General features: G+C 56.9%; 47 protein-coding genes and 4 tRNA genes (2 of these 51 only partly in view). 20 read left to right on the top strand and 31 right to left on the bottom strand.

Going from position 1 to position 57,671, the window contains the following annotated elements; all coding sequences use genetic code 11:
- Positions 1-1,234, bottom strand: the 5' portion of a protein-coding gene (locus ACZ5Q2_RS16480; RefSeq protein WP_432210670.1) for an acetyl-CoA C-acetyltransferase. 92 nt of this gene lie to the left of the window's left edge; only the first 1,234 of its 1,326 coding nucleotides appear in the window; its start codon is at positions 1,232-1,234; its stop codon lies beyond the left edge, outside the window.
- Positions 1,235-1,421: 187 nt separating this feature from the next.
- On the opposite strand from ACZ5Q2_RS16480, the gene ACZ5Q2_RS16485 reads away from it, so the two are divergent.
- Positions 1,422-2,828 carry a 3-oxoacyl-ACP reductase gene (locus ACZ5Q2_RS16485; RefSeq protein WP_432210669.1) on the top strand — a complete coding sequence of 469 codons (1,407 nt, stop codon included), beginning with the start codon at positions 1,422-1,424 and terminating at the stop codon, positions 2,826-2,828.
- Between the two features lie 136 nt (positions 2,829-2,964).
- Here ACZ5Q2_RS16485 and ACZ5Q2_RS16490 read toward each other — a convergent pair.
- The 6 genes from ACZ5Q2_RS16490 to ACZ5Q2_RS16515 all read right to left on the bottom strand — a co-directional run bounded on the left by ACZ5Q2_RS16490 (position 2,965) and on the right by ACZ5Q2_RS16515 (position 5,714).
- Positions 2,965-3,040: transfer RNA gene (locus ACZ5Q2_RS16490), tRNA-Val, on the bottom strand.
- 10 nt (positions 3,041-3,050) lie between these two features.
- Positions 3,051-3,127: transfer RNA gene (locus ACZ5Q2_RS16495), tRNA-Asp, on the bottom strand.
- 50 nt (positions 3,128-3,177) lie between these two features.
- Positions 3,178-3,253, bottom strand: a tRNA-Val gene (locus tag ACZ5Q2_RS16500).
- Between the two features lie 190 nt (positions 3,254-3,443).
- Positions 3,444-3,701 (bottom strand): hypothetical protein, encoded by a 258-nt coding sequence (locus tag ACZ5Q2_RS16505; protein ID WP_072677690.1) that lies wholly within the window; start codon positions 3,699-3,701, stop codon positions 3,444-3,446.
- A 49-nt stretch (positions 3,702-3,750) separates the two neighbouring features.
- Positions 3,751-4,611 carry a DUF2846 domain-containing protein gene (locus ACZ5Q2_RS16510; RefSeq protein ID WP_374786933.1) on the bottom strand — a complete coding sequence of 287 codons (861 nt, stop codon included), beginning with the start codon at positions 4,609-4,611 and terminating at the stop codon, positions 3,751-3,753.
- Positions 4,612-4,757: 146 nt separating this feature from the next.
- Complete coding sequence (locus tag ACZ5Q2_RS16515; protein ID WP_374786934.1) at positions 4,758-5,714, bottom strand: hypothetical protein; 957 nt, start codon at positions 5,712-5,714, stop codon at positions 4,758-4,760.
- 173 nt (positions 5,715-5,887) lie between these two features.
- On the opposite strand from ACZ5Q2_RS16515, the gene purE reads away from it, so the two are divergent.
- From purE to ACZ5Q2_RS16545, 6 genes are all read left to right on the top strand, one after another.
- Positions 5,888-6,379 (top strand): 5-(carboxyamino)imidazole ribonucleotide mutase, encoded by a 492-nt coding sequence (purE, locus tag ACZ5Q2_RS16520; RefSeq protein WP_061331731.1) that lies wholly within the window; start codon positions 5,888-5,890, stop codon positions 6,377-6,379.
- A 174-nt stretch (positions 6,380-6,553) separates the two neighbouring features.
- The gene (locus ACZ5Q2_RS16525; RefSeq protein WP_432210668.1) at positions 6,554-7,672 is read left to right on the top strand and encodes a 5-(carboxyamino)imidazole ribonucleotide synthase; all 1,119 of its coding nucleotides are present in this window, start codon (positions 6,554-6,556) and stop codon (positions 7,670-7,672) included.
- 74 nt (positions 7,673-7,746) lie between these two features.
- Positions 7,747-8,325, top strand: a complete 579-nt coding sequence (sodB, locus tag ACZ5Q2_RS16530; RefSeq protein ID WP_432210667.1) for a superoxide dismutase [Fe] — start codon at positions 7,747-7,749, stop codon at positions 8,323-8,325.
- Between the two features lie 255 nt (positions 8,326-8,580).
- Complete coding sequence (locus ACZ5Q2_RS16535) at positions 8,581-10,641, top strand: putative bifunctional diguanylate cyclase/phosphodiesterase (RefSeq protein ID WP_432210666.1); 2,061 nt, start codon at positions 8,581-8,583, stop codon at positions 10,639-10,641.
- A gap of 23 nt (positions 10,642-10,664) precedes the next feature.
- Positions 10,665-11,252, top strand: a complete 588-nt coding sequence (locus ACZ5Q2_RS16540; RefSeq protein ID WP_058091810.1) for a LemA family protein — start codon at positions 10,665-10,667, stop codon at positions 11,250-11,252.
- 10 nt (positions 11,253-11,262) lie between these two features.
- Positions 11,263-13,260, top strand: coding sequence for a M48 family metallopeptidase (locus ACZ5Q2_RS16545; RefSeq protein WP_432210665.1), 1,998 nt, complete (start codon positions 11,263-11,265; stop codon positions 13,258-13,260).
- Positions 13,261-13,413: 153 nt separating this feature from the next.
- Here ACZ5Q2_RS16545 and gspD read toward each other — a convergent pair whose 3' ends face one another.
- The 6 genes from gspD to ACZ5Q2_RS16575 form a co-directional block, all read right to left on the bottom strand.
- Positions 13,414-15,369: a type II secretion system secretin GspD gene (gene gspD, locus ACZ5Q2_RS16550; protein WP_061331725.1), complete on the bottom strand. Its 1,956-nt coding sequence runs from the start codon at positions 15,367-15,369 to the stop codon at positions 13,414-13,416.
- A gap of 32 nt (positions 15,370-15,401) precedes the next feature.
- Complete coding sequence (locus ACZ5Q2_RS16555) at positions 15,402-16,256, bottom strand: type II secretion system protein N (RefSeq protein ID WP_432210664.1); 855 nt, start codon at positions 16,254-16,256, stop codon at positions 15,402-15,404.
- Position 16,257: 1 nt separating this feature from the next.
- A complete protein-coding gene (gene gspN, locus ACZ5Q2_RS16560) occupies positions 16,258-17,049 on the bottom strand; it encodes a type II secretion system protein N (protein WP_432210663.1) in 792 nt (263 codons plus the stop codon).
- Between the two features lie 168 nt (positions 17,050-17,217).
- Complete coding sequence (gene groL / locus ACZ5Q2_RS16565) at positions 17,218-18,867, bottom strand: chaperonin GroEL (RefSeq protein WP_106695369.1); 1,650 nt, start codon at positions 18,865-18,867, stop codon at positions 17,218-17,220.
- Positions 18,868-18,943: 76 nt separating this feature from the next.
- On the bottom strand, positions 18,944-19,231 hold the full coding sequence (groES, locus tag ACZ5Q2_RS16570; protein ID WP_058091815.1) for a co-chaperone GroES: 288 nt from the start codon (positions 19,229-19,231) through the stop codon (positions 18,944-18,946).
- 196 nt (positions 19,232-19,427) lie between these two features.
- Complete coding sequence (locus ACZ5Q2_RS16575; protein WP_432210662.1) at positions 19,428-19,997, bottom strand: FxsA family protein; 570 nt, start codon at positions 19,995-19,997, stop codon at positions 19,428-19,430.
- Positions 19,998-20,069: 72 nt separating this feature from the next.
- Between ACZ5Q2_RS16575 and ACZ5Q2_RS16580 the strand changes: the two genes are divergently transcribed.
- Together ACZ5Q2_RS16580 and ACZ5Q2_RS16585 are read left to right on the top strand one after the other, a co-directional pair.
- On the top strand, positions 20,070-20,831 hold the full coding sequence (locus tag ACZ5Q2_RS16580) for an SDR family oxidoreductase (protein WP_432210661.1): 762 nt from the start codon (positions 20,070-20,072) through the stop codon (positions 20,829-20,831).
- Positions 20,832-20,854: 23 nt separating this feature from the next.
- Positions 20,855-21,178, top strand: coding sequence for an MGMT family protein (locus ACZ5Q2_RS16585; protein WP_152437724.1), 324 nt, complete (start codon positions 20,855-20,857; stop codon positions 21,176-21,178).
- 43 nt (positions 21,179-21,221) lie between these two features.
- Here ACZ5Q2_RS16585 and ACZ5Q2_RS16590 read toward each other — a convergent pair whose 3' ends face one another.
- Positions 21,222-22,736 carry a fumarate hydratase gene (locus ACZ5Q2_RS16590; protein ID WP_058091821.1) on the bottom strand — a complete coding sequence of 505 codons (1,515 nt, stop codon included), beginning with the start codon at positions 22,734-22,736 and terminating at the stop codon, positions 21,222-21,224.
- Positions 22,737-22,984: 248 nt separating this feature from the next.
- Here ACZ5Q2_RS16590 and ACZ5Q2_RS16595 point away from each other — a divergent pair, with 248 nt between their 5' ends.
- A complete protein-coding gene (locus tag ACZ5Q2_RS16595) occupies positions 22,985-26,218 on the top strand; it encodes a hypothetical protein (protein WP_432210660.1) in 3,234 nt (1,077 codons plus the stop codon).
- 91 nt (positions 26,219-26,309) lie between these two features.
- Here ACZ5Q2_RS16595 and ACZ5Q2_RS16600 read toward each other — a convergent pair whose 3' ends face one another.
- Entirely contained in the window at positions 26,310-27,368 is a 1,059-nt protein-coding gene (locus ACZ5Q2_RS16600; RefSeq protein WP_432210659.1) for a CaiB/BaiF CoA transferase family protein, read from the bottom strand.
- Between the two features lie 189 nt (positions 27,369-27,557).
- Here ACZ5Q2_RS16600 and ACZ5Q2_RS16605 point away from each other — a divergent pair, with 189 nt between their 5' ends.
- A complete protein-coding gene (locus tag ACZ5Q2_RS16605) occupies positions 27,558-28,577 on the top strand; it encodes an AraC family transcriptional regulator (protein WP_061331715.1) in 1,020 nt (339 codons plus the stop codon).
- Here the strand turns inward: ACZ5Q2_RS16605 and ACZ5Q2_RS16610 are convergent, their stop codons facing one another.
- A complete protein-coding gene (locus ACZ5Q2_RS16610) occupies positions 28,578-29,459 on the bottom strand; it encodes a tetratricopeptide repeat protein (protein ID WP_227510121.1) in 882 nt (293 codons plus the stop codon).
- A gap of 4 nt (positions 29,460-29,463) precedes the next feature.
- On the bottom strand, positions 29,464-31,131 hold the full coding sequence (locus ACZ5Q2_RS16615; protein ID WP_227510120.1) for a DNA recombination protein RmuC: 1,668 nt from the start codon (positions 31,129-31,131) through the stop codon (positions 29,464-29,466).
- A gap of 269 nt (positions 31,132-31,400) precedes the next feature.
- On the opposite strand from ACZ5Q2_RS16615, the gene ACZ5Q2_RS16620 reads away from it, so the two are divergent.
- The 4 genes from ACZ5Q2_RS16620 to ACZ5Q2_RS16635 all read left to right on the top strand — a co-directional run bounded on the left by ACZ5Q2_RS16620 (position 31,401) and on the right by ACZ5Q2_RS16635 (position 35,197).
- Positions 31,401-31,787, top strand: coding sequence for a hypothetical protein (locus tag ACZ5Q2_RS16620; RefSeq protein ID WP_061331714.1), 387 nt, complete (start codon positions 31,401-31,403; stop codon positions 31,785-31,787).
- A 146-nt stretch (positions 31,788-31,933) separates the two neighbouring features.
- Positions 31,934-32,734, top strand: a complete 801-nt coding sequence (locus tag ACZ5Q2_RS16625; protein WP_061331713.1) for an ATP-dependent zinc protease family protein — start codon at positions 31,934-31,936, stop codon at positions 32,732-32,734.
- Complete coding sequence (locus tag ACZ5Q2_RS16630; RefSeq protein ID WP_432210658.1) at positions 32,731-34,248, top strand: inactive transglutaminase family protein; 1,518 nt, start codon at positions 32,731-32,733, stop codon at positions 34,246-34,248. The genes ACZ5Q2_RS16625 and ACZ5Q2_RS16630 overlap by 4 nt, the downstream gene beginning before the upstream one ends.
- Before the next feature lies 1 nt (position 34,249).
- Positions 34,250-35,197 (top strand): alpha-L-glutamate ligase-like protein, encoded by a 948-nt coding sequence (locus ACZ5Q2_RS16635; RefSeq protein ID WP_061331711.1) that lies wholly within the window; start codon positions 34,250-34,252, stop codon positions 35,195-35,197.
- Positions 35,198-35,266: 69 nt separating this feature from the next.
- On the opposite strand, the gene ACZ5Q2_RS16640 is transcribed toward ACZ5Q2_RS16635, so the two are convergent.
- Positions 35,267-36,859, bottom strand: coding sequence for a BCCT family transporter (locus tag ACZ5Q2_RS16640; RefSeq protein WP_061331710.1), 1,593 nt, complete (start codon positions 36,857-36,859; stop codon positions 35,267-35,269).
- 273 nt (positions 36,860-37,132) lie between these two features.
- On the opposite strand from ACZ5Q2_RS16640, the gene ACZ5Q2_RS16645 reads away from it, so the two are divergent.
- On the top strand, positions 37,133-38,776 hold the full coding sequence (locus tag ACZ5Q2_RS16645) for an FMN-binding glutamate synthase family protein (RefSeq protein ID WP_061331709.1): 1,644 nt from the start codon (positions 37,133-37,135) through the stop codon (positions 38,774-38,776).
- 111 nt (positions 38,777-38,887) lie between these two features.
- Positions 38,888-38,964, top strand: a tRNA-Pro gene (locus ACZ5Q2_RS16650).
- Positions 38,965-39,076: 112 nt separating this feature from the next.
- Here the strand turns inward: ACZ5Q2_RS16650 and ACZ5Q2_RS16655 are convergent.
- The 3 genes from ACZ5Q2_RS16655 to putA all read right to left on the bottom strand — a co-directional run bounded on the left by ACZ5Q2_RS16655 (position 39,077) and on the right by putA (position 44,694).
- Positions 39,077-39,532: a sn-glycerol-3-phosphate transporter gene (locus tag ACZ5Q2_RS16655; RefSeq protein WP_106695996.1), complete on the bottom strand. Its 456-nt coding sequence runs from the start codon at positions 39,530-39,532 to the stop codon at positions 39,077-39,079.
- Positions 39,533-39,600: 68 nt separating this feature from the next.
- Positions 39,601-40,791: an MFS transporter gene (locus tag ACZ5Q2_RS16660; protein ID WP_082780530.1), complete on the bottom strand. Its 1,191-nt coding sequence runs from the start codon at positions 40,789-40,791 to the stop codon at positions 39,601-39,603.
- A 273-nt stretch (positions 40,792-41,064) separates the two neighbouring features.
- Positions 41,065-44,694, bottom strand: coding sequence for a bifunctional proline dehydrogenase/L-glutamate gamma-semialdehyde dehydrogenase PutA (gene putA / locus ACZ5Q2_RS16665; protein WP_061331708.1), 3,630 nt, complete (start codon positions 44,692-44,694; stop codon positions 41,065-41,067).
- A 203-nt stretch (positions 44,695-44,897) separates the two neighbouring features.
- On the opposite strand from putA, the gene ACZ5Q2_RS16670 reads away from it, so the two are divergent.
- Both ACZ5Q2_RS16670 and ACZ5Q2_RS16675 read left to right on the top strand, forming a co-directional pair.
- A complete protein-coding gene (locus ACZ5Q2_RS16670) occupies positions 44,898-45,350 on the top strand; it encodes a winged helix-turn-helix transcriptional regulator (RefSeq protein ID WP_061331707.1) in 453 nt (150 codons plus the stop codon).
- 11 nt (positions 45,351-45,361) lie between these two features.
- Positions 45,362-46,525 (top strand): glycerate kinase, encoded by a 1,164-nt coding sequence (locus tag ACZ5Q2_RS16675; RefSeq protein WP_061331706.1) that lies wholly within the window; start codon positions 45,362-45,364, stop codon positions 46,523-46,525.
- Here ACZ5Q2_RS16675 and ACZ5Q2_RS16680 read toward each other — a convergent pair.
- Positions 46,511-47,152, bottom strand: a complete 642-nt coding sequence (locus tag ACZ5Q2_RS16680; RefSeq protein ID WP_061331705.1) for a Crp/Fnr family transcriptional regulator — start codon at positions 47,150-47,152, stop codon at positions 46,511-46,513. The two genes, ACZ5Q2_RS16675 and ACZ5Q2_RS16680, sit on opposite strands and share 15 nt — an antisense overlap.
- Before the next feature lie 111 nt (positions 47,153-47,263).
- On the opposite strand from ACZ5Q2_RS16680, the gene ACZ5Q2_RS16685 reads away from it, so the two are divergent.
- Positions 47,264-47,452, top strand: a complete 189-nt coding sequence (locus tag ACZ5Q2_RS16685) for a YgaP family membrane protein (protein ID WP_061331704.1) — start codon at positions 47,264-47,266, stop codon at positions 47,450-47,452.
- A gap of 91 nt (positions 47,453-47,543) precedes the next feature.
- Here ACZ5Q2_RS16685 and ACZ5Q2_RS16690 read toward each other — a convergent pair whose 3' ends face one another.
- The 9 genes from ACZ5Q2_RS16690 to ACZ5Q2_RS16730 all read right to left on the bottom strand — a co-directional run.
- Positions 47,544-47,909: a MerR family transcriptional regulator gene (locus ACZ5Q2_RS16690; RefSeq protein ID WP_058093133.1), complete on the bottom strand. Its 366-nt coding sequence runs from the start codon at positions 47,907-47,909 to the stop codon at positions 47,544-47,546.
- Positions 47,890-48,192 (bottom strand): integration host factor subunit alpha, encoded by a 303-nt coding sequence (ihfA, locus tag ACZ5Q2_RS16695; protein WP_044386556.1) that lies wholly within the window; start codon positions 48,190-48,192, stop codon positions 47,890-47,892. The genes ACZ5Q2_RS16690 and ihfA overlap by 20 nt, the downstream gene beginning before the upstream one ends.
- Before the next feature lie 3 nt (positions 48,193-48,195).
- Positions 48,196-50,568 carry a phenylalanine--tRNA ligase subunit beta gene (gene pheT, locus ACZ5Q2_RS16700; protein WP_432210657.1) on the bottom strand — a complete coding sequence of 791 codons (2,373 nt, stop codon included), beginning with the start codon at positions 50,566-50,568 and terminating at the stop codon, positions 48,196-48,198.
- Between the two features lie 72 nt (positions 50,569-50,640).
- Positions 50,641-51,639, bottom strand: a complete 999-nt coding sequence (pheS, locus tag ACZ5Q2_RS16705) for a phenylalanine--tRNA ligase subunit alpha (protein ID WP_061331702.1) — start codon at positions 51,637-51,639, stop codon at positions 50,641-50,643.
- A gap of 138 nt (positions 51,640-51,777) precedes the next feature.
- The gene (gene rplT / locus ACZ5Q2_RS16710) at positions 51,778-52,131 is read right to left on the bottom strand and encodes a 50S ribosomal protein L20 (RefSeq protein ID WP_022989373.1); all 354 of its coding nucleotides are present in this window, start codon (positions 52,129-52,131) and stop codon (positions 51,778-51,780) included.
- A gap of 50 nt (positions 52,132-52,181) precedes the next feature.
- Complete coding sequence (gene rpmI / locus ACZ5Q2_RS16715; protein WP_007151842.1) at positions 52,182-52,373, bottom strand: 50S ribosomal protein L35; 192 nt, start codon at positions 52,371-52,373, stop codon at positions 52,182-52,184.
- A gap of 94 nt (positions 52,374-52,467) precedes the next feature.
- The gene (gene infC / locus ACZ5Q2_RS16720) at positions 52,468-53,013 is read right to left on the bottom strand and encodes a translation initiation factor IF-3 (RefSeq protein WP_082780529.1); all 546 of its coding nucleotides are present in this window, start codon (positions 53,011-53,013) and stop codon (positions 52,468-52,470) included.
- Entirely contained in the window at positions 53,010-54,935 is a 1,926-nt protein-coding gene (gene thrS, locus ACZ5Q2_RS16725) for a threonine--tRNA ligase (RefSeq protein WP_061331701.1), read from the bottom strand. Before thrS ends, infC begins: the two co-directional genes overlap by 4 nt.
- A 151-nt stretch (positions 54,936-55,086) precedes the next feature.
- On the bottom strand, positions 55,087-57,671 hold the 3' portion of the coding sequence (locus tag ACZ5Q2_RS16730; protein WP_061331700.1) for a TRAP transporter permease. 16 nt of this gene lie beyond the right edge of the window; 2,585 of the gene's 2,601 nt are visible here — the last part of the coding sequence; the start codon falls outside the window, past its right edge; its stop codon occupies positions 55,087-55,089.

Here is a 57,671-nt window from a genome sequence, read left to right on the forward strand (position 1 = left end):
CCAGGGTTGCGACGATACGACCGCCAGTGGCGGCAAACGGGTGGCCGGTTGCCAGGCTCGAGCCTTTCACGTTCATCTTCGCTCGGTCAATACTACCCAGCGGCTTGTCCAGGCCCAGGCGCTCCTTGCAGAAGCCGGGGTCTTCCCACGCCTTCAGGGTAGACAGAACCTGGGCGGCGAAGGCTTCGTGAATTTCGTAGAAGTCGAAGTCCTGCAGGGTCAGGCCTGCCTTCTCCAGCATGCGCGGCACCGCGTAGGCCGGCGCCATCAGCAGGCCCTCTTTCTTATCAACGAAGTCCACCGCGGCCACTTCAGAGAAGGTAAACCATGCCTTCACTTCCATATTGTTGGCCTTGGCCCACTCTTCACTGGCCAACAACACACAGGAGGCACCATCAGTCAGTGCAGTGCTGTTGGCCGCTGTCATAGTGCCGTTCTCGCGATCAAAGCAGGGCTTCAGGGTGGCCAGCTTCTCCAACGTGGTATCCGGGCGCAGGATATTGTCTTTCTCCAGCCCCGCCATGGGCGTAATCAGGTCAGCAAAGAAGCCCTCATCGTATGCCTTGGCAAGCTTCTGATGACTTTCCCAGGCCAGACGATCCTGGTCTTCCCGGGCAATACTCCATTCTTTTGCGGTTACCTGGCAGTGATCCCCCATGGACAGTCCGGTACGTGGCTCGCCATTTTCCGGAATCTCCGGCATCAGGTGGCCAGGGCGGAAACGGCCAAGAATCTTCAGGCGCTCTTTGGTGGTTTTGGCACGATTAAGGTCCAGCAGGATTTCCCGCAGGCCCTCACCCACACCGATGGGCGCGTCTGACGTGGTATCGGTGCCACCGGCGATACCGCACTCGATTTGCCCCAACGCAATCTTGTTTGCCACCAGAATAGCGGCCTCCAGGCCAGTACCACAGGCCTGCTGAATGTCATAGGCCGGGGTTTCCGGGGCCAGCCCGGAGCTGAGTACCGATTCACGGGTCAGGTTGAAGTCGCGAGAATGCTTGATTACGGCTCCGGCAACCACCTCGCCCAGGCGCATGCCCTGAAGGTTATAGCGGTCAACCAGCCCCCGAAGCGTGGAGGTCAGCAACTCTTGATTGCTGATTTTGCTGTAGGCCGTGTTGGAGCGGGCAAAAGGCGTACGGTTGCCGCCAATTACCGCAACGCGGCGAATGCCGGGCGCGCTTTTTGACGACGAGGAAGCCGATTTTGTGGTTTTAGGTGCCTGTGCCATAGCAAACTGTCCCTTTGAGAATGAACGTAGTGGTTTAATACAAGTTACCGCAGAGTCTAGCGCCTGGCGCCAGTGTCTCATTGGCAACTCTGACAACGCCATGACTGAGTTGAGTCAATCCAATAACTGGCAGAAGCTTTACCCTTTAGGCTATTTCACACTCAACTGTACCCACAAGGAAGAAATCATGTCTGACCTCTACCTGAAACTGGTGAATACCCCTGTCGGCAAAACTGCAGCGCAATCCCTGGGCTTGCCTTCGCCGGCGCCACTCAAACGCCTGAAGCGGGTTGACCAGCCGTTTATTGAAGGTGATGTCTTGATTGGCGCAGGCACTGGCGCCCGGGCTATCGCCACTCTTGGCTCCATCCTTGGCGCCAGCCCGACCGGATTGCACCATGCCACGGGCGTAGACACCCTGGCGGACTCAGCCCAGGCCGGCAACAAAGCCAAGGCCTTCGACGTGTCCGGTGAGGTGGACGGAAAGTTTTCGGCCCTGGTGTTCGATGCGACCGGCCTCAAGACCCCCCAGGAACTGCGTGCCCTGTACGACTTCTTCCACCCGACTATCCGTAAACTGGCTGCCAACGGCCGTGTACTTGTGATTGGCCTGGACCCTCACACCTGCCGGAAGGCACCCCAGGCCGCCGCCCAGCAAGCCCTTGAAGGCTTTGTACGCGCCGTTGGCAAGGAAATTGGCAAGAAGGGCTGCACGGCCAACCTGGCATGGATGGCTCCGAACGCCGAGAACCAGCTGGATTCCACGGTTCGCTTCTTCCTGTCTGCACGCTCGGCTTATGTTTCCGGCCAGGTGGTGCGTATTGGCAAAGCAGAGGAAGCCAAAGCCACCAACCCGGTGGCTCCGCTGGCCGGCAAGGTAGCCCTGGTCACTGGCGCCTCCCGGGGCATTGGCGCAGCCATTGCAGAAACCCTGGCCCGCGACGGCGCAACCGTTATCGGCCTGGATATCCCCCCGGCATTGGAGGAACTGCAGAAAGTAACCGACGCCATCAAAGGCAAGGCGCTGGCCTGCGACATTACCGAAGAAAAGGCACCCAAGCTGATTGCAGATTTCATTGAAAAAGAAACCGGCGGGGTGGATTTTGTGGTTCACAACGCCGGCATTACCCGCGACAAAACCCTCGGAAACATGCCAGAGCACTTCTGGGATATGACGATCGCTGTCAACCTGACTGCTGAGGAGTTGATCGATGAAGAACTGGCCGAGCGCAAGCTAATGCGCGACAACGGCCGCATTGTGTGCATTTCCTCCATCAGCGGCATTGCAGGCAACTTCGGCCAGACCAACTATTCCTGCGCCAAGAGCGGTGTGATCGGTTATGTGGAATCTATGGCAAAGCACCTGAAAAACGGCATAACCATCAACGCCATTGCCCCCGGTTTCATCGAAACCCAGATGACCGCCGCCATGCCATTCACCATCCGCGAGGCGGGCCGGCGAATGAACAGTCTGTCTCAGGGCGGACAACCGGTAGACGTGGCAGAAGCCATTGCCTGGTACTGCAACCCGGCTTCTGCCGGCGTTAACGGCAACGTTGTGCGGGTGTGCGGGCAGTCGCTGATCGGCAAATGATGCCGGACCTTGCACTAACCTGAACGACGAAAAACCGGGGGCATCGAGCTCCCGGTTTTTTGTATCGGGGAAGCGGTCAGACTTTCCTTCAGGCGAAAAAAAAGCAGATCCGTTTGGATCTGCTTTTCTTCACATCTGGTGGGTGGTGCAGGGATCGAACCTGCGACCCTCGCCTTGTAAGGGCGATGCTCTCCCAGCTGAGCTAACCACCCGGGAAAAAGTTGGCGGAGCGGACGGGACTCGAACCCGCGACCCCCGGCGTGACAGGCCGGTATTCTAACCAACTGAACTACCGCTCCGCATCGGTTCAACGCTGCAAATAAACGCCGAACCTGAAACCGCTTGAAAATGGTGGGTGGTGCAGGGATCGAACCTGCGACCCTCGCCTTGTAAGGGCGATGCTCTCCCAGCTGAGCTAACCACCCACTTCGTGGCCTTACTGTTCTTCAGGCTCAAAGCGGTCACTTGTTGCGCTTGGCGCTTGTTGATTCAGCATTGCTGCATCAACCAAGTGAGACGCGCATTTTAAGCATTTGGCTCACCGTGTCAAATGTTTTCCGGAAATTTCCTGAATTTTTTCTGACCCGGCATTACCTGAGCATTTATTAATCAAAATCAGGAGCTTGTGTGCCGTTTACGCCCGCCAGGAAAGTCGCGCACCTCCCCGGTTTTCTGGCCCGCCTGCTCGCCCTTCTGACGCAACGCCAACTCACTGACTTTGTCTCTCCGTTCATTCGGTATCGCCTGACTGGCCAGCGAACGGTTGAGATCATCCAGCTTGACCCTGACATCCCGCCAGGACTCTTCCAGATAGGGCACCAGGCGCCCCGCCACTTTCTCGAATCGAACTACCAGATTATCTTTGAGCGACATTGTTTTTATCTCACCGCAGTCAACCAACTCCAGTGTAGACAACCCTCGCTCAGAAAATCCACCAGCCGCCGCCGGATTCCTCTTCACGGCGCCGCTTACGTTCCAATTCCAGCTTTGCGTAATCCCGCTCCAACGCCTCCAGCTTCTGATCCGCCTCCAGGGGCTCTGTGGGGCCACCACCGAACGGCCAGTACCAGGAGGCAGACTCATACTTACCCTGTTGCTTCAATTGCTCAACCTCAAGTTCCCGCTCTTCCTCCAACGCCGCCTTTCGCTTCTTGTAATCCATGTCTTCATTGACCTCAACAATGGAAGCACCGGCATGATTCGGCGCCAGCAGGTCGCTGTTGAGGAACAGGGTGGAAACAATCTGACCAGACTGCATGGCGTAGTCACGGGTCACCAGCTGCAGATCGCCACTGGCCAGGGGATGATCCGGGTCCAGATCCGAATGGCGCCGCTCCGGCTCGGTCAGCTCGTTGTAACGCAGGTAATAAATCTTGCCGGGCTCAACCCGCAGCGTGGCATCGGCAATCAGGCTCAAGCTGAACGAATTCAGCCCCTCCAGCCCCAACAGCGGCCTGCGCATAGCGATATGGCGCTCACCGGGTTTCACCTCAAGCCAGGTGTAGCTGTTGTTGCGGATGTTGAAGTAGTGCTTGTCGTCGATGTAGACGCTGGGCGACTCGATCTCATCCGCAGCCCATTGGGAGTGAGTGCGGTAGAAGTAAAGAACAGCATTGCGCTGATCCCAGGCATCGGTGTCGATATGGACAAAGTCATGCCCCGACACAGGATGCAGGAAAGCCCCCACACTCTTGCCAATAGATTGATAGATGGTACAGCCGGAGAGCGCCACCACACACAACAGGGCGATAGCGTTCCGAAGGTAAGGCACTCGTTTTTTCATTGTTATGCACTCTTCATCCCTATCGAGTTAGCCGATGATAACAACTGCCACTCAATAGAAATGAGAGCTACCGCAAGGGATGAATACAAATCGTTACATTCACCCCCTACACCTTGGAAGCCGAGTCTTCTGGAGAAGGCAAGAGCCTAGTTTCCGGAAACCTGCGAGCGAAGCTGGTTAACCTCTTCGGACAACCGGACCAGCCGGGAAGTAAGCTGAGACCGCGACGCATCCACCGCATCAACGGTTTTCTTGAGCTCAGACAGCTGATTCCTCAAAGCCCGGACCTCGCCGTCGCCCGCCATGGAGTCCACCTTCTGTTCCAGCGCGGCAATCTGGCCTTCCATGCCACTGATCCCCAGCTTTTGCTCCTGCTCAAAGCGCCTTATCCGGCTCTCAACCACCTGGTCCACATCACCGATCTGCTGACTCAACCGTGTCAACTGCTGCGTTGCCTCCTGGTTCGCTCGCTCCAGCGAAGCGACGGAATCGTCAAGCCGCTGCCGCACCTGCGCCACATCCGCCGACAACCCCGTGCGTGCCTGCTCCAACGATGCGGTCAAATCAGACGCAGCCTTGTTTGCCTGGGCAAGCTGATCATCAACATCCGCCAACCTTTGCTGGTGCTCATCAAGCCGTTTTTTGTTGCGCTCGTTGGCAATCACCCAGAGTTTACGGATTTCACTGTCGGCTGCATCCAGGCGCTTGTCATTAGCCGCAATCTTCTCCTCCAGGGAAGCTCCTCGCTCCTGCAGCGACTCCCCGGTTTCTGATAACTCACCCTCAAAGCGCGCCAGCGCCAACTTACTCTGCCGAGCCCAGTAATCCGCCTCTTCCAGCTGCCCCTCAAGGGCTTCAATACGCTCATTCTGAACATACCAGCCGGCACCCGCGCCTGCGGCCACGACCACCAAAAAAAGCCACATCAACAACCCACCTCCCGGGCCGCCACCGCCAGACGTCTTCTCCGGTTTTGGGGGCTTAGGAGGCTTCTGCCGGTTACTGGCGGATTTACCTTTTTGCCCATCAGGCTTTCTGGGCTCGGCGCCACCAATAGGGGGCTCAGCTCTCAGCTCGTCATCGTCCGGGCGAATGGGTTCCATTACTACTCCTGAATCGGGATGGTCAAAATGTCAGCCACGATAATACCCGCACTTAACAATCCGTTAAAATGAAGCCTTTTAAAGATTACCGGAACCACGCCCGCCCTGTGTTGCATGGTAGGTAGGCAAAACATACAATGGCCGGCTTTCCAATTATCACAGGACAGTTGCATATGCAGCCGCTTGTAGGACTCATCATGGGCTCGAAATCCGACTGGCCCACCATGGAACACGCCGCCGACATGCTCGAAAAACTCGGCGTCGCCTACGAAACCCGGGTGGTCTCCGCCCACCGCACACCCGACCTGCTCTTTGACTACGCCAAAACCGCAGCCGACCGCGGCCTGAAAGTCATCATTGCAGGCGCCGGCGGTGCAGCTCACCTACCCGGCATGGTTGCCTCCCAGACCTCTCTGCCAGTCCTGGGCGTTCCTGTACAATCAAAGGCCCTGAACGGCCTGGATTCGCTGCTGTCTATCGTACAGATGCCTGGCGGCATCGCCGTTGGCACCCTGGCCATCGGCAAAGCGGGCGCCACCAACGCCGGCCTGCTGGCAGCACAGATTATTGGCACGTCTGACGATGGCGTCCGAAAGGCTGTTGACGAGTTCAGAGCAACACAGACACAAACAATTCTGGATAACCCTGATCCAAGAGATCAGTGAAGCCAACTCCCAAGGCTGGATGAGCAGTTCGGGGAAGGCTTTCCAAAACTGTGCGGAGCCATGGATGGCGGAGCCCAAGCGCCCCATGGATGGGCTTGAGCGTGTTTTGGAAAGCCTTCCCCGAACTGCTCACACCACCAATGTCAGAGCCGAAACCGTGGCAGGAGAAATTACATGAGAATTGGTGTACTTGGCGCCGGTCAACTAGGCCGCATGCTAGCCCTCGCAGGCTACCCCCTGGCCAAAGACTTCGTGTTCTATGACATGTCCGGCAGCCCCAGCGCCGGCCTTGGCGAAGTCATCATCGACCGTGACGGCCAATACCTGGACGACTTCATCTCCCGGGTGGACCGCGTTACCTACGAATTCGAACACCTGCCCGTCGCCGTGGCAGAAGAACTCGCCAAACACAAACCCGTGCATCCCTGCCCCAGGGCCCTGGAAGTTTGCCAGAACCGCGAAGCCGAAAAGACCCTGTTCGGCCGCCTGGGCATCCCCACACCCCAATGGCAAATCGCAGACAGCGCCGAGTCACTCAAAGCCGCTGCCGAAGAACTCGGCTGCCCGGTGGTTGCCAAGTCCATCACCGAAGGCTACGACGGCAAAGGCCAGGCAGTACTGAAAACACCGGAAGAAGCACAAGCCGCCTGGAGCAGCATCGGGCACCCACGGGTGATCGTCGAAAAGTTCGTCAACTTCAAACGTGAAGTATCGATTATTGCCGTGCGCGCGGAGGACGGCGACCTGGCTTTCTACCCCATTGCCGAGAACACCCACCACGAAGGTATCCTTCGTTATTCCATTGCTCCCGCGCCTGCCCTTCAGGCACACATTCAGCAAGACGCAGAGAAATACATCAAATCTCTGCTGAACGAATTGAACTACGTGGGCGTATTAACCCTCGAGCTTTTTGAGACCGATGATGGCCTGGTGGCCAACGAAATGGCGCCGCGAGTACACAACTCCGGGCACTGGACCATCGAAGGTGCCATGACCAGCCAGTTTGAAAACCACATTCGCGCCGTCAGCGGCCATGCCCTGGGCAACGTGGAAGCCAGAGGGCTTAGCTGCATGATTAACATCATCGGCGAGCATGGAGACATTGAACGCATACTGGAACTGCCCTACGCTCATGTTCACCTCTACAATAAAGGTGAGCGCCCGGGGCGCAAGCTGGGACATGTAAACATTCTGGCCGACAGCTACGAAGAACTGGTTTGGCGGGTCCGGAACTGCGCACAGTTCCTGCCCGGCAGCCCCGAGTTTACAAGTACTCTTACACCAAGGGGTTGATTTAGCTCAAATCGCCCCTATATTGCTGTGACGTACACATTCAACATAAACAGAGAGACAGGGAGAACGACCTCATGGCATTTGAACTTCCCGCACTGCCTTACGAAAAAAACGCTCTGGAACCGCACATGTCCCAGGAAACCCTGGAATACCATTACGGCAAGCACCACCAGACCTACGTCACCAAGCTGAATGGCCTGATTGACGGCACCGATAATGCCAGCAAATCCCTGGAAGACATTATCAAGAGCGCTAGCGGCCCACTGTTTAACAACGCTGCGCAGGTGTGGAACCACACCTTCTTCTGGAACTGCCTGAGCCCGAACGGCGGTGGCGAGCCCACTGGCGCTGCCAAAGAAGCGATCGAGAAGTCATTTGGTTCTTTCGAGGAGTTCAAGAAAGAATTCAACGACAAAGCCGCCAACAACTTCGGCTCCGGCTGGACCTGGCTGGTGAAGAAGGCCGACGGCAGCGTAGCCATTGTCAATACCAGCAACGCGGAAACACCGCTGACTGGTGCTGACAAGCCGGTACTGACTGTCGACGTATGGGAACACGCCTACTACATCGACTACCGGAACAGCCGCCCGAACTACCTCGAAGGCTTCTGGAACCTGGTCAACTGGAATTTCGTTAACGAAAATCTGGCCTGATCACAGAGTAGTGCCATCGGAAGCTGCCCGGCCGCTTCCGCCTGAACGCCCGCCAGGTAAGCCTGGCGGGCGTTTCTGTATCCAGATGCGACAAAACCGCAACAAATCGATACACGCCCACCCATGATTATTTGAAAAAATCGGCCATACTCCATGCAGTTGCAAAAAATCTGAACCATACTGTCGTACACGGCAGGCCTGACCCTGGCGCCGGCACTCAAGAACAATCCGGACAGATGAGCCACAAGACTCGGAATGCAAACCGCCTTCAAAGTTGAAAATCACCTGGGATACCGAATCCTGCGCTGTGTGCTGATTGTCGCCCTGTTGACAGGCATCCTGGTCAGCACCGTTCAGGTTGCTCTCGACGCCAGGCGGGTATCCATGGAACTGGAACGCCAGGCCAACCAGACCATGGCAATGGTTCGTTACGCCGCCACCCAGTCCGTTTTCAGTATTGATAACACCCTGGCCCAGCAAGTGGTTGATGGCCTTTTCGCGCTGGAGCCCATTCACCTGGCTCGCATTTCTCACCCGGATGGCGACCAATTGGGCGGCCGGCTCAGGCCACTGCAAGACCGGGCATTCCGCCCCATTACCGACCCCATTTTCGGCAGCATTCGTGAATACCGCGAAAGCCTGCACCGAGGCACCAGCCCAGACACGATCTACGGCTACCTTGAAGTGCACTACGACACTGCCCCTATCGCTGAGAACTGGCTGAACCGCGCATTGATCACCTTTGGTTCGAGCATTGCACTGGCACTGATTCTGGGCCTTGTACTGTTCGTGGTGTTCCATCTGGTGCTTACCCGCCCCCTTTTACGCATTGTGCAATCCGTTCGCAAAGTCGACCCGGCACGGCCCGACGACCGGCTGATTGCGGTTCCGGACGGACATCGGGCAGACGAGCTTGGGCTATGGGTGAACGCCACCAATAATCTTCTGGTCTCTATCGCTGAGAGCCAGAAAAGGCATCAGGAAGCCGAAGATCGGGTCAACCGCCTGGCACGCTATGACACTCTGACCGGGCTGCCCAGCCGCGATGCATTCATGGAAGACCTGCAACACGACATCGTGTCTGCCAGGGAATCCCATGGCACACTGGCATTGATGGTTTGCGGCATTGATGACTTCAAATCCGTGAACGAACAGTGCGGCTTCCGAACTGGCGACACCATATTGCAGACGGTCGCCAGTCGCCTGACCGCCAACCTGCCTTCGGAACGGTTCAGTGTTGCCCGGCTGGGCAGCGACCAGTTTGTCGTTGTCGAGAAGCGGCTTCGCGATGGATTTCAGGCAGCCGATACCGCCGAAAAGATTCTGGGCAGCTTCGCCACCCCGATCAACGCCGGCAACCATCGCATATCCATGACGGCTACCCTGGGTATTGCCCTGTTCCCCTCCGATGCTGACCAGGCCGACCGGCTTCTGCAAAGCGCCGAACAGACCATGGCACTGGCCAAACAGAACGGACACAATCATTTCCAGTTCTACGTTGCCAGCATTGATCAGGAGATCCGGGAGCGCAAACAGCTTGAGAAAGACCTGAGTAACGCACTGGCAAACCACGAGTTCCATCTGGTTTACCAGCCTCAGATCAACCTCGAGACCAAACGCGTCATCGGTGCCGAAGCACTGCTGCGCTGGGAACATCCCGAGCGAGGCATGATTCCCCCTGATCACTTCATCCCCGTTGCCGAGTCCAATGGCGCCATCGTCGAGATTGGCCAATGGGTACTGGACCAGGCCTGCTGGCAAGCCGCCCGATGGGCCAGTGAAGGCTCACCCCTCAGAATTGCGGTGAACCTGTCTGCGGTTCAGCTTCGCCAGGAATCCATTGTCGATGACATCCTGAACACCCTGAAACGCCACAACATTCCCGCCGGCCGGCTAGAGCTTGAGGTCACCGAAACCAGCTTCATGACCAATCTCAGCGATGCCGTGGCCAAGTTGCATCGCCTGCATCGGGCAGGCATCAGCATCGCGGTGGACGATTTTGGCACCGGATACTCGTCTCTCACCTACCTGAAGCAGATGCCGGTTCAGCACCTGAAAATCGACAAGCAGTTCATTCGGGACTTGCTGATCAATGAGGAAGACACACGAATTGCCAACACCATCATTGACCTTGGCAAAAGTCTGAACCTCACCGTCGTGGCCGAAGGGGTTGAAACCGCCGAACAAGAGTACTATCTGAGCCAGCGTGGCTGTAAACTGGCTCAGGGGTACTTTTTCAGCAAGCCACTGCCACCCAAGGAATTTGAGACGTTTGTACAGACTTTCCATGCCCGTATCGTGGAAAATAACGCCTGAACCTTTCATCCTGAGGAGTAGTCATGGGAACGACCGTCATCGGCCTTGTTGTTATTGCCGTTGTCATACTGTACCTGGTGTTTATCTACAACAACCTGGTATCGCTGCGTAATCAGTTCAAGAATGGCTTTGCGCAGATTGATGTGCAGCTACAACGCCGCCATGACCTGATTCCCAACCTGGTGGAAGCCGCCAAAGCCTACCTCGTTCACGAAAAATCCACGCTGACCCAGGTGATGGAAGCCCGCAACAACGCCGTCAGCGCCCAGAAAGACGCGGCGAAAGACCCGGGGGACGGCACCAAAATACAGCGATTGGGCAGTGCCGAGAACCTGCTGACCAAAGCCCTGGCAAACTTCTACGCCGTTTCTGAAAACTACCCGGAACTGAAAGCCAACGAAACCATCCAGCAACTGATGGAAGAGCTCTCCAGCACCGAAAACCGGGTGGCCTTTGCCCGCCAGGCCTACAATGACGGCGTGATGACCTACAACATTTTCCGCGAGAAGTTCCCGAATAATATTGTTGCCGGCATGTTTGCCTTCAAGGAAACCGCCCAGCTGCAACTGGAAACCCCGGAAGCGCGCCAGGTACCAAAAGTCAGCTTCTGAGGCCTGAATCATGGCAAACCCCGGTTTCTTCCAGCGCCAGGCCCATGCCCGGCGCAATACCGGCCTGTTAATCGTCCTGTTTCTGACAGCCGTCACATTGATTACCCTGGCTGTTTGCCTGGTCGGGTATCTGGTCACCCGCAGCCAAACCTCGGCTCTACCCTTCCATTACTGGCTCACCTCCAGCCACGGACTCACCACCGCACTTGCGGTGGTGTTGCTTATAGGGGTCGGCTCGCTGGTTCGCTGGGCAGACCTGGCCGGTGGCGGTAGCCGGGTGGCCAAAATGGTGGGCGCCCGGCCGATTGAGCCCGACACCAACGATCCTGAAGAACGCAAGCTTCGCAACATCGTGGAGGAAATGGCCATCGCCAGTGGCGTGCCCGTGCCAGACCTTTACGTGATGGACAACGAAACCAGCATCAACGCCTTTGTGGCCGGCTACACGCCTGGTGAGGCCGTTATGGTGGTTACCCACGGCGCACTTACCCACCTCACCAGAGACGAGCTTCAGGGCGTGGTGGGGCACGAGTTCAGCCATATATTGAATGGCGATATGCGCATTAACGTCCGGCTGATTGCGCTGCTGGCCGGCATTCTGATGCTTGGTCAGATTGGCCAGTTCCTGCTTCGGGCAGGTTTCTACAGCGGCGGCCGAAGCCGAAATCGGGATGGCCGTGCGCAGGCTGCAATGGGCCTGATCGGTTTGGCCCTGATGATCATCGGCTATGTGGGTGTGTTCTTCGGCCGGCTGATTCAGGCAGCGGTATCCCGGCAAAGAGAAATGCTGGCAGACGCCTCCTCCGTACAATTTACCCGTAACCCCGAGGGCATAGGCAGCGCCCTGTTCAAAATTGGCATTAAGGGCGGCTACCTGGACACCACCAGCCATGCCAGCGATATGAACCACATGTGTTTTGGTGAGTCGGCACGGATGAAGTTCAGTTCTCTTCTCGCCTCCCACCCACCCATCAACGAACGCATCAATGCCATCCAGCCGGGTATGCTGGCACGCTTACGCAGCCGCCTGCGAGACACTGAACCAGGCCAAAAACTTCGCCAGGACACCTCAAAGACTGCCGGCAAAGCGGGCCTGAACGACCTGGTCAATCAGGTTGTGGCGCCTGCAAGGGGCCGTGGCAGCTCATCACCGGTGCGCTCTTCCCTGGCACCCGATACGCCACAGGCGGCTGAAAAGCTGTCCACACGGGTAGGCACCGTCAGCGCCCAGAGCGAAGCCTTTGCTGTCCAGCTTCTGGAACAATTGCCATCCACCTTCCGTAACCTGCTCTACACCCGCGCCGGCGCAATTCAGCTGTGCTATGCCCTGCTGATCTTTGATCTTTCGCCGAGCATCCAGAAACAACGGCTGGCGCTGTTAACCGATCACCCGCTACTGGGGGCGCAGCCAGACCTGCTGGACAAGATGCTGCCATCCCTGGCAAGACTGGGTGAAACTGCACGCTTTCCGGTACTGGAATTGGCCATGCCGGCATTGCGGAAGCTGGACCCGGACGAACGCGACGCCCTGCTTGAAAACGTTCAGAAGCTGGTTGCAGCCGACAACCGGGTAAGCCTGTTCGAGCTGGCCCTGACCACCTTCCTGAACCGGCATCTCGGGCTTGGCGCAGAACAGGTTGTACCGGTCAAATACAGGAACTATCGCCAGGTGATACCGGCCCTGCGGCGCCTGCTCAGCCTGTTCGCCCGCGCCGGCACCGACACCCCTGAGGACGCCGACAAACTGTATCTTGAAGCCATGGCCGGCTTTGGTACCGGTCAGGAAGAAAGCAGAGCCGGGAAGGTGTCCATGCGAGAACTGAGAGAAGCGCTGGAAATACTGAATCGGCTGTCGCCGCTACTGAAGCCCGCCGTCATCGACGCCTGCGGCTACTGCGTGACCCACGATGGCAAGGTGGATGTTCGGGAGTATGAATTAATGCGGCTGGTGGCAGATCAGCTGGATTGCCCGATGCCTCTAAGGGGTCTGTCCCCCAACGGGGACTGACCCACCTTTGCCCGTCTGTTGCACCCAAGTCTAACCACGTACCTAGCCTGCCAAAATGGGTCAGTCCCCATGCGGGGACAGACCCTGAGGGACAGACCCTTTAACTAAGTGCTTGGATTCCAAAATGGGTCAGTCCCCGTTCGGGGACAGACCCTATTGCCTACGCCCCTGGAACAGCATATCCACCGAGGGCTGGTCTTCCGGGGCGGGCAGGCCGAGCTTTTCGCGGACTTCAAGGTTTACGTCCCACAGCTGGTTAAACTTCTCGGTAGTGGCAGCCACGCTCTCGTCTTTACCGAGCATAATGGTCGGCCTCAGGAAGACCAGCAGGTTGCGCTTGATGCGGGTTTCAGATTCCGATGAGAACAGGCGCCCAAGCAACGGGATATCCCCTAGCAGCGGCACCTTACTCTTGTTGACCTGGAAGTCATCCTTGATCAGCCCGCCCAGAACCACGGTTTCACCATCATCGGCGAGCACAGTGGTTTTGATCTCACGTTTGTTAGTGATCAAATCGGAGGCGCCGGAGACCGTCGTGGTAGAGATATCCTCGGTGGTCTGCTCGACCACCAGCCGAACCAGGCCGTCGGCACTGATGGTCGGTGTTACTTTCAGGGAAAGTCCCACATCACGGCGCTCAATGGTGGTAAACGGGTTGGTGGTTCCATCACCGGTGACCGTCGACTGCCCTGTCCGGAACGGCACGTTCTGGCCCACAATAATCTCGGATTCCTGATTATCCAGGGTAATGATGCTCGGTGTCGAAAGCAGGTTGGCGGCGGATGAGGAAGACAGCGCCTGAATCAGAATCCCCCAGGTGAGACCGTCCCGATCCCGCTGGCCAGCGCCAACGGTAATGCCGCCCCCCAACTGCGGCAGGGTATCGCCTACCAGCGCACCAATCACCGAGTTCAGCCCCAGCATGCCCTCACCACTGGTAAGGTTAGTGCCCATTACCGGGAAAGCGTTGGCAGACTCATCACCAGCCGCCAGTTGGACACCCAACTGATCTCCCAGCTCGTCACTGATCTCGACAATCGCCGCTTCAATCATCACCTGAGCCCGGCGCACATCCAGAGCGGCCACAATTTGCTCGGCTTCCTGCATCAACGACGGCTCGCCACGGACAACCAGCGCATTCAAACCTTCATCGGCGAACACCGAGAAGCTTGCGGAACGGCTACCCGATGAGCCACTGCCCCCGGAGCCACTGCCGGTACTCGATTCCCGCACCACTTCGCCCATCACGCCCTTTAGAATTTCGGTCAGGGCTTTGGAGTCAGCGTGCTTGAGTCGGATGACTTTTGTCGTGCCGCCAGTTGCCGAGGGCTGATCAAGCTGACGAATCAAGCCCCGCATTTTGTCACGAAAAGTCTCGTCGCCCCTGAGAATCAGCCGATTGCTCCGCTCATCCGCCGTCACGCTGTACTTTCTCGCGGAACTGTCACCGCTGCCACGACGCAATTCATCGGGCGCGAGCTCCTGCAGGAGTTTGACCATATCACCCACCCAGGCTTCCCTGAGCTGGATAACTTCAACCTCGTATTTGGAAGGGCTGTCGAGTTCGCGAACAATCTGCTCAATTCGCTGAATGTTCGATGAATGATCACTGACAATCAGGGCATTTGCCGCAGCCACACCGGCCAGATGTCCATACTTGGCCACCAGCGGCCGCAGGATCGGCACCAACTCCAGGGCATTGGCATTATCAATCTGGATAACCCGGGTAATCAGCTGTTCAGATGGGGTAACCTCGAATCGATCCAGAATCTCGGCAGACTGCTTTGCATCCACCTGCTGGATAATCTTGATGACTTCTTCCCCGGGAATGGCGGTGAAACCGTGCACATTCAATACCGCCAGAAACAGATCATAGATTTCGTGCTTGTTCATGGGCGCACTGGACAGCACGGTCACCTTACCCTTTACCCTGGGGTCCACCACAAAACTGTACCCAGTAATATCCGCCACCTGAGTGACAAAGGCCCGGATGTCCGCATCCTTGAGGTTCAACCGCCAGGTTTCATCCTGTGCCTGAGCCACCGATAGGATCGGCAACAGCAGAAGAAACACGAGGGTCCGGAGTACGTTGGTCTTGTGGTTATACATCTGGCGATATCGTCCTGTTGTAATGTTCCCGATCAGCGCCACTGCTCGGGTATGGCATAGCTAACGGTCAGTATGGAGCCGTCTCGTTCTATCTCGATATCCAGCTGGGCCTGGCTGCGCCAGTCTTCCAGCAGGGATTTATCCTGTTCTACATCACCCAGGCGCTGACCGTTAATGGCAGTAATGACATCGCCCTGGCGCAGATTGACCGCATTGAGCATCGGGTTGGAGCCATCGTACACATACCCAGAAGCGCCGCTGTCATCCGCTGGCCGTAAGCCATAAGCCGCCAATGCCGCAGCCCCTTCTGCATCCAGCTGCTGCCTGGCCCCGGCCAGGAAATCATCGGGCGATTCTGCCGCCTGAACCGGTGCGTCCGCAACCATTACCGAAGAGTCCAGCTGTTCTTCAAATGCGAGTGACTCATAGCGGCCGCCACGCCGAATCAGAATGCGGTCTGATTCCACCTCGGCCAGCTCTGCATTACCGGGCAGGGTTTCACCTACCCGGTAATACTCGGTTTCACCATTGCTTCCGGCAACTATAGCGCCGGAGTCTTCCGGCCGCTGCCCTATCAGCACCCCCTCGAGGCGCAACCGTAACCCGGTTTCCGGTGCGCTGCGGCGAACAACCTCTGCCACACCGGCCTGCTGCTCTGGCCGGCCGAAAAATTCGTAACCGGCGATGGAAGCCTGGGGTACCCGGTTCTGGGCGCCAGGTTGGCCACCCAACTGTGCCGGTACATCCGGAACCGGCCGATCAGACCATGCATACAGCCAGGTCAGTTTGGCCGCCGAAATACTGAGATAAACCACCAGGGCGACCAGAATAATGTTTGCAAGGGCTCTGGATAGACGCTCCTGATGATGTACTGCCAATCCTGCCACGTCAGAACCCTCCCGGCAGTATTGGCTGACGAACCCGGAACACCACATCACCCGGGCGCGCACTGTCGGGCCATGGCTGCTGCGCCAGGTCAACCATGCGCTTATACACCCTGAGCTCCATCATGCCGTCCCAAAGAATACTGGCATCTGCGGCGGGGCCATCGCCGCCCTGCTCCGATACCGACAACGCAACGCCACCCTCGGTGGTATCTATATTGGCCTGCATAGGCGGGAACTCTGCCTGCCCGGTCTGATTCCCCATAGGCCAGGTAACCAGCCCGCCATTCCAGCGCCCGACACCATCGGCTTGCTGCAATCGGTTATCCGCAAAGACCAGACGCAGTCGATCGATACTGACGTCCCCTTCAATCATGGCTCCGCCGCTCTGACGAATCAGATCTTCGAATTCCTCGACCGCTATCCGGCCGCGGGCCGTCACATCCAGGTTACCCGGCCAACCGATACTAGCAGTTCCCTCCACCCGGGATTGTGACGACGCCAGGGAAATTCCAATCGGTAACTCCAACCCGGTCAGCGAGGGCCACCCCAACGTCCACTGCACCCGGGCTGGAAAACCGGCAACCACAACGCCTGCGGCGCCATCCCAGAGCCTACCCGACACCTGTTGCACCACTACCTGCGGCGGTAACTGGACATGCCGGGAAGCCTGGTGCCAAACCCACCCCGCCGGCACCCACAGCACCAGCACCACCCCATACACCAGGAAGCCAAGCAGCAACAGCAGCAGGATCTTGGCAGGGCGCAGGAAAGGCTTGGCTTGGGGTTCAGTCATTGAGTTTTGCACGTTAATGAACGGGTAACCGAGTCTAACAAAGCCATTAGGCAAGTTCATGACAAAAATAACGAAAAACCCCGCACCAGTGTGAACCAGCGCGGGGTTTTTCAGGGGTAGATCGGGCCAGACCTCAGAAACTGAGATCTGGTCGGGACCTGGCCGGCATTACATCATGCCGCCCATGCCTCCCATTCCGCCCATTCCGCCCATGTCTGGCATGCCGCCAGACTTCTCGTCTTCAGGCTCGTCCGCAACCATCGCCTCGGTGGTGATGATCAAAGATGCTACGGAGGCAGCCGCCTGCAGGGAAGAACGGGTGACCTTGGCAGGATCCAGGATACCCATTTCCAGCATGTCGCCGTACTGCTCGGTTGCGGCGTTGAAGCCGAAGGAACCTTCGCCTTCTTTCACCTTGGCAACCACAACAGAGGACTCACCACCTGCGTTGAATACGATCTGACGCAGCGGCGCTTCCATGGCACGGCGCAGAATGTTCACGCCGGCTTTCTGCTCTTCGTTGATGGCGTCTACCTTGTCCAGAGCCGCAATGGCGCGGATCAGGGTAACACCACCACCGGCTACGATGCCTTCTTCAACGGCGGCGCGGGTGGAGTGCAGCGCGTCTTCAACGCGGGCTTTCTTCTCTTTCATTTCCACTTCAGAGCCGGCACCAACCTTGATCACGGCAACACCGCCCGCCAGCTTGGCTACGCGCTCTTGCAGTTTCTCTTTGTCGTAGTCAGAAGTGCTGTCTTCGATCTGCTTGCGGATCTGCTCAACGCGGGCTTCGATATCGCCCTGAGCACCGGCACCGCCGATCAGAGTGGTGTTTTCCTTGGTCACGTTAACGCGCTTGGCAGTACCCAGGTCATCCAGAGTGGTGTTCTCCAGGGTCAGGCCTACTTCCTCGGAAATCACGGTACCACCGGTCAGGATGGCGATGTCCTGCAGCATTTCCTTACGACGGTCACCAAAGCCAGGTGCTTTAACCGCGTTCACCTTAACGATGCCACGCATGTTGTTCACAACCAGAGTGGCCAGGGCTTCGCCTTCGATGTCTTCGGCGATGATCTGCAGCGGCTTGCCAGCCTTGGCCACAGCTTCCAGCACCGGCAGCAGTTCGCGGATGTTGGAGATTTTCTTGTCAACCAGCAGGATGTACGGGTCGTCCAGCTCGGCAGACATGTTGTCCTGGTTGTTGATGAAGTACGGGCTCAGGTAGCCGCGGTCAAACTGCATACCTTCTACCACGTCCAGCTCGTCTTCCAGGCCACGGCCTTCCTCAACGGTGATGACGCCTTCTTTGCCTACGCGCTCCATGGCGTCCGCAATGATCTTGCCGATGGTCTCGTCACCGTTGGCAGAAATCGTACCAACCTGGGCGATCATGCGGCTGTCGTCGCAGGGCTTGGCCATTTCACGGATCGCTTTAACGGCTTCAGCCGTACCCTTGTCGATACCGCGTTTCAGATCCATCGGGTTCATGCCGGCAGTCACTGCCTTGATACCCTCATTGACGATGGACTGGGCCAGAACCGTTGCGGTAGTGGTACCGTCACCAGCGGTTTCGTTGGCCTGGGAAGCAACTTCCTTGACCATCTGCGCGCCCATGTTCTCGAACTTGTCTTTCAGCTCGATTTCCTTGGCCACAGACACACCGTCTTTGGTCACGGTCGGAGCGCCGAAAGACTTCTCCAGAACCACGTTACGGCCTTTCGGGCCCAGGGTTACCTTGACGGCGTCTGCCAGGATGTTTACACCTGCAACCATGCGTTTGCGGGCGCTATCACCGAATTTAACGTCTTTTGCTGCCATGTCTTCTATTCCTGTTCGTTAAACCGAAGTTGAATAAGATCGGATTAATGAGCGTTCGTACTTATCGCTGCTGCGATCACTCAAGCACGCCGTAGATTTCGCTTTCGCTCATGATGAGCAGCTCTTCACCGTCAACCTTTACGGTGTTACCGGCATACTGACCGAAGACCACGGTGTCACCCACCTTGACCGCCAGTGCACGGGTTTCGCCGTTATCCAGAATACGGCCATTGCCCACAGCAACTACCTCACCCTGGGAAGGCTTCTCTTTGGCGTTACCCGGCAGCACGATGCCACCCGCAGTTTTCTCTTCTTCTTCCTTACGGCGTACGACAACACGATCGTGTAGCGGACGAATTTTCATTGCTCGGTTTCTCCAATAGTCAGATTAATGTGGCAATGACAATTGCATGTTAAAAGTGTCTGGCCGGAACCCCGGACCGGACAAATTGCCCCGGCATCCAAGCCACTGATAGACAGCAGTTTTCAGCCCGAGACGAATCTGTGGTGAGTTAATGGGGTTGCCACCAACGTTTTCAACACCCAGAGCGAAAAAAATTTCACTTTTTTTCGTCGCCCTCACCGCGCTCCCGTGCCCGCTCAAGGCGTTCCCGATCGCTCTCCGTCTGATCCTGATATTCGCCTTCAATAATGTCGCCATTGGCATCCCGATCAAACGGACGCTGCGGCCCGAACGGTCCATGCCCTTCAAACGGCCCCTGCCCGAATGGCCCGGCACCACCGCCTGTACCAAAATAAAAGCTCCGACTCTGGCCGGCTACCGTCATTCGCTTCAAAGCCTTCGCCGCGAGCCAGTGCCGGGACCCCGGCAACAAACAAGCCAACCCCACCGCATCGGTGATAAACCCCGGTGTCAGCAACAAGGCCCCGCCCACGGCCAGAATCAGCCCCTCGGCCACTTCCTTTGCCGGCAATTCGCCGCTGTTCAACCGCTGGTTCGCCCGCAACAACGTAGCCAGCCCCTGCTGACGCAATAGCCAGGCGCCAATGACGGCGGTCAGCAGCACCAGCCCGATGGTGTTCAACACCCCGATCAGGCCGCCGACCTTGATCAGAACCACCATCTCAGCGATGGGCATAATAATGAAAAGAAATAGGAAAACGGGCAAAATGCCTCCTTATAAAAACGATGCAGACACACAGAGAACGTAAACCACCTCTGAACTTAATTAGGGCAAACCATGAAACTTCAAGATTCCGTGATCGCAATCACCGGCGGCGGCCAGGGCCTCGGCCGCGCCATGGCAGAGTACCTGGCAGCCAAAGGCGCCAAACTCGCCCTCATTGACCTGATGGAAGACAAACTGGCGGAAGCCGCCGACGCCTGCCAAAAAGCCGGTGGCGATGCCAAAACCTATGTCTGCAACGTCGCTAAAGAACACGATGTTGAGAAAACCTTCCAGGCCATCATCAACGACTTTGGCCACCTGAACGGCCTGGTGAACAACGCCGGCATTCTGCGCGACGGCCTGATGGTGAAATTCAAAGACGGCAAACTGGAAAAACGCATGGAACTGGCCCAGTGGCAGTCCGTCATTGATGTAAACCTCACCGGCGTGTTCCTGTGCGGCCGCGAAGCCGCCACCCGCATGATCGAGAACGGTGACCAGGGCGCCATCATCAACATCGCCTCCATCTCCCGCGCTGGCAACATGGGCCAGAGCAACTACTCCGCCGCCAAGGCTGGCGTATCGGCCCTGGTGCCGGTCTGGGCCAAAGAGCTGGCCCGCTATGGCATCCGCTGCATGGGCATCGCCCCTGGATTCATCGAAACCGAAATGACCGCCTCCATGAAACCGGAAGCCCTGGAGAAAATGACCGCCGGCATTCCGCTGAAGCGCATGGGTAAGCCGGAGGAAATTGCCTCTGCCGTGGCGTTCATCTTTGAGAACGACTATGTCTCCGGACGTATGATCGAAGTAGACGGCGCCCTGCGTCTCTAGTGCGCAGACGCATGAGGCTCTGAATGGACGAGTTCGACAAAGAACCGACAAAAGAGCAAAAGATCTGGCAGGTAGTGGCCGCCATTCCGCAAGGAAGGGTGGCCAGCTACGGCCAGGTCGCCGCCATGGCCGGCCTGGGCCGGCAGGCGCGTTTTGTTGGCCGGGCACTGGGCAAACTGCCTGCCGGCCACAGCATCCCCTGGCACCGGGTTATCCGTAGCAACGGCCAGATCGCTTTTCCTGAAGGCACAGAAACCTGCCAGCTTCAAACCGAGAAGCTGAGACTGGAAGGCGTTGAGGTGTATAAAGGAAAGGTAAAGATGAAGGACTTTCAGTGGCAGCCCTGAGCCGAACACTCAAGGCTGCCACTGAGACTAACAAAGACTCAGATCAAACCGCTTTGGCAGCAATGATCTTGTCGTGCCACTCGACCGGGCCGGTCTGGTGCACGGAGCTGCCGCGGGAATCCACCGCTACGGTTACCGGCATATCTTCCACTTCGAACTCGTAGATGGCTTCCATTCCCAGCTCTTCGAAGGCCACCACCTCGGCACCTTTGATCGCCTTGGACACCAGGTAAGCCGCACCGCCCACCGCCATCAGGTATACCGCGCCGTGCTTCTTGATTGCGTCAATGGCGACCTGGCCACGCTCGGCTTTACCGATCATGCCGGTCAGGCCGGTTTTCTCCAGCATGGTGTCAGTGAACTTATCCATACGGGTGGCCGTGGTGGGGCCAGCCGGGCCAACCACTTCTTCACGTACCGGATCAACCGGGCCTACGTAATAGATGAAGCGCCCTTTCAGATCCACCGGCAGCTCCTCGCCACGTTCGATCATATCCACCATCTTCTTGTGGGCGGCGTCACGGCCAGTCAGCATTTTGCCAGACAGAAGAACAGTTTCACCGGGCTGCCAGTCTTTCACGTCTTCCGGAGTCACGGTGTCCAGGTTTACACGGCGCACGTTCTCACCCACTTCCCAGGTGATTTCTGGCCAGTCGTCCAGGCTCGGTGGTGTCTGCAGGGACGGGCCAGAGCCATCCAGCACAAAATGCGCGTGGCGGGTGGCGGCACAGTTCGGAATAATCGCCACCGGCTTGTTGGCCGCGTGTGTCGGAAAATCCTTAACCTTCACATCCAGAACCGTTGTCAGACCACCCAGACCCTGGGCGCCAATACCCAACTCGTTGACCTTCTCGAACAGCTCCAGGCGCAACTCTTCAGATCGGTTGGACGCGCCACGGGCCTGCAGATCGTGAATGTCGATCGGGTCCAGCAGGGCTTCTTTCGCCAGTTCCATTGCCTTCTCGGCGGTACCACCAATACCGATACCCAGCATGCCAGGCGGACACCAGCCGGCACCCATCTGCGGCACCATCTTCAGCACCCAGTCCACCACCGAGTCAGACGGGTTCAGCATGGCAAACTTGGACTTGGCTTCAGAGCCGCCGCCCTTGGCTGCCACGTGCACGTCTACCGTGTTACCGGGAACCATCTTGTAATGGATGATGGCGGGGGTGTTGTCCTTGGTGTTCTGGCGCTTGCCGTCCGGGTCTGCCAGCACGGAGGCACGAAGAACATTGTCCGGGTGGGTGTAAGCACGGCGCACGCCTTCGTTGATCACGTCGTCCAGCGGCATGTCGCACTCGAATTTCACATCCATGCCAATGTTCACGAATACGGTCACGATGCCGGTGTCCTGGCAGATCGGGCGATGGCCCTGGGCACACATCCGGGAATTAATCAGGATCTGGGCCATGGCATCCTTGGCAGCCTGGGACTCTTCGCGCTGATAGGCCTCGTACACAGCCTGAATAAAATCCTTGGGGTGATAGTAGGAAATAAACTGCAGCGCATCGGCTACGCTTTCGATCAGGTCGTCCTGGCGGATAACAGTGGTCATAGTCGCCTCATCAGCTTTCTGATTATCGGAAGTGTGCGGAGCCACCCAGGCAGCCCCTGCTTATATAAGGAAGCGTGAGTTTACCAGAAATGAACCCGATAGGACTCGACAAACCCGCCGGTGCCCACTATTTTTCAGAAAGGCCACTCCGACTGTGCGGGGAGGGATTCCGAAAGCAGAATCACACTTTTGGCTGATCAACACTTGCCAGACTGTCGCTATAGTCAAAGCTACAGAAATTGGCTCAAGTGCTGGCTACAATTTCAGACAACGAACGAATTCATAAAAGCAGAACAGGCAAAAGCACGGAATTCAGGGGCCGACCGGTTCCGTCTACGCCGGATATAACGACACAACAACAGGAAAAGGTTCCACCCATGTTCAAGAAAACTCTAATAAGTCTTGCCGTGGCTTCTTCCCTTGGGTTGACTGGTTGCTTCGATAGCGCCGGCGATGGGGGTAATGCGAATCCGGATTATAAGATCAGCCAGGATAAGAACCGGGCTGAATTCCTTGCTCAATTTGAGGGGAAGACATGGCCGGTGTTTGACCCGTTCCCGGCAGTGTCCGACCTGCCAATTCCGAATGATTTGATTTATGCAAACGTGGGTGACGGTTCTTTTGCGGTTGGCGACACACAGCCCCCTGTAACCACGGCACTGAACGGCCTGAGTGGCGCATCGACAGTAGCGCCCATCGACCTGAAATTCAGCCAATCGATCGATGCGGAATCAGTCGTTGGTCCAGACCTTGGCGCATTGGTTAGAGTACAGACTGCAATTGCAACTGAGCAAGCTCCTGATCCCGCCGACATTCAATCTATTCTCGCGCAAAATGTGTTTGTAATTGAGCTTGACTACGCCAGTGGAGACCCACTGAGAGGCCTTCGCGCAACTGAAGTTCCTGATGGCGACCTTTTCTTCGATTTCGAAGTTGAAGTAAAGGCACTCAGCGGTACAGACTACGTTCGGATTCTCCCAACCAAACCTCTTGATCCGTTCAAGCGATACGTGGTCGCGCTCACAAAGGACATTCTGGACTCTAATGGCGACCCAATCGTCAGCTCACCAGCTTATACAGAGCTCAAAGGCGAGTCCGTACTTGGCCCAAGCGTCGATGCCGTTCGCAATCTGATCAAGAATTTCTGGGAACCAACAGCAAGATCGGCCATAAGCGGCCTCAGAACCAACTTTGGTGGGACTGCTATTGATGCTGAGAACATCGCCATGGCATACAGTTTCACGACGTCCAACGATAAGAAGGTTCTCCAGTACATAGCAAACCCGGCCCAGTGGATCGAAGACCAGCTGCGACTGTCAGTAACGACCGAGGCAGCAAAAAGGGCAAGGGGCGCACACTTGTTGTTGCTTAATGAGAACAATGTTCCCAATGCCCCCTCACTCCCTGCGACTACGTGGGATATGAACGGTGACGGTGTAGTCTCGAAAGCTGACTTCCAGCCATTCTATGACATTTATGCCGCCCAACTTCCAGGTATTTTGGCCTCTTTCGGTTTCTCTGAAATTGAAGATGCAGTGGCTCTCGCCTCGGGCGCGTTTGAGCCCAGCTCAGTTAATCCAGCGCTCGCATCTTGCGATGCCGAGCCGTTTGTTGTGAGTGCCGAACCGGTTGTCACCGTGCCTGATAAGTTCCAGTGTGCAGGGATCCTTCTGAAAGGTGGTCTGCAGGCTCAAGGAATTACATTCCCTGAACCAAAGGCATCAGAACCCTCTATCGACTTCAGTTCAGCAATGCCGGCGCCAGCTGTCTCTGCTGTGCTGTCCAGCATTCCTGGAGCAAGCAACGTACTTGTTGCGCAAGGCTCAATCACTCTGCCCTACTTCTTGGGAACACCAAACAGCGAGAGTGGTGCCGCGCTTAGAACAGAATTCTGGAAAGCGGACACACAACTCGCTGCAGGCCTTAACAATGCATTCAAAGATGCTGGATTGGTCATCCCACAAGGCACCGGCAAGTCAGAGGTTGTGAACGCCGTATTCCCATTCCCGAAGAAGAACGCGGACATTACTGTACCAATGCTGGTCATGTATCCATCCGGAGCCGACCTGGAAAGCGAAGATTCACTCCCGGTGGTAATTTATCAGCATGGCATCACGACCGATCGCAGCGCAGCATTGACTTTCGGTAGTGCGCTTGCGGCGAACGGCGTAGCTGTTGTTGCGATAGATCAGCCCTTGCACGGTGTAGCGCCGTTCTCGGCAGAGGAACAAAAAGCTCTGGCAGAAACGCTTCTTACCGCTGCTGGCATGAACACCGAGGAAAATGTTTCAGCGGTGATTAGCCAAACATTTAAGTTTGGCGCAGTTCTGCAGATTCAAACGCAACTTGACGCTGCAAACCCGGATGGTGCGCCAAATCTTGGCATTACCGATCCGAACAATCTAGAGCAATTGAACGACGCCATCGCGCTCGTTCTGAGTGGTGCTCTCGATGATCAAGCTCCAACTGCCAAACCAACTATCCAGTCCGCTATTAGCTTGGAAAACACGGTGGCTAGAGCCGGTAGCACCATACCCGGCTTGGCCCCCGCGTTCACCGGCCAAGGCCTTGCTGCGGCGGGAGCGACAGAGCGGCACTTTGGCTATGGCACTGACGATTTCAACAACATCATTAAGATGAACTTTGATTCGAGCGCCGCAGCGGGAGATTCCGGGGATTTGTTCATAAACCTGACGAATTTCTTGGGCTCTCGAGACAACCTGCGCCAAGGTTCTGTCGATTTGATGACAGTGCGGGCCTCTATCGGCGCAATTGCACCAGCATTTGATGCGTCCAACGTTTATTTCGTTGGCCACTCGCTGGGTACAATTAACGGCGGAGCTTTCGTTGCATCCACCAATGCCTCAGGTCGCTCAGACCTTGAGATTCAAGCGGCTAACCTTCTGACTCCGGTGGGTGGTGTTGTTCGCATGCTGGAAAATTCACCGGCATTCGGCCCGACCATCATCGGCGGCCTCTCGGCCCAGACCGGTCTGACGCAACAGGATGCTGGCCTGCAGACGTATTTGAACGTTCTTCAGCATGCAATCGATTCTGTTGACCCAGTAAACTTTGTGGCCGACCTCCAAAACGCGGTCATCTCAGAAGTTGATGGAGACACAACCACAATTAACGATGGCCGGGTGAACAACCTCCAAGGATTTTTCCCAGGGGTAGTTGCCGGCCAAACCGTTCAAGTGGATATGGATTCATCCAAAGCACCTCTGTCCGGTTCAACACCGCTAAGCGAGCTCATGGGAGCTAACCGACTAACATCTGGAGATGTTCTGTTGCCAGCGTTTGTGAGATTCACTGATCAAGCCTCTCACGGAACTCCAGTCTTGCCAGATCCGACTAATCCGCTGGCACAAGCGACGTTTGGTCAAATGGTAGCACAGACGCTGAGCCTGATTTCGCTTAACGATTTTGATAGCGTGGCAGTAGTCGAAGACGGTACCGAGGTATCCGTAATCGCCGACTAATATCAATAGCTAATAAAAACCCCGTCAAGCTGACGGGGTTTTTATTTTCTACGATAGAATGCTGAAGTCATTTACCGCACTCTTATCTACATTAACTGAACCTTAACGCTCTCCCTAACTGCCGCTGCCCCACACCATCCCCCCGATCCCGCTGAACCACCATCCCCCGAGCCTTAATCTGCGGATGCTCCGCCGCCTCCTCAATCGTCAAAACCGGCTCCACACAAGCATCCACCTCCGCAAAAATCGCCCGCCAATCGGCAAAGGTCTTCGCTCCGATCTTCTCTTTGATTGCAGCCTTCAACTTCTGCTGATGCTCGGGGTTCTGGCTCAGTGCAAAGCTCTTCATCTCGCTGAGCCCGAGCGTGTCACATAACCTTGCGGAGAACTGCGGCTCCAGGCTGCCTACCGAAAACCACCGGCCATCGCTGGTCTGGTAGTAATCGTAGAAGGTGCCGCCATTGAGCATGCCGCCCTCGGGCTTCTGGGGCTGGCCGCCGGCCAGGGCGGCGGCGCCGGCCATGGCGTTGAGGGAGAAGGCGGCGTCGGTCATGCTGATGTCGATGAAGGCGCCCTGCCCGGTTTGCTGGCGCTGGATGACCGCAGCAAGGATGCCCATCACCGCATGGTGAGAGCCGCCGGCCACGTCGGCAACCTGTATACCCATGGGTGGTGGGCCGCTGTCGGCGCGGCCGCAGTGGCTGGCGACGCCGGAGATGGCCAGGTAATTGATGTCATGGCCGGCGCGGTCTTTGTAGGGGCCGGTCTGGCCGTAACCAGTGATGGCACAGTATATGAGATTCGGGTTGATGGCTTTGAGGGTTTCGTAGCCAATGCCCAGCCGATCCATCACACCCGGGCGGAATTGCTCCACTACGATGTCGTAGTCTTTGACCAGTTCTTTCACCTTCTCCACGCTCTCAGGCTGTTTCAGGTTGAGCTGGAGTGTCTGCTTGCCACGACTGAGGTACGAGAAGGTGGTGCTGAACTTGCCATCAAACGGGGGCATTACCTTGGCCAGGTCTACCCTGTCCGGCGCTTCCACACGCAGCACCTCCGCGCCCATGTCGGCAAGCATCATGGTGGCGTAGGGGCCGGGTAACAGGGTGCTGAAATCGAGTATTTTCAGGGCGTTCAGTGGGCCTGCCATGGTCGTCTCCATTGGTTGATCTGAGGTATTGTTATTACTGTGGCTCATGCTGCCGGGTTTTGCAGAGGGGGCCAACTGCCGGTTCCTTCATTCCCATTGGCAGAATCTTCCATCTTTCGCGAAATCAGATGGTTGCATTGTCCCTCGGGGCACTTATGATGAACATCGTTTCCATCAATGGCACCGGTTATGTCTACCCTTACGGTTTCAAAGCATTTCGTTGAAGCATCCCTCTCCGGCGCGGAGCGCCTGGGGCTGGATAGCCGTGCGCTGCTGCAGGAGGCCGGCATTTCGCCGGATTTGCTGCGCATAGACATGGCCCGGGTAAGCAGCGACCAGTTCAGCCGGCTGATGCAGGTGATCTGGAACCGCACCGGTGACGAGTTTATGGGCATGGGGCCGCGGAAGGCCCGCACCGGCACCTTTGCCACCATGTGCGCCCTGGTGATTAATTGCCAGACGCTGGAAGAAGTCTACGAGCAGGCGTTCCGCTTCTCCCGCCTGTTTGAGCCCATGGTGAGCATGGAACTGGAAGTTAACGAAGACAACGCCCGGCTGGTGGCCCGTATCGAGGGCGAGATTCACGACCCAAGCTATTTCCTGCGCGAGAGCATCCTGGTGATCTGGCACCGCCTGGGCAGCTGGCTGATTGGCCAGCCGGTGGAGCTGGAGAAGGCGGAGTTCAACTATCCCCGCCCCGAGCATGGCGATGAGTACCGCCATATCTTCCATTGCCCACTGGCGTTCGACTCCGACTGCATCGCCCTCACCTTCAGCAAGCGTTTTCTCTCCGCCCCGGTGATCCGGGACAAGCCGGAGATGCGCCAGTTTCTGAAAACCTCGCCGGCGGATCTGTTATCCCGGCCGGACGAGAGCAACACCTGGACGGGCCGAATCCGGGGACTGATTGGCCGGGATTTTTCCAAGCCCATGCCGGACTTTGACTGGATTGCCCAGGAATTGCATACCAGTCCGCAAACCCTCCGGCGGCGGCTGAAGCAGGAAAATACGTCGTTTCAGGAGATTAAGGATCTGCTACGGCGGGATATGGCTATTTACTACCTGAGCCATCAGGAATTGCCGATCAACGATATCGCCGAGCGGGTCGGCTTTACCGAACCGTCCACTTTCCATCGGGCTTTCAAGAAGTGGACTGGCGTCACCCCGGGCGCCTGGCGTGAAGGCGAACGGGGTGACCTGGCCAACTGATCAGGAGCCGGAGCTGCCCTGCTGCACGTTGCGAATCAGCCGGCCCAGGGTCAGGGCAATCTCATTCACCTGGTTTCGGCTTTGAGCCAGCTGGAACAGCCGGGAGCCATCCCTCGGATCATAAATCCAGCAGGCGCCTACAGCGGGCTCACAGTCCCAGCGGGGCTGTGGGTTTACGCCAAATACCGGCAGCGAAACAGACTTCCGGACGGTTGTATCATCGGTGTTCCGGGTGATTTCCTGAATGTTCAGGTTACCGTTGGCAACGCTCACCCGGTACCGGATGTCTGCTGGCCGGTCCAACCGCACCACGGTTTTGTCCCTGCGCCAGCCGGCGGTTTCCAAGAGGGCATTGAGATGGATGGTCAACGCCTCCCGGTCTGAGTCGGCCAGGTACAGCTGGCGCAGGCTTTTCAGCTCCTGGCCGCCCGCCGGTTCGATAATGGCCACGGGCTCTTTGGCTTCGCCATTGCCGTTGGCCAGCGCCCGCACGTTGGCGCGATTTTCTTTCTCAATATCGGTGATCAGCTTCAGTGACTGCTGGTAGTGCTTCCCATCCACTCCAGCCCTGCTCACATAAGCTTCCAGGGCCGCCCGCGCCTCGTTGAGGTGGCCGGCCTGCAACATTGCTCGGCCGCGGTAGTAGAAATAATCTGCGGGCTTTTCGGTTTCCATCTTCTGCAGACGGTTCAGGTACTCGCTCGCCTCACCCCAGCGCTCTGCCGAAACGGCCTCTTCAGTAGCCAGCATCAGGCGACGGATCTCATGCTCCGGTGCCAACGACTGCCCGTGGGCAGAAACCGTGGCCAACGAGGCCACCATTGCCAGGCCTGCCACTAATGACCGCCCACCGGCCAGGCTTACAATTCTGGGTGACAACATACCGCTACTCCTGATTGTCATTTGTGCCTTCTTCCGCCACCTCAGGTGCGTCGCTACCTGCGTCTGTAGGCGCGCCAAGCTCGGTATGCTTCGGCTCGCCGGAATCGGCATCTTCGTCATCCGCATCCACCTCGGCCTGGTCCACAATGGCCTTGGGCAGTTCCTTCTTTACCCGAACCCCAAGTTCCACAAAACGGTTGGCCTGGGAGATCAGATTACCACGGCCACGAGTCAGCGTATTCATGGCGTTATCATAGGTGCCCTGAGCCGTGTGCAGCTGGGTGCCCAAGCGCTCCATGGCCTCCACAAACACCCGAAGTTTGTCGTAGACGGCGCCAGCCCGGTCGGCAATCCGACGGGCGTTTTGGCTTTGCCGCTCGTAACGCCAGATATTTTCAATCGTCCTGAGGGTCGCCAGCAAGGTGGTGGGAGTCACCACAATAATCTTTCGCTCGAAGGCTTCTGCGAACAGGTTCTCGTCTTGCTGGAATGCTGCCACAAAGGCTGGCTCGATTGGCATGAACAGCAGCACGAAATCCGGAGAATGCAGGCCATTAAGCTGGCTGTAGTCTTTCTCACTCAGGCTCCGGATATGGCTGCGCACCGCCTCTACGTGTTGCTTGAGGGCTTCGTCACGGGCGCTGTCTTCCTCGGCCACTACCCACTGCTGGTAAGCCAGCAGTGACACTTTCGAGTCTACCACCAGGTTGCGCTGGTCCGGCAGATGTACGATGACATCGGGGCGCAGTAACTGGTTGTCTTCGTCCCGGTAGCTGCCCTGGGTTTCGTATTCCACACCCTTGCGCAGGCCTGAGCGTTCCAACACTCGCTCAAGAATCAATTCCCCCCAGTTGCCCTGTACTTTCTTGTCGCCTTTGAGGGCGCGAGTCAGGTTGGCGGCTTCCTCGGTAATCTGGCGGTTCAGATCCTGCAGCGATTTAATTTCGCTTCGCAGGGCCTGGCGATCCCGGGTTTCGGTGGTGTATACATCCTCAACCCGTTTGCGGAAGTCCTGGAGCTGGTCCCGGAACGGGTTGAGCAGGGAATCCAGGCTGGTTTTCGACTGCTGACTGAAGCGCTCGCTTTTCTGGTCAAAGATGCGGTTGGCCAGGTTCTCAAACTCCTGTTTGAGAGCGTCCCGGTTTTTCTCAAGCAGCTCCATTTTTTCCTCTGCCGAGCGGCGCTCTTTGTCCAGGGTCACCTGTTGTTCCCGGAGCTCCACTTTCAGCTGGTTGAACTCATCGCTCAGGCTCTCAGCCCGCAGTCGGAGATCCCGGTTCTCCTGCTCCAGCTGACTTAACCGGTCCCGGCGACTGGCCAGCTCCGAATCGGTAGAGGCCAATCGGTTCTCCAGACTGGTGGCTTTCTGGCGCCAGGTCTCGAGACTGTTATCCCGCTCCAGCAGGGTTTGCCGCTGCTGCTCTATCTGCTGTTCCAGATGGCTTACCTGTTGATGGTGCAACGCCTGAGCCTGATCCGATTCGCGCAACCGGGCATTCTGATCAGACAACTCCTGTGCCTTCAGATCCAGCGCGGCACGAACTTTGCGCACTGTCAAAGCGGCCCAGACCAGGCCAGCAAACAAGGCGACGCACGCCACCAGAAGCGTGATAATCCAGCCGGCCAGCCATTCGGGGCGTAGCTCCATAAGATTGGTCAGGGTATCGACCACAGCGTGAAACTCCTTTCGTAGCGTGTTAACACCAAAGATTTTCAATGGTTAGTGTTAGCGAACCAGTCTACCCCAAGCGCGGAACTTTTTGCCCGTTAAACCCTCATTACCTGTGCTGATCTCAGTTCCGCCCTCGACTGATTGGCATTTCCGGCAAGTGACGGAATCCGGTTCTTTACGGCCAACGTAAATTGCTCTACAAGGATTAAAAGGATCTCTCAACGGCGCAGGGTTCCGACACCAGGAGCGCGCCAAGGCAGGAACAGCACATGCTCAAGGCACTTTGGAGAAAACTGGGCGTAGATACCATGCCGACATCAGGCGCGGGATGCATTGATGAAACACTTGGAACCTCCGAAGCGTTGGCGGGGCACGAATCTGTTCGGGTGTTGCCGCATATTACCCACACCGGCGAATTTCACCTTGAGCGCCTGACCCAACTTCTTAACTCACGCTACGGCCAGTCAGTGCCAACAAATGAGCACAGCGCTGTGAGCGACCAGGCGCTAAAAGACATCGTGGGCTTTGCCTCACGCATTCAAGATCAGGATATCCAGCGCGAACTGCTACTGTTCTATCTGAACTGCTCCCCGGTGATCCAGGAATTTCTCCGCTCTGAAACCGCCCTTGGCCACGAACAGCTGATTTCACTCTGAGTCGTTTTTCAGGGCCTTAACCAACTGTAAAGTATTCACACAGGTCACGTGTAGTATACTTTGCCGCTTGATTCAGAAACACATTCAAAGGCTGCCTTTATAATCGGTCGCAGAAACCGCTTCCGCAGCCAGTTCAGGGGAAATCAATGGGTTACAGGTTCTTCCAGCCTCGGCGCTTCCTGATGTTCGTTATTCCAGCCATAGCGCTTGTGATCACCGGCTGCTCGGCAGACCGTTACTTCATGGTCCCCAAAAATAACATGGAAGACCTGAGAACGTCGGTACAAACCCAGAGAGCCACGCTTGTGACGATGGAGAGCAACGCCACCGTGCGTCATGAGCAGCTTCTCAATAAAAGCGACGCTGCCACACAATCCATTCTGGACGCCATCGCTACTCAGGTTGAAAGGCCCGTCTGCCCACCGGCCGCAGTACCCGTGTGCCCTGCCGTTGCAGAGAACCAGGGGCGCGCCGACAGGCTGAAAGGCAAGGTGATTGTAGGGGAAATAGAAAAGTTCTACCTGGCCGGCCCCGGGCACATCTACACCGCTCGCATTGATAGTGGCGCAGAGACATCTTCGATCCACGCACGCAACGTCAAACGTTTCGAGCGGGATGGCAGCAACTGGGTACGCTTTGAGGTCCCGGTGCCCGGCGCGGACGGGGAATGGGTCACCATGGAGCGGGAGATATCGCGCCGTGTTAGGGTCATCCAGGCCAGTGCCGAAGAGGCCGAGCGGCGCGTAGTGGTGGAACTCCAGTTTGCCATTGGCGACCACCAGCAAGTGGCTGAGTTTACCCTTGCTGACCGGGCGAACCTGACTTACGAAGTACTGATCGGCCGTAACGTGTTACGGGATGTCATGCTCATTGACGTGGGCAAGGAGTACGCCACGGAACTCCCCGATTCCTACCGCAGGAAAGCGGTTAACGGGGATGACTCATGACCGTCCGCTCCAGAGCACCTTTCTACGCCTTTGTTCTGCTGCTGATTGCCGCTGGCATTTCCATTGCCACCTGGCGGCATATCGAGCTTGGCGTACCCTGGATGACAGGAGAGCAACGGCCAGTCTGGATGATCGAGGCCCGGGTGGACTTCGTCGGACAGGATGAGGCGGCACAGATCAGTCTGCACATTCCGGAACAACCACCGGGGTTTAGCATCCTCACCGAGCAAGCAGCGTCCCCAGGCTATGGTTTCTCTATCATCGAAACCTCGGGTAGCCGGCGCGCCGAGTGGACAAAGCGGGATGTCTCCGGCCCCCAGACACTCTATTTCAAAGCCCAGTTTGTGCCTGATGACAGTGCCGGGGAATCCGCGCGGTCACGAAAACCGAGGCCAACCCCCACCTTTTGGGAAGAACCCCAGGCTACCGCAGTCCGCGAAGTACTGCGCCAGGCTAACGAACGCTCCAGCTCTCCGGAAAGCCTGACACGGGAGCTAATCCGGCTGCTTCAGCCTGACAGCCGAACCCAGAACACCACCCTATTGGTCGCTGACGACAACTATCTGCAAATGCTGGTTCGAATGCTGAATCATGCTGGCATCCCAGCCCGCACCGCCGACGCACTCAAACTGGAAGATGCCCGCCGGCGCCAGCAATTGATGCAATTCCTGCAGATACATAACGGTGACCGCTGGCTCACCTTTGATCCAAGAACCGCCGAACAAGGGGTACCGGAAAACCTGTTGCTGTGGCGCCAAGGGTCGGAGTCGCTGCTTGATGTGGTGGGTGGCGACAACTCCCAGGTGAGTTTCTCCATGCTCCGGCAGACGGTGCCCGCACTTCAGCTGGCCACCCTGGAGGCCAACAAGAACGGCCTTGGGGTACTGGGTTTCTACCAACTCCCGATCGAAGAACAAAGCATGTTCCGAATGCTGCTGTTACTGCCCATCGGGGCCCTGATTGTGGCATTTATGCGAATTGTCATCGGGGTGCGCACCTCCGGTACATTCATGCCCGTGTTGATTGCCGTGGCGTTTGTTCAGACAACCCTGGTGCCCGGACTGATCGCTTTCCTGTCGGTAGTGGCTATTGGGCTGCTGTTACGAGGCTATCTCTCCAGCCTCAACCTGCTTCTGGTTTCACGAATATCTGCGCTGATCATCCTGGTGATCTTCATCACCGCAGGGCTCAGCATTATTGGCTATCAAATGGGATTCAACACCGGCATGACCGTCACCTTTTTCCCGATGGTGATCATTGCCTGGACCATTGAACGAATGTCCATCCTTTGGGAAGAGGAAGGTGCCCGGGAGGTGATGGCACAAGGCAGTGGCAGTCTGTTTGTCGCAATTTGTGCCTATCTGGCCATGAACACGTCGCTGGCCGGGCACCTGACATTCAACTTCCCGGAACTGCACCTGGTGGTGCTGGGATTGATCCTGCTGATGGGGCAATACACCGGTTACAAGCTCAGCGAATTAAGGCGCTTTACCCCGATGAAGGCCTACGACTGATATGGACTGGATTTCCCCCAGAAAACTGAGAAAGCTTGGCATCCTGAACATGAACCGGCGAAATGTGGACTACATTTCCCGGTACAACGAACGGGAGTCTTATCCGCTGGTTGATAACAAGCTGAAAACCAAGCTGGCAGTCAGCGAGTACGGCGTCAAAACCCCAGAGTTGTTGCAGGTAGTTCGCCAGCAACACGAAATTTCCCATTTTCGGGAAATTGCCGACGGGCTCGCTGGCTTCGCCATCAAGCCAGCCAAGGGCTCCGGTGGCAAAGGCATTACCGTGATCACCGGGCGGGATGGCGATGACTACGTCAAGGCCTCTGGCGCCCGCATTTCCGTAGCCATGCTCGAACGCCATCTGACCAACATCCTGGCCGGCCTATATTCCCTGGCAGGAACGCCAGACGTCGCCATTGTGGAAGACCTGGTGCAGCCCACCCCCTCCCTGGCCAGGTATTCCTTCCAGGGCGTTCCGGATATCCGCATCATTATCTTTCAGGGTTATCCGGTGATGGCCATGTTACGGCTGGCCACCAAGGATTCCGATGGCAAAGCCAACCTGCATCAGGGGGCCGTTGGTGTTGGCCTGGACGTAGGCACTGGCCGCAGCCTCAACGCGGTGCAGTTCAATCGCCCTATCAAACTCCATCCCGACACCGGCCTGGCGCTGGAGAACATCCAGATTGACAGCTGGGAAGACATGCTGGAAATGGCCTCTCGATGCTACGAGGCCACAGGATTAGGCTATATGGGCGTAGACCTGGTGGTAGACGCCTACAAAGGCCCCTTGCTGTTGGAATTGAATGCCCGCCCCGGCCTGGCCATACAGATGGCTAACGGGGAAGGGTTGTTACCCAGGCTGAGAAACATTGAGGCCCTGAAGCGCCCCCATTTCAGCCCCAGGGAGCGTGTTCAGTACGCGATGGGAGCTTTCGGGAAATTCTGACCGATGGCAGGCCACAAAAAAAACCGGAGCACCAGGCTCCGGTTTTTTTTTGCCGTGAGGGCTGCCCTATCAGAGCAGCTCACCGCGTTGCAACAACAGTTTACGTTCGTGTGTCAGGCCCTTCAACAGACCCCATGTCATGATCAGCAGCACAACAGTGAACGGCAGGCCGGCACTGATGGCCACCGCCTGAATGGCCCCCAGGGCATCGTCACCACCACCAAAGATCAAGGCTGCGGCAATCGCACCTTCCATCACCACCCAGAACACACGCTGAGCCGTCGGTGCATCGGTCTTGCCACCGGCAGTAATGCTATCGATGACCAGTGAGCCGGAATCCGACGATGTCACGAAGAACACCAGAACCAGAACAATACCCACAAAGGAGATGATTCCGGTCAGCGGCAGGTTGGCAAACATCTGGAAAGTGGCCAACGAGACTTCTGTCAGGCCGTCCTCTGCCAGTGCTCCCATGCCCTGCTGAATCTGCTCCAGGGCCGCGCCACCAAACCCACTCATCCACACGGTGGTAATAAGGGTCGGAATGATCAGTACTGCAGTCACAAACTCGCGCACTGTCCGGCCCTTGGACACCCGGGCGATAAACATCCCGACGAACGGTGACCAGGAAATCCACCAGGCCCAATAGAATACGGTCCAGCCTTGCAGCCAGGCCTGGTCATCGCGACCAAACGGGTTACTCAGGGGCACCACGTTGGCCACGTAGGTGGATGAGGTAATCCAGATGGTTTCCACGATGGCCAGCGTCGGGCCGGCAAAAATCACGAAGAACAGCAGCACACCCGCGGTGACCATATTGATGTTACTGAGCACCTTGACGCCGCCATCCAGACCGCGAAGCACCGAAATCAGTGCCAATGCCGTGACACCAACAATAATGGCCATCTGAACATTGATCCCGGCGCCCATACCAAACAGGTAGTCCAGGCCCGAGGCAGCCTGCTGCGCACCAAAGCCGAGGGACGTCGCCAAACCAAAGATGGTGGCGACCACTGCCAGCACATCAATGACATGCCCAGGCCAGCCCCACACTTTATCTTTCAGGAGCGGAAAAAAGGCTGAGCGGATGGTCAGGGGCATGTTCTTGTTGTAAGCAAAGAACGCCAACGACAAGGCGACCACAGCATAGATTGCCCATGGGTGCAGACCCCAGTGGTACAGAGTCGCGCCCATGGCCATGTTACGGGCCTCGGCCGAGTTCGCCTCTACATTGAACGGCGTCTCATACCAGCCGGTGTAGTAAGCCACGGGTTCTGCTACGGCCCAGAACATCAGGCCAATCCCCATACCCGCTGCGAACAACATGGCAAACCACGACATTGTCGAGAATTCCGGCGTTGCCTCCTGACCGCCAATCCGTATTTTGCCTACGGGCATGAAGATCAGGGCCAGGCTAACCACCACAAAGATGTTGGCACTGATCAGGAAGAACCAGTCAAAGGATCCGATAATGTCCCACTTCATGCCGTCCAACGTTTCCTTGGCGGCTGTCGGGAACATCAGGGTTGCTATGACAAACAGCACAACAATGACTGATGTGACCGGGAATACCCAGTTATGGAGGTCCAGTCCAAACGGTCTTATGTTGTCCTGGCCTGCGACGTAATCCGTCTGATATTCGTCTTTCACTACCTCGCCCACGTTGGCGCCTCCTGGTCTGGTGTGACGATTGAATATTCGTTCGGGTTCATTAGCTGTGAATCTACCTTCATAGATTACAAGCTGGTCATCTTATTATTTTGAGCTCAAAACATCAAAGTTGACGTGTGTCATCACTACATATTCAAGCATAGACCAGATTTCAGGTGCGAAAGTCCAACCGGACACTTATCTGAACCCTCCGCATCACAGGACGTAAGATATACTTGAGCCTACTCAAATTTGTCCTGACCCATTCCAACCACCGAGGTATCCATGGCGAAAACCACCACCTTCCCGCTGCGCTACTCGGCCTATGTAATCAGCATTGCCGGTCTGATCATTTCCTTACCGATCACTTTGTGGGCAGGCGCTGGATACGTTATTCCATTGATTTTCGCTGGATTGACCACCCTGGGAACCTGGGACTTGCTCCAAAGAAGTCATACGGTAAGTCGCAACTATCCGATCATGGCGAACTTTCGCTACCTGTTTGAGTCCGTGGGGCCGGAAATCCGGCAGTACTTCATCCAGTCAGACACCGAAGAACGGCCATTCTCCCGGGAACAACGCACCATTGTTTACCAACGGGCCAAGAACGTACTCGATAAGAGACCGTTTGGCTCACAACTCGGCATGTATGAGGAGGGGTTCGAATGGATGAACCATTCCCTTACACCAAGCAAGTTGAGCTCCAGCGACTTCCGTATTGTGATCGGCAAGAACTGCGACAAGCCCTACAGCGCCAGCGTATTCAACATTTCCGCCATGAGTTTTGGCTCGCTGTCTGCCAACGCCATTCTCAGCCTGAATTCCGGTGCGCGCAAAGGCGGGTTCTACCACGACACCGGCGAGGGCTCTATCTCCCGTTACCACAGGAAGCCAGGCGGCGATCTGGTTTGGGAAATTGGTTCCGGCTATTTCGGCTGCCGACATCCAGACGGCAGCTTTAACCCGGATATGTTCCGGGAAAATGCCTGCATTGATCAGGTTAAAATGATAGAGGTCAAACTATCCCAAGGTGCCAAACCCGGCCATGGCGGCATTCTGCCCGGTGAAAAAGTAACCCAAGAGATTGCCGAAGCCCGAGGCGTTCAGGTGGGCGAAGACTGCGTATCTCCTGCCAGCCATTCCGCTTTTTCCAACCCGGTAGAGCTTCTGGAGTTTCTGGAGCAGCTTCGCGAACTCTCCGATGGCAAGCCGGTCGGTTTCAAACTGGCCATTGGTCACCCCTGGGAGTGGTTTGCCATTGTCAAAGCCATGCTGGCAACCGGCAAGAAGCCCGACTTTATTGTGGTAGACGGCGGTGAGGGAGGAACCGGTGCCGCACCCCTCGAGTTCATCAACCGGCTGGGCATGCCCATGACCGAAGCCCTGTTGCTGGTACACAACACCCTGGTAGGCACCAACCTTCGGGAAGACATCGCCATTGGCGCCGCCGGAAAGATCACCTCGGCCTTTAACATTGCCCGCACCCTGGCACTCGGTGCAGACTGGTGTAACGCCGCTCGCGGCTATATGTTTGCCCTGGGATGCATCCAGGCCCTTAACTGCCATACCGGACGCTGCCCCAGCGGGATAGCCACCCAGGACCCACGCCGGGGCAACAAACTGGACGTTCCCCTGAAAAGCGAACGGGTATTCAACTACCACAAGAACACGCTGGACGCCCTTCAGAACCTGCTGGAAGCATCTGGCCTGAAACACCCCTCCGAACTGGGCCCCGAGCATATTGTCCGGCGCGTCTCCAAAACGGAAATACATAGCTATCTGGACCTGTTCCCGTTTCTGGAACCCGGCGCCCTGCTGGAAGGCAAAACCGGCCTGACGGTATTCGACAAATACTGGGAAGAAGCCCGGCCCGATACCTTTGAGCCGCCGGAGTTCATCCTGAAACTGAGGGAAACCAAACTGAGGTAATCCTTTGGAGAAAATCACCAGCTCCCTGTTTATTTTTACCGTGGGCTGGTGTAGACTTCGCTCCCGCTAAGCCACTGAGATAAACCTCTTTTCTTGGTGGACCGCAGTTTACGGGGCGTAGCGCAGCTTGGTAGCGCACTTGCATGGGGTGCAAGGGGTCGTAGGTTCAAATCCTACCGTCCCGACCAGAATTCCCTACACAAAACCCGGGCCGAAAGGTCCGGGTTTTGTGTTTCTGGCGAACATATTCCGGAACAACTGAATGCCGACCTGAACGGTCAAGGAATCCTTGGTAGTTACCTAAAACTGCAAGCCGGTGGTAATCATCACTGCTGCGGCTCCCAGAAACGAAAGCTCTGAGGATACATGCTGCCCTCGAACCCCCACCGCAGGAATAATAGCGGGCGCTACGCCCAGGTGATTCAGCGGAATCTTATCCCGATACTCGCCCCGATACCCGTGCATCAGCCCACCGGTCACCTTGGCAAACACTGGCCCCGGCCCGAAATCAAAGTACCGGCCGGTGAAGACATACGCTGAACGCTGACTGAAGGAATTCAGAAAGCTTGCTCCGCCAACCACCCAGTCGTCCTCACGGGCATATTCCAGCGAGACCAGTTTCTGGTCATTGTTGTGTTCCGGTTTGGGATTGTGGTGGGTTGTGAAAACGCTGGTCTGCAGCAACCAGCGGGATTCATTGGCGTGCGCAGTATTGGCTGCGAGAACCACAATCAAGAAAATCAGTAATCTGGTCACGGAATAGCCCCTCATTTCTGCAGGCTGAATGGTAACCACCCGAGTACCGAAGTTCAATTTGCAAAGGATTACGGCTTGAACAGCTTTCGCCCTATGGGTAGCGCGGCGGCGATGGCAACACCGGAGGCGCCGAACGCCAGTGCGAAACCGCCCAACTCCAGCAGAAGGCCGAACATCAGCGGTGCCAGAAAGTGGATGGCGCGGTTGGCCATCAGTCGCATTCCCAGCGCACCGGAGCGCTTGGCGCGGTCAACCGACTCCGCAAGAATAACCATGGACAAAGGCTGGGTAAGTCCTGAGCCGATACCGACCAGCACCGCGAGCAATCCCATGACGACAACCTGTTCCGTTGCACCCAGAAGCGCGATACCTGCAGACACAGTGACCAGTGACAAAAACACCGTATTCACACGGCCGCCGGCGAGCTCGATGATCGACGCCATGAACGGACGAATCACCATGGACACCCCCGCCCTGAGGCTCACCAATATCCCGATGATCACCGGGCTGATTGCAAGGCTCTCCAGATAAACTGGAAGGTAACTGCCGTAAACACCGAGGGCAAACATGCCCAATACTGTCACCAGAACCGACAGCTGTACGCCGCGATTCGATTGCATCAAAGCCCACTGGGCCCGGAATCCTGCCTGCTTTCGAGTAACCTGAATGCGTTCAGTGGCCTGGCCGGTCAACCAGAATCCTACCACGCCGGCTACCAGCGCAAACGCTGCCATCACCAGAAACGCGTAGGCCGTTCCGCTGGCGCTCAGCAACAGCCCTGCCAGCAGAGGGCCGATCACCTGTCCGCCGGAAAGCCAGGTGGAGTACCAGCCAAAATACTTCTCAAGGCGCGGACCCGCGCCCAGGTTGGCAATAATGGTTTGTGCCGCCAGAACCATCTGGAGATGCGCCAGACCAACCAATAGCTGTCCCAGGACCAATCCACCAAAACCAGGCCAGAGGTGCATGGCCAGAAGCCCCGCCACCATCAAGCCGGCACCGGTTATCAGCGTTGCCCGACCACCGAAACGGCTGACCACCCCACCCAGCGGAATAGCCAGGGCCAGAGGTAACAGATACTGGGCACTCAGAACCGCACCAAGCACCAAGGGAGAGGCGCCCAGTTGCAAGCCGTAGACCGGTACCACGACGATTAGCATAGAGTAGACCACGAAACAGAGCGTCAGCGACAGGCAGACTGCGCAGAAGGTTTGAGTGGCTTCGGCTTCGGTGGTCTCTTTTGGTGCGGGCGTGTTCAATGGTGTTCCGGTAATGGGTGACGTGAACTCGGGAGTGGGTATGGTAGCTTGGGAATGGGGAGCTGGCTATGGGGTCTGGCTACGGGGTCTGTCCCCGAACGGGGACTGACCCCAAGCGCACCAGGTATCAGGGTTGGGAGATTGGCCTTGGTAAAAGTGGGTCAGTCCCCATACGGGGACTGACCCCAAACGCACCAGGTATCGGGGTTGGGAGATGGGCCGAGGTAAAAGTGGGTCAGTCCCCATTCGGGGACAGACCCTTGGGGACAGACCCTATTCAGCGGAGGCGATCAGGCTGGCGTTGCCGCCGGCGGCGGTGGTGTCTATGCACAGGTGCCGTTCGATCACGTAACGCTGGTCCAGTTTGTGCTCGGTGATGATGGGCAGCAACGCACCATCGCGCCGGGCGAGGGCCTGGCGATATTGCTTGAGCAGAGGCTTTTCGGCCACGCTGGTAATGGCGGCATAGCCCTCAAGCTGGGTCAGTGCATCCGGAGCGATCACGCCGTCGGCGGCCACTACCGGCAGGCCGGCTTTGATGGCATCCGCCAGGGCTTTTTCGGCACCAGGTGCAATCACAACCACCTTGTTGCCCTGTGACAACGCAGTGCCAGCCTGCTCTACCGCAGACTCCGCATCCGGCCCCAGGCACAAAATGGTGCCGCGGGCATGGCAGGACAGGTGGTTCTGTTCGCCGGTTGGTCCTGGCATTTCTTCATAGCCCAGATCCAGAGGCGCCGGTACGTTCTTGAACCAGGGGCGCAGAGCTTCTTTACGGCGATCCGCCGCCGGTACTTCGGCCTTTTCCAGCTTGTCGATCAGCTTCTGCACCTTGTCAGCCCCAAGCACCTTGTTGCTGGACTCCGACCGCTTGTGGACCACCTCCGCTCTCAGGAAGCGACGCACGTACTGCGGGCCGCCGGCCTTCGGGCCAGTGCCAGACAAGCCCTCGCCACCAAACGGCTGAGAGCCCACGATGGCGCCAATCTGGTTCCGGTTAACGTAGGTGTTGCCCACCTTGATTCGGCTGGCAATGTGCTCAATCCGGTTATCTACCCGGCTGTGAATGCCGAAGGTCAGGCCGTAACCCTTGGCGTTCACCGCATCCACAACCTTGTCGATGTCTTTGGCTTCAAACGTAGCCACGTGCAGAACCGGACCAAAGATTTCCTCTTCCAGTTCCTCAATGCCACTCACCTGAAGCACCGCAGGGGAAACGAACAGGCCTTTCTCGGGCACCTTGATCTTCTTCAGCAGCTTGCCTTGCTGCTCGAACTTCTGGCAATGATCGTTGATTTTCTTGCGGGCATTCTCATCGATCACCGGGCCAACGTCCGTAGACAGCAGCCAGGGGTCGCCAATGCCCAGCTCTTCCATGGCGCCATAGAGCATTTCCAGCAGGTTGTCGGCGATGTCTTTCTGCACGTACAACATACGCAGAGCAGAACAGCGCTGGCCAGCGCTCTGGAATGACGACGCCAGAACGTCGCGCACCACTTGCTCGGGCAAGGCGGTGGAATCCACGATCATGGCATTCAGACCACCGGTTTCCGCCACCAGTGGAGCGTCCGGCTCCATGTGCTCGGTCATGGCTTTGTTGATGCGCTGGGCAGTCATGGTAGAACCGGTGAAGCACACACCATTCACCCTGGCGTCGGAGGTCAAACCAGCACCCACGGTGGCACCGGTGCCCGGCAGCAACTGGATAGCCGCCTTGGGAATGCCCGCCTGGTGCATCAGTTCAACCGCCCGTACCGCCAGCAGTGAGGTCTGCTCCGCCGGCTTGGCGACCACCGCATTGCCTGCCGCCAGGTTCGCCAGGATCTGGCCGGTAAAGATGGCCAGCGGGAAGTTCCAGGGGGAAATACAACAAACCACGCCAAGGGCCTCGCCCGCGTCTTTGTACCGGACACCTTCGTTGGCGTAGAACATCGCAAAATCCACCGCCTCACGAATCTCCGCCACCGCGTCCAGCAGGGATTTACCGGCTTCCCGGGTGGTCAGGGCAAAGAGCTCGTGTACGTTCTCTTCATACAGGTCGCCTACCTTGCGGACCAACTCGGCGCGATCCTCTGCCGACAAAGCTGACCACTGCTTGAATCCGTCTTGGGCAGCGTCCAGGGCAGCAGACACGTCCGCCTCGGAGGCGTAGGTAATGTGGCCGACCAGATCATCCGGGTTGGCCGGATTGCGCACCTCAACCACTTCATCACTGGCGGGCTCAACGGCCAATACCGGACCGCCGTGCCATTGATGGCTCTTGTAACGATTGCGGCCCTCGTCGATTTCCTCAACGGTTACCGGGTCGGTGATGTCCCAACCTTTGGAATTACGGCGTTGCTCACCAAAGAGCTTCGACGGATGCACAATCGCCTTGCTGGACAAGTTGTGCCCCAGAGTCTTCACCACATCAATCGGGTCTTTGGCAATCTCTTCCGGAGTGATACTGGTGTCCACAATCTGGTTCACGAAAGAACTGTTGGCACCGTTCTCAAGCAGGCGGCGCACCAGGTACGCCAGCAGATCTTTGTGGGCACCAACGGGAGCATAGATCCGGCAAGGTACACCGCTGTCCTCCAGCACCTGATCGTGCAGGGATTCACCCATGCCGTGTAACCGCTGGAACTCAAACTTGTCGCGACCCAGGCCTTTTGCCAACTCCAACACCGCAGAGACGGAATGGGCGTTGTGGGTGGCAAACTGGGGGTAAATCCGGTCTGTCATGCCCAGCAACTGCTTGGAACACGCCAAATACGACACATCGCTGCAGGCCTTGCGGGTAAACACCGGGAAGTCTGACAACCCCATCACCTGGGCCCGTTTAATTTCGGCATCCCAATAGGCACCCTTCACCAGCCGCACCATGATCCGGCGGTCCAGTTTCTCAGACAGTGCATAGAGCCAGTCCAGCGTCTGGGACGCCCGCTTGGCAAAGGCCTGGACCACCACGCCAAAACCGTCCCAGCCTTTCAGTGACGGTTCCGACAGAATCGCTTCAATCACATCCAGGGACAGGTCGAGCCTGTCCTGCTCTTCCGCGTCAATATTGAACCCCATATTGGCCGCTGCGGCCTTCTGGGCCAGTTTCAGGGCCCGGGGCATCAACTCGTTCATCACCCGCTCTTTGTTACCGTACTCATAGCGGGCCAGCAGTGCGGACAGTTTTACCGAAATACCCGGATTGGTGCGCACATCACCTTCGCAGCGCTTGCTGATGCTGTCGATAGCATCGGAGTACGCCTGGTAGTAACGCTGGGCGTCGGCATCGGTACGGGCAGCCTCACCCAGCATGTCATAGGAATAGGTGTAGCCTCTTGCTTCCTGGGCCTTGCCACGCTCCTGCGCTTCTTCGATATCCCGGCCCAACACGAACTGTCGGCCCATTTCTTTCATGGCCTGCCCCGCCACGGTACGAACTACCGGCTCGCCAAGGCGCTTGACCAGTTTGCGCAGGGTATCCCCCACGCTCTGGCGCTCGGAGTCCTTCAACAGGTTACTGGTCATCAACAAGGCCAGGGTGGCCGAATTGATCAGTCCGGATTTGGCCTTGCCCACGTGGGCGCCCCAGTTACCGGATGTAATTTTGTCTTCGATGAGATCGTGGATGGTCAGGTTGTCCGGAACCCGCAACAGCGCCTCGGCCAGACACATCAAGGCCACGCCCTCTTTGGTGGTCAACCCGTACTCGGAAAGGAATTTTTCCATAATGGTCGGGCGGGCACTGCCACGGACGCTGCGAACCAGATCGGCCGCCCGGGCAGAGATCGCCACCCGAGCGTCATCGGAGAGCTGAGCCTCAGCAATCAATCGATGAATAACCTCATACTCGTCCGCCAGGTAGTTGGCACGGATGGCCTTGCGAATGTTATGAAGCTCTGGCGTCATGGATTGCTGTGGACTCATGGGGGATACCCTCCTGCTTATTGGAATACTGTCCGCATTTTAACGAAGCCGCTATATACTATTTACCTATTCAGGTCGAAATTGGTTTACCTTTTTCCTTTTTTGGATTGAAATTACAGAATCATTACCCCTAATTCAGGCCAAGAACAGGAATTATTACCTGGGCACAAAAAACAGACCGACTTTCTAAAAGGATAGCAGCCATGGCGGATCTGGACAGGATTGACCTCTCGATCATCCGGGAACTACAGAAGAACGGCCGCATAACCGTGACAGACCTTGCCTCCCGGGTAGGCCTCTCCAAGACTCCCTGCCAGATCCGGATGCGGCGCCTGGAGGAGCAGGGCTACATCACCGGCTACAGCGCCATGGTTAACCAGACCAAGCTTGGCTTGTCGCACGTAGCTTTTGCCCAGGTCACCCTGAACGACACCAGCAGCAAGGCGCTGGCGGCGTTCAACACGGCGGTTCGGCAAATCTCCGCAGTTGAGCAATGCCATATGATGGCTGCCAACTTCGACTACCTTCTTAAAGTCAGAACCAAAAACATGGCCGAGTACCGGCAAGTGCTTGGCGAACAGATCTCCAGCCTGCCCCATGTGCTGCAAACCAGCACCTTTGTAGTAATGGAAAGCGTTAAAGACCGCGGCCTGTGAGGAACCCTCCAATGTCGACGAACAAATCCTGCACTTTACGAGTGGTCATCGCCCCCGATTCATTCAAGGAATGCCTGGCCGCCGAACAGGTGGCCCAGGCGATTGCCCGGGGCTGGCGACTCGCAGCTCCGGATGATCAGCTTGTGACGGTGCCGCTGGCCGATGGCGGTGAAGGCACCACCCGGGCGCTGACGGAAGCCCGTCAGGGGCAGCTTCACACTGTAAAGGTCACCGGGCCAATGGGTGAACCCGTCTCGGCTCACTACGGCCTGGTTAATGAGGGAGAGATTGCCATTGTTGAAGTTGCCGAGGCCAGCGGCTTGCACTGCGTGCCCGCCAGTAGCCGAAATGCCCTGACAGCGTCCAGCGTTGGTACCGGTGAGCTGATACTGGCTGCCCTTGAGCACAAACCCAAAACCCTGATCATGGGCCTGGGCGGCAGCGCCACCACCGATGGTGGCGCTGGCATATTGCAAGCCCTCGGGGCACGTCTTCTGGATCACGGTGGCCACCCCATACCGGGCGGCGGTAACGGCCTGGCAGAACTGGCCAGCCTGGACCTGGCCCCTGCTCTGGAGCGATTGGCCGGAGTAAACCTGGTTGTGGCCTGCGACGTCAACAACCCTCTGTTGGGGCCGAATGGCGCGGCAGCGGTGTTCGGGCCGCAGAAAGGCGCTGACTCCCGGCAAGTGGTGGAGCTGGATCGCAATCTGGGGCACTTTGCCCGCCTGGTGGAACAGCAAGGAATGGATATTGCCAGTTTTCCGGGCAGTGGCGCAGCGGGTGGAATAGGCGGCATGGTTGCGGGTATTCTGGGGGCGGAACTACGCCCGGGTATAGAGCTGGTGATGGAAACCGTGGAGCTGGAAAGCCATCTGGCCCAAGCGGACCTGGTGATCACTGCCGAAGGGGCGATTGACTCCCAGAGCGCCTACGGCAAAACCCCTGCCGGCGTTGCTTCGCTGGCAAAAAAATACGGTGTTCCGGTGATTGGCTTGGCAGGGAAACTGGGGGCGGAACTGGGAGAATTGCACCGCCTCGGGTTGTCTGCTGCCTTTTCCATTACCCCTGCACCGATGGAACTGCAGGAGGCCTACACCCAGGCCGCCGATAATCTGGAAACAACCGCAGGGCAGCTGGCACGACTGGTGCACAGCGTTTCAGGCAGGCGCTAGCTTATCGGCAAGCCCCGTCAGCTCAATCTTGCCGCGGGCCAACCTGACCTGATCCTGCCGCTCCAGCTCCTTCAGCAGGCGGCTGACCACTTCTCTAGCCGTGCCCAGCTCAATCCCCAGCTCCTGATGGGTAATGGCCAGCACCCGCTGGCCATGACTCGCCCGCGCCAGCAACCACTCTTCCAGGCGCTCATCCATCCGGCGAAACGCCACCTCCTCCACCAGCAACATGAGATCGTCGAGGCGCTTTCCGTAAGACTCCATAATCGCCAGCCGAAACTCGGCGGACTGGTCCATCAGCCGGTCAAAAAGCCTTCGAGGGATGATCGCCGCTTCCGCCTCTTCCTCAACGATGGCCTCGGCCCGGTAGCCACGGCCGGTCATCAGGCAGCCAATCGACAAGGTGCATATATCATCAGCACCCATCCGGTACAACACGATGCCCTGCCCGGAAACGCCGGTCATCTGGACCTTGATGCTGCCATCAAGCACCAATGGCAGCCCCCGGCAATGCTCCCCGGCGCTGAAAAGCACCTTCCCTGGAGGAAATCGCATAACACTGATCGACGTCAGCGTGTCTTTGCGCAGGCTTTCGTTAAGGGTTTCCAGAATACTGTGTTTCGCCATTAATGGCTCCGGACGAATAATCTTGGTTGGCTGTGTGACTTTATCACTGAACGCTCGTCGCCGCAGGCCTATAGTGCCAGCATCGCCCGACATCAAACAGGAGAGACAAAGATGACGGTAAACATGGGTTCAGCGGACCGGATTATTCGCGCCATTGTCGGCATTGTTCTGATTGCCCTGGTGTTTGTAGGGCCACAAACGGCCTGGGGCTGGATTGGTGTGGTGCCCCTGGCCACCGCTGCCATTGGCAACTGCCCCGCCTATTCCCTGCTGGGGATCAAAACCTGCAAGACCAAATAGGCAGAAAGCGCACGCCAGAAAGCATAAAGGCCGGAGTGGGTACCCACTCCGGCCTTTCATCAACGGCTTACACTGCGTTCCCCGAGGCAACTTACCGGGCGGGGGAATTCAGCACATCCAGTACCTCTTCCAGCTCGGTGATCATTTGCCGGATCAGCTGCTTGTACTGGGAGGTGTCGTCTTTGACTTCCGAGCTGCTCAGCTTCTGCTTGGCACCACCGATGGTGTAGCCCTGATCGTACAACAGGCTACGGATCTGACGAATGGTGATCACATCCGCCCGCTGGTAGTAACGACGATTGCCCCGGCGCTTGACCGGCGACAACTGGGGAAACTCCTGTTCCCAATAGCGCAATACGTGGGCTTTTACAGCACACAAATCGGCCACTTCACCAATCGTGAAATAGCGTTTCCCCGGAATGGCGGGGAGCTCGTTGTTATGACTCGGTTCCAGCATACGCTTCTACTTTCTGCTTCAGTTTCTGACCTGGTCGAAACGTAACTACGCGTCGTGCACTGATGGGAATTTCTTCACCCGTTTTCGGGTTCCGTCCCGGGCGCTGCTTCTTGTCCCTGAGATCGAAGTTGCCAAATCCCGACAACTTAACCTGCTCGTTGTGGCTGAGTGCGCCTCTGATTTCGTCGAAGAAAGCTTCTACCATTTCCTTGGCCTCACGCTTGTTAAGACCTAACTCCTCGTACAAGCGCTCTGCCATGTCCGCTTTCGTCAAAGCCGCCATTTCTCAACTCCTCAGTGTTGCCCCCAGCTCTTCTTTCAAGGCATCAATAACGCCGTTGAAGAGCGAATGCACTTCATCTTCATTGAGCGTGCGTTCGGGATGCTGCCAGAACAGGCTGAGCGCCAGGCTTCGGTTGCCTTCACCCAGGCTTTCGCCTTCATAGACATCAAACACACGCAACGCCGTAAGGTGTTCACCAGCATGCCTCCTGGCCACATGCTCAACCTGGGCGAACGCCACATCGCTCCCGATAATAATAGCCAAATCCCGCCGAACTTCCGGAAATTTTGAAATATCTTTGAAATTAGGCACATATCCGGTAACGATCGAATTCAAGAATAGCTCAAACATCAGGATCGTGCCATTAAGTTCAAGATTTTTCTGAACTTGTGGGTGCAACGTGCCCAACCAGCCCACATGTTCACCGTCACGCAACAATTCAGCGGTCTGGCCCGGGTGCAGCGCCGGATGCTGGCTGGCGATGAACTGAATCTCGATACCCAGCACACGGAACAAGCTTTCCAACTCTCCTTTTACATCAAAGAAGTCCGCTGTTCTGCGACCGTTTACCCAGTTTTCCGGTACCTGATTGCCCACCACCACACCGGCTAGCATCGGCTGCTGGTCGATCTCACCGTCATTTTTCTCAAACCTGAGACCGGTTTCAAACAGACGGATGCGGGGCTGCTGGCGGTTCTGGTTGTGCACTACTGTCTTCAACAGGCCGCTCCACAGGGTGGTACGCATCACTGACAAATCCGCCGAAATCGGATTGGCCAGAGCAATGCCTTCCCGCTCTGGATCGATCAGCTGTTGTACCTTCGGATCAACAAAGCTGTAGGTAACTGCTTCCTGGTAGCCCTGCGCCACGAAGAAGTTGCGAATGGCCGACAACGGCCGTACCGCCTCTTCCCTCGCCCGCAAGCCAAGGGAGCCCGTTGGCTCGGTCACCGGCAGGTTGTTGTAACCGAAGATACGACCGACTTCCTCGATCAGGTCTTCTTCGATGGAAATGTCCGGGCGGAAGCTGGGCACACTGATGCGCCAGCCGTCTTTCAGTAACTTGTCGATATGCAGACCAAGACGAGACAGGATTTCTTCCACCGTGGTGCGGTCAATCGCCAGGCCCAGCACATCGGCCAGGCGTTTTTCCCTCAGATCGATCACTCTCGCTTTCGGCAAGTGCTCTTGGCTTGCCACTTCCACGATTTCTCCGGGCTCGCCACCAACAATGTCCATCAGCAGGCGCGTTGCCCGCTCCATGGCATCGCGAGCCAGTTGGTAATCAACACCACGCTCAAAACGGTGGGAGGCATCGGTGTGCAAACCATATTCGCGGGCCTTACCCGCCAGGGTAATGGGGTCGAAATAGGCCGACTCCAGCACCAGGTCCCGGGTTTTCGGGCTCACCCCGGAGTGCTCCCCACCCATAACGCCGGCAATGGCAATCGGTTTCTGGTGGTCCGCAATCAGGAGGGTTTCCGGAGTCAATTCAACTTCCTGACCATCCAGCAGCACCAGTTTTTCGCCTGCCTTGGCCATACGCACAATGATACCGCCACTGATCTCGTCACGGTCGAAGGCGTGCATGGGCTGGCCCAGTTCCAGCATCACGTAGTTGGTGACATCCACTGCGGCATCAATGGACCGGATACCGGAACGGCGCAGCTTTTCCTGCATCCACAAGGGTGTTTCCGCCTGCAGATTTACGTTTCGCAGAACGCGCCCCAGGTAACGGGGGCAACCTTCCGGCGCCTCTACGCGGATATCCGGCACTTCCGAATGCACCGCTTCCACCGGAGCAATGTCTGGTGCCTCTACCAGCAGGCTGTTCAGAACACCCACTTCCCGGGCCAACCCCTTGATGGACAAGCAATCACTGCGGTTCGGAGTGAGGTCAACATCAATGGCGATGTCGTTGAGCTTCAGGTAATCCGCTACGTCCTGACCAACCGGCGCATCAACAGGCAATTCCATCAGGCCATCGTGACTTTCAGACAGCGCCAGTTCGGATTCGGAGCAGAGCATGCCTTCGGAAGGCTGGCCACGCAGCTTGGCCTTCTTGATCTTGAAGTTACCGGGCAACACCGCACCAACCACCGCAAACGGCACTTTCAGGCCGGCGCGCACATTGGGAGCGCCACAAACCACCTGAACGGTATTGGTCCCGTCACTCACCTGACACACACGCAGCTTGTCAGCATCCGGGTGGGGTTCGGTAGAAAGCACTTCGCCAACCACCACACCGCTGAATTCACCGGCCACCGGCTCAAAGCCATCCACTTCCAGCCCGGCCATGGTGATCTGGTCCATCAATTCCTGGGATCCAAGGTTCGGGTTAACCCACTCGCGCAGCCACTGTTCACTGAATTTCATCGTTCTTGCCTTGTCCTGATGCGGTTTATGCGGTTGATTCTGAGCTCTGCGTACGTCGTCCTGCCCTTGGGCTTAACGGAACTGACGCAGGAAACGCAGGTCGTTTTCGAAGAACATGCGCAGATCTTTCACGCCGTAGCGGAGCATGGCCAGGCGTTCAACGCCCAGACCAAAGGCAAAGCCACGATATTCTTCGGCATCAATACCGCAATGCTCGAACACTTTCGGGTGCACCATGCCGCAGCCCATCACTTCCAGCCACTTGATGCTGCCGTCTGCTTCCCGGCCCCACTCGATATCCACCTCCGCGGAGGGCTCGGTGAACGGGAAATACGACGGACGAAAACGTACTTTCAGATCACGCTCGAAGAACACCCGCAGGAATTCTTCCACCGTGCTTTTCAGATCCGCAAAGCTGACGTTCTTCTCAACCAGCAACCCCTCCACCTGGTGGAACATGGGGGTGTGAGTCATATCCGAATCGCAGCGGTACACGCGGCCCGGGCAGATCATCCGGAATGGCGGCTTGCCGGCTTCCATGGTACGGATCTGAACCGGAGAGGTATGGGTCCGCAGCAGAGTGCCGGGATTGAAATAGAAGGTATCGTGCATGGCACGGGCCGGGTGATGCCCGGGAATGTTCAGCGCTTCGAAGTTATGGTAGTCATCTTCGATTTCTGGCCCCTGCTCCACGCTGTAACCGGCGCGGGCAAAGATCTCTTCAATACGCTGCAGGGTGCGGGTGACCGGGTGCAAGCCCCCCAGGTCCTGGCCACGGCCGGGCAAGGTCACATCAATGGATTCGCTGGCCAGCTTCGCCTCTATGGCGGCTGTCTCAAGATCTGCCCTGCGCGCATTGATAGCTTGCTCAACCTGCCCCTTGGCTTCATTGATCTTCTGGCCGGCGGCAGGACGCTCCTCCGCAGAGAGTTTACCCAGGGTTTTCGCCTGCTGGGTGATCACCCCCTTCTTGCCGAGGTATTCCACGCGAATTTGATCAAGTGCCTGAAGGTCGCTCGCGTTTTCTACCGCGTTCAACCCGTCCTGAACCAGTTGCTCCAGGTTTTCCATTGACCCTGCTCCAAACCAGAAATGGGGTAGGTTAAAACAAAAATAGGGGAAGAGCGTGCCCTTCCCCTATCAGAGGGTGCATTCACGATGACATGAAGCACCCGGATCGATCAGTCATCGATGAAAGAGCTTAAGCGATCACAGGGATGCTTTGGCCTTCTCAACCACAGCGGCAAACGCCTGCTGCTCGTTCATGGCCAGATCAGCCAGAACCTTACGATCGATTTCAACATTCGCCTTCTTCAGGCCAGCGATCAGACGGCTGTACGACAGGCCGTTTGCACGGGCGCCAGCGTTGATACGGGCAATCCACAGAGCGCGGAAAGCGCGCTTACGGTTGCGACGGTCACGGTAGGCGTACTGACCAGCCTTGATAACCGCCTGCTTGGCAACGCGGAATACACGACTACGAGCGCCGTAGTAACCCTTGGCCTGCTTGAGAATCTTCTTGTGACGACGACGTGCTACCACGCCACGCTTTACACGAGCCATACTTTAATCCTTCTACCTTTACTTTCTAAGGAACGTTTCGCGCGGCTGGATCAGCACGCGGTCATGCGCTTGATAGATGCAACATCCGACTTGGCGATGAGCTTGGTGCCGCGCAGCTGACGCTTACGCTTCGGGCTCTTCTTGGTCAGGATGTGACTGGTGAAGGACTGCTTGTGCTTGAAGCCGGTGGCGGTCTTCTTGAACCGCTTGGTAGCTCCGCTTTTGGTTTTCATCTTCGGCATTTTTAAAACTCCGCATTCTATTATGAATAAAAACAACTGTGCCCCTGAACGACAAATCCCCCGCCGCTGCGGGGGACCCGTGCTGGGATCAGGTTCACTTCTTCTTGCGGGGAGCCACGATCATGGTCATCTGCCGGCCTTCCATTTTCGGCCGCATCTCAACCGTTGCAAGTTCTTCGATGTCGGTTTCAATCCGAGCCATGAGTTTCATACCAATTTCCTGGTGTGCCATCTCACGGCCGCGGAACCGAATCGTGATCTTGCCGCGATCCCCGTTCTCAAGGAAACGTACCAGGTTGCGTAGTTTGACCTGATAATCCCCTTCTTCCGTTCCTGGTCGGAACTTCAGCTCTTTGACCTGCGTCTGCTTCTGCTTTTTCTTGGCAGCCGCCTTGGCCTTTTTCTCTTCAAAAATTTTCTTGCCGTAGTCCATTATCTTACAGACGATCGGATCGGAATCCGTAACCTGCACCAGATCAAGGGTGGCTTCTTCCGCCATGCGGATCGCGTCCTCGATGGGTACTATCCCGACCTGATTGCCTTCGGCATCAATCAGACGGACTTCAGTTGCGTCAATGTTCTCATTGATAGGCGCTTTTGGAGTACGCCCACCCCGATTCGTTCGCTGTTTAATAATCAGATCTCCGTTTTGTTTCTGCCTTTTCGGTCGACGTCAGCTGCAAGCAGCTGTTCAAACTCGTCGACAGACATGGTGCCCAGATCTTCGCCTTTGCGAGTTCTTACTGCAACGGCGTTGTTCTCGATTTCTTTATCGCCAACAACGATCAGGTAGGGAACCTTGTTAAGAGTATGCTCGCGGATTTTAAAGCCGATCTTCTCGTTTCTCAAGTCAGCATTAACCCGATAACCCAAAGAATCCCACTTTTTGGCCAGATTCTGACAATAATCACGCTGGTTATCGGTAATATTCAGCACCGCAACCTGTGTCGGAGCAAGCCACGTGGGGAATGCGCCTTCGTATTCTTCGATCAGTATACCGATAAACCGCTCAAAAGACCCGAGAACCGCCCGATGCAGCATAACGGGAGTTTTCCGCTCGGAATTATCGGCCACATATTGGGCACCCAGGCGGCCCGGCATTGAGAAATCTACCTGAATGGTACCACACTGCCACACCCGGCCGAGACAGTCCTTCAAGGAATACTCAATTTTGGGACCATAGAAGGCACCCTCACCCGGCAACAACTCCCAATCAACCCCCTCGCGGTTCAGGGCTTCTTCAAGGGCAGCCTCCGCCTTGTCCCAGACCTCATCCGAACCTACGCGCTTCTCCGGACGAGTGGACAATTTGTACAGAATCTCGGTAAAACCGAAGTCCTCGTATACTTCGTGCAGCATTTTCATGAACGCCGACACTTCTTCCTGGATGGCGTCTTCTTCACAGAAGATGTGGGCATCATCCTGAGTGAATCCACGCACCCGCATCAGGCCATGAAGAGCCCCGGAGGCTTCATTTCGGTGGCATGAGCCGAACTCTGCCAGGCGCAGCGGAAGGTCCTTGTAGCTTTTCAGACCCTGATTGAACACCTGTACGTGGCACGGGCAGTTCATGGGCTTGATGGCGTAATCGTGCTTCTCGGACTCGGTGGTGAACATGCCATCCTTGAACTTGTCCCAGTGCCCGGATTTCTCCCAGAGCGTGCGTGACACCACCTGCGGTGTCTTGATTTCCTTGTAACCATGCTGGTGCTGTTTGCCCCGCATGTACTGCTCAATCTCCTGGTACAGGGACCAACCATCCGGATGCCAGAACACCATGCCGGGGGCTTCTTCCTGCATGTGGAACAGGCCAAGCTTCTTGCCAATCTTGCGGTGGTCCCGCTTTTCGGCCTCTTCCAGGCGATGCAGGTAGGTTTTCAGGTCTTTCTTGTTGCCCCAGGCGGTCCCGTAGATACGCTGCAACTGCTCGTTGCTGGTATCACCGCGCCAGTAGGCACCCGCCACCTTGGTCAGCTTGAAGGCTTTCAGCTTCCCGGTACTGGGCACGTGAGGACCACGGCAAAGATCAATGAAATCACCCTGGCTGTAGAACGAGAGATCTTCTTCACCGGGGATATCCTCGATGATCCGAACCTTGTATTCCTCACCCATTTTTTCAAACAGTTTGACCGCTTCCTCCCGGGACATGATGGAACGGGAGACCGGCAGGTCCTGTTTGGCGAGTTCTTCCATACGCTTTTCGATGCGCGCCAGGTCTTCGTTGGTAAACGGGCGCTCGTATTTGAAGTCGTAGTAGAAACCGTTTTCGATCACCGGCCCGATGGTTACCTGGGCGCCGGGGAACAGATCTTGTACCGCCATGGCCATAAGGTGTGCCGTGGAGTGGCGAATCACGTCTACGCCGTCTTCATCGCGCTCGGTTACGATGGCCAGATCCACATCGTTTTCGATCAGGTAGCTGGTATCCACGAGTTTGCCATTCACTTTTCCAGCCAGGGCGGCCTTGGCAAGGCCTGCACCAATATCGGCGGCCACATCATGAACGGTAACGGGTTCGGCAAAACTGCGATGACTGCCATCCGGCAGGGTAACGACGGGCATGATTCTCTCCTGATGGTTTCTCAGCGGTGATCTATACCAAAGATCACATGGTGGCCGGGCTCCGTGATACAAACCACGGGCCGGTTTGAGGGCGAGTCTAACAGAAAAAAACCCGGCAGCAACGCCGGGTTTTTACTAAGTGCCATGAGCTTTACGCCGTTTGAGGTGATGCGTCCTCCCTTGCTTTGCGCTTGAGCTGGCCAAACGCCACCAATCCAAGCAACAACAGCGCGGGAATAAACATCAATTCCCTCGGTGGCCGGTCGAGCTTTGCCTGAACTGCTTCGATATTCCAACCAAACTCAATACCGGCATCTTCCGCAGCGCTGCCAAAATCCACAAAATTCACCGCCAGCACGTCACCCTGATCGGACACGTCCAAACCGACGGCTGAGAGCCGTTCCTCCGCTGACCCACCAGCCGGAATATCGAGCTGAACATAAGTGGTCACGTCACTGCCATCCAGCCCCATGCCCGATACCCGGAAAACCGTTGTGTCATCAACCGGCACCGTCTCGACGTACTCCATAATCGCACTGCCCTGCCGCTCTTCATAAGGCGGATAGATCATGTCCCACCAGAACCCGGGCCGGAACAAGGTGAAGGTAATCAACAGCAACAGCAGGCTTTCCCACTTGTAGCTGCGGGTAAACCAGAAACCCTGTGTCGCGGCGGAGAACACGAGCATGGCCGTTACCGCGCTGGCCACGGTAATCAGCAGGTCGACCCACCCGGTCAGGCCAATCAGCAACAACTGGGTGTTGAAGATAAACATGAACGGCAGGATGGCGGTACGGATATCGTAGGTAAAACCCTGAATACCCGTTCGGATGGGGTCTGCGCCCGAGATAGCCGCCGCCGCGTAGGCGGCCAGACCCACGGGCGGCGTATCATCCGCCAGTATCCCGAAATAGAACACAAACAGGTGAACCGCAATAAGCGGCACGAGCAAGCCATTCTGGGCGCCGAGGGTAACGATGACCGGCGCCATCAGTGTCGATACCACGATGTAATTAGCCGTGGTGGGCAAGCCCATCCCCAGTATCAGGCTGATCACTGCGGTGAAGATGAGCATTAACAGCAGATTCCCCCCGGAGAGGAACTCTACAAACTCTGTCATCACCAACCCGATGCCGGTGAGGGTTACTGTGCCAACCACGATGCCAGCGGTGGCCGTGGCAACACCAATGCCCACCATGTTGCGAGCGCCGGTGGCCAAAGAGTGCGCCAGATCAACAAAGCCACTGACAAACTCACGGAGCACCTGGCCGCGGCTGCGGAAAAGTGTTTTCAGCGGGCGCTGTGTTATCACGATAAAGATCATGAACAGGGTCGCCCAGAACGCAGACAACTGCGGCGAAAAGCGCTCTACGGTGAGGCACCAGACAAGCACCACCACAGGCAGGAGATAATAAAGGCCGGTTTTGACGGTGGGGCCCACCTCAGGCAATGCGCCCATCGCCTTTTCGGGATCATCGACTTCCAGCTCGGGAAACCGGGTGGCATAGCCAACCAGACCCACATAGACCGCAACAAGCAGCGGCCCAAGCACCCAGGGCGCCGCCTCGCCAAGAACATCCTTGGTCCAGCCCACACCATAGTAAACCGCAAAGGTGAGCACAATCAGGCCGATCAGAATCACCACCCAATTCAGCATTCGCTGTGCCAGGGAGGGACGGTTCGGCCGCTCCATGCCTTCCATCTTCAGCTTGCAAGCTTCAAGGTGAACAATGTAAATCAATGCCACGTAGGAAATCAGAGCCGGCAGAATGGCGTGCTTGATCACTTCCAGGTAAGAAATGCCCACGTATTCAACCATCAAAAACGCGGCAGCGCCCATGATAGGCGGTGTGAGCTGCCCATTGGTGGACGCAGCAACCTCGACAGCACCCGCTTTGGTAGCCGGAAAGCCAACACGCTTCATCAGCGGGATGGTAAACGTGCCCGTGGTGACCACATTGGCAATCGATGAGCCAGAAATAACACCACTCAAACCACTGGACACCACCGCAGCTTTCGCCGGGCCACCACGCATATGGCCAAGCATGGCGTAGGCCACCTTGATGAAGTAGTTGCCGGCTCCGGCACGTTCAAGCAACGCACCAAAAAGTACGAATAGAAACACAAAGCTGGTGGATACACCCAACGCCACCCCGAAAACACCTTCGGTACCCAGCCATTGATGAGACGCCAGCTTGTTGAGGCTGACACCCTTATGGGCAATGACATCCGGCATGTAAGGGCCAGCAATCGAGTAAGTGATGAACACCGCCGCTACAATGGTCAGCGGCAGGCCAAGGGCCCGCCGAGTGGCCTCAAGCAACAACACCAGGCCACTGAGCGCAACCCACAGATCCATGGTAATCGGCGCACCCGGACGGGTAGAAAGTTCGTTATAGAACACGAAAAGGTAAGATGCGGAGAAAGCAGCCGCAAGCGCCAGCACCCAGTCGTAGACTGGCACTTTGTTGACATGAACCCCTTTGATCATGGGGAAAGCAGAGAAGGCCAGGAAAACCGCAAAGGCCAGATGAATGGAGCGGGCTTCCGTGGAATTGAAAATACCGAAGTTCAGAATGAACGGTAGCGGTGATGCAATCCAGAGCTGAAACAAAGACCAGCAAAGGGGCACGATAAACAGGATGACAGATGCCGGTCCGGTGAGAGCCCTGCCTCCGGTTTCTGTCTGCAACAGCTGATCGACCTTGGCGGCGTCAACACCCGCCCCGGTACCGG

Source organism: Marinobacter alkaliphilus (genome assembly GCF_055394375.1).

Excerpts from the sequence above, each read along its gene's own strand:
- ACZ5Q2_RS16485 (WP_432210669.1), top strand. The coding sequence starts at position 1,422 with ATGTCTGACCTCTACCTGAAACTGGTGAATACCCCTGTCGGCAAAACT.
- ACZ5Q2_RS16505 (WP_072677690.1), bottom strand. The coding sequence starts at position 3,701 with ATGTCGCTCAAAGATAATCTGGTAGTTCGATTCGAGAAAGTGGCGGGG.
- ACZ5Q2_RS16510 (WP_374786933.1), bottom strand. The coding sequence starts at position 4,611 with ATGAAAAAACGAGTGCCTTACCTTCGGAACGCTATCGCCCTGTTGTGT.
- ACZ5Q2_RS16515 (WP_374786934.1), bottom strand. The coding sequence starts at position 5,714 with ATGGAACCCATTCGCCCGGACGATGACGAGCTGAGAGCTGAGCCCCCT.
- purE (WP_061331731.1), top strand. The coding sequence starts at position 5,888 with ATGCAGCCGCTTGTAGGACTCATCATGGGCTCGAAATCCGACTGGCCC.
- ACZ5Q2_RS16525 (WP_432210668.1), top strand. The coding sequence starts at position 6,554 with ATGAGAATTGGTGTACTTGGCGCCGGTCAACTAGGCCGCATGCTAGCC.
- sodB (WP_432210667.1), top strand. The coding sequence starts at position 7,747 with ATGGCATTTGAACTTCCCGCACTGCCTTACGAAAAAAACGCTCTGGAA.
- ACZ5Q2_RS16535 (WP_432210666.1), top strand. The coding sequence starts at position 8,581 with ATGCAAACCGCCTTCAAAGTTGAAAATCACCTGGGATACCGAATCCTG.
- ACZ5Q2_RS16540 (WP_058091810.1), top strand. The coding sequence starts at position 10,665 with ATGGGAACGACCGTCATCGGCCTTGTTGTTATTGCCGTTGTCATACTG.
- ACZ5Q2_RS16545 (WP_432210665.1), top strand. The coding sequence starts at position 11,263 with ATGGCAAACCCCGGTTTCTTCCAGCGCCAGGCCCATGCCCGGCGCAAT.
- gspD (WP_061331725.1), bottom strand. The coding sequence starts at position 15,369 with ATGTATAACCACAAGACCAACGTACTCCGGACCCTCGTGTTTCTTCTG.
- gspN (WP_432210663.1), bottom strand. The coding sequence starts at position 17,049 with ATGACTGAACCCCAAGCCAAGCCTTTCCTGCGCCCTGCCAAGATCCTG.
- groL (WP_106695369.1), bottom strand. The coding sequence starts at position 18,867 with ATGGCAGCAAAAGACGTTAAATTCGGTGATAGCGCCCGCAAACGCATG.
- groES (WP_058091815.1), bottom strand. The coding sequence starts at position 19,231 with ATGAAAATTCGTCCGCTACACGATCGTGTTGTCGTACGCCGTAAGGAA.
- ACZ5Q2_RS16580 (WP_432210661.1), top strand. The coding sequence starts at position 20,070 with ATGAAACTTCAAGATTCCGTGATCGCAATCACCGGCGGCGGCCAGGGC.
- ACZ5Q2_RS16585 (WP_152437724.1), top strand. The coding sequence starts at position 20,855 with ATGGACGAGTTCGACAAAGAACCGACAAAAGAGCAAAAGATCTGGCAG.
- ACZ5Q2_RS16590 (WP_058091821.1), bottom strand. The coding sequence starts at position 22,736 with ATGACCACTGTTATCCGCCAGGACGACCTGATCGAAAGCGTAGCCGAT.
- ACZ5Q2_RS16600 (WP_432210659.1), bottom strand. The coding sequence starts at position 27,368 with ATGGCAGGCCCACTGAACGCCCTGAAAATACTCGATTTCAGCACCCTG.
- ACZ5Q2_RS16605 (WP_061331715.1), top strand. The coding sequence starts at position 27,558 with ATGTCTACCCTTACGGTTTCAAAGCATTTCGTTGAAGCATCCCTCTCC.
- ACZ5Q2_RS16610 (WP_227510121.1), bottom strand. The coding sequence starts at position 29,459 with ATGTTGTCACCCAGAATTGTAAGCCTGGCCGGTGGGCGGTCATTAGTG.
- ACZ5Q2_RS16620 (WP_061331714.1), top strand. The coding sequence starts at position 31,401 with ATGCTCAAGGCACTTTGGAGAAAACTGGGCGTAGATACCATGCCGACA.
- ACZ5Q2_RS16625 (WP_061331713.1), top strand. The coding sequence starts at position 31,934 with ATGGGTTACAGGTTCTTCCAGCCTCGGCGCTTCCTGATGTTCGTTATT.
- ACZ5Q2_RS16630 (WP_432210658.1), top strand. The coding sequence starts at position 32,731 with ATGACCGTCCGCTCCAGAGCACCTTTCTACGCCTTTGTTCTGCTGCTG.
- ACZ5Q2_RS16635 (WP_061331711.1), top strand. The coding sequence starts at position 34,250 with ATGGACTGGATTTCCCCCAGAAAACTGAGAAAGCTTGGCATCCTGAAC.
- ACZ5Q2_RS16645 (WP_061331709.1), top strand. The coding sequence starts at position 37,133 with ATGGCGAAAACCACCACCTTCCCGCTGCGCTACTCGGCCTATGTAATC.
- putA (WP_061331708.1), bottom strand. The coding sequence starts at position 44,694 with ATGAGTCCACAGCAATCCATGACGCCAGAGCTTCATAACATTCGCAAG.
- ACZ5Q2_RS16670 (WP_061331707.1), top strand. The coding sequence starts at position 44,898 with ATGGCGGATCTGGACAGGATTGACCTCTCGATCATCCGGGAACTACAG.
- ACZ5Q2_RS16675 (WP_061331706.1), top strand. The coding sequence starts at position 45,362 with ATGTCGACGAACAAATCCTGCACTTTACGAGTGGTCATCGCCCCCGAT.
- ACZ5Q2_RS16680 (WP_061331705.1), bottom strand. The coding sequence starts at position 47,152 with ATGGCGAAACACAGTATTCTGGAAACCCTTAACGAAAGCCTGCGCAAA.
- ACZ5Q2_RS16685 (WP_061331704.1), top strand. The coding sequence starts at position 47,264 with ATGACGGTAAACATGGGTTCAGCGGACCGGATTATTCGCGCCATTGTC.
- ACZ5Q2_RS16690 (WP_058093133.1), bottom strand. The coding sequence starts at position 47,909 with ATGCTGGAACCGAGTCATAACAACGAGCTCCCCGCCATTCCGGGGAAA.
- ihfA (WP_044386556.1), bottom strand. The coding sequence starts at position 48,192 with ATGGCGGCTTTGACGAAAGCGGACATGGCAGAGCGCTTGTACGAGGAG.
- pheT (WP_432210657.1), bottom strand. The coding sequence starts at position 50,568 with ATGAAATTCAGTGAACAGTGGCTGCGCGAGTGGGTTAACCCGAACCTT.
- pheS (WP_061331702.1), bottom strand. The coding sequence starts at position 51,639 with ATGGAAAACCTGGAGCAACTGGTTCAGGACGGGTTGAACGCGGTAGAA.
- rplT (WP_022989373.1), bottom strand. The coding sequence starts at position 52,131 with ATGGCTCGTGTAAAGCGTGGCGTGGTAGCACGTCGTCGTCACAAGAAG.
- rpmI (WP_007151842.1), bottom strand. The coding sequence starts at position 52,373 with ATGCCGAAGATGAAAACCAAAAGCGGAGCTACCAAGCGGTTCAAGAAG.
- thrS (WP_061331701.1), bottom strand. The coding sequence starts at position 54,935 with ATGCCCGTCGTTACCCTGCCGGATGGCAGTCATCGCAGTTTTGCCGAA.